The following is a 41,046-nucleotide window of genomic DNA, read 5'->3' as shown; positions in this document are numbered from 1 at the left end:
ACTCTCTTTATTTGATGATTTCTAAACGAACGCGATTTTTATCGCACCAGTAGTATTGTTAACTTTAATTTATTAAATGCATGAAGCAAGTTAATCTTAGAATCTGTCAAACGATTCTTACCCTAATGTTAGGGTTATTCTTGTCTGTAGGCGCTTATGCACAGAACATCACTGTGAAAGGGCATGTGAAAGATGCCTTGGGTGGCGTGATAGGCGCGAGTATAGTGGAAAAAGGGAATGCTACAAATGGTACTATTACCGACTTTGACGGTAACTTCTCATTGAATGTTCCGAAAGGAGCCACTTTGGTTATTTCTTTCATCGGTTATAAGACTCAGGAAGTGGCTGCGGCTCCCAGTATCATTGTAACTTTGGTAGAAGATAGCGAAATGCTGGACGAAGTTGTGGTTGTGGGCTATGGACGCACAAAGAAAGATGACCTTACCGGTTCGGTTACTGCTATCAAGCCGGATGAACTCAGTAAAGGTATCACAAACAATGCACAAGACATGTTGGTCGGTAAGGTGGCCGGTGTCGATGTCATTACTTCTGGTGGTACTCCGGGTTCCGGTGCTCAAATTCGCGTGCGCGGCGGTTCTTCTCTGAATGCCTCGAACGACCCGTTGATTGTCATTGATGGCTTGACTATCGATAACAACACGGCAACAGGTATGAGTAACGTTTTGGCTATGGTCAATCCAAGTGATATTGAGACCTTTACGGTCTTGAAGGATGCTTCTGCTACAGCAATCTATGGTAGTCGTGCTTCGAACGGTGTTATCATCATCACTACCAAGAAAGGTAAGAGCGGTTCTGCTCCTAAGGTATCTTACAATGGCGACATGACAATTTCCATGATTCAGAAGAAATACGATGTGCTCGACGGTGACGAGTTTCGCGCACTTGTTAATGGCATGTGGGGAGAGAATGCCGGCACCGTAGGCTTGGGCGATGCCAATACCGACTGGCAAGACCAGATATTCCGTACTGCCATCTCTCACAATCACAATGTCTCGATATCCGGTGGCTTGAAAAATATGCCTTATCGTTTGAGCGTGGGCTACAACTCTTCCGATGGTATTGTAGAGACTTCCTGGATGCGTCGTGCCAATGTCGGCCTGAATCTTTCTCCGTCTTTCTTCGATAACCATCTGAATCTGAAGGTTAATGCCAAGTATATGTACGAGAAAGACCGCTATGCGGACGCAGGTGGCGCCATTGGTGCAGCTCTTTCCATGGACCCGACACAACCCGTCTATTTCGCTGCCGACAATCCTCGCTCTCCCTTCTTCGGCGGTTATTTCCAGTACTCACAGACTCCTCAGAATTTCAATTCGGAATGGTTGTACACCAATAATCCCAATGCTCCGCAGAATCCGTTGGCTCTCTTGAAAATGAAGGATACGGAAGCTGCCGCCAATGACTTCACGGGCAATATTGAGGCTGACTATAAGATTCATGGTTTTGAAGACCTGCATCTGCACGCCAGCTATGGAGGTCAGTACACGGAAAGTAAGCAGGATGATATAATCTCCAAGTATTCTTATTCCAATAACTATTATGGATGGAACGGTGTGACCCAGTATTATAAGTATAGTATTACTGCTAATGCCTATGCCCAGTACATGAAAGAGATTGGAGCCCATAACTTTGATGTCATGGTAGGTGCAGAAGAGAGCCACTACCACCGCAACGGTTACAACTATGGCCAAGGTACAGACCCTTATACCGGTGAGGCATACAATCCAAGCTCAAGAAAAGAGCAGGAATGGGCTACGCACTACTCTTTGGTATCTTATTTCGGTCGTTTGAATTATACGTTGCTTAATAGATACATGCTTACGGCTACGTTCCGTGCCGACGGTTCTTCACGTTTCCACGAAGACAACAGATGGGGGTACTTTCCTTCAGTAGCGTTTGCATGGAAAATCAATGAAGAGGCGTTCATGAAAGATCTCACTTGGTGGAATGAATTCAAGTTGCGCTTGGGCTGGGGTATGACCGGTCAACAGGATATAGGTACGGACTTTGGTTATGTCACTCATTATACCGTCAGCGATTCTTATGCCCAATATCCTTTTGGTGATATTTATTACGGTACCATGCGCCCGTCGGCTTACAATCCCGACTTGAAGTGGGAGACTACTACCACTTACAACGCCGGTATCGATTTGGGTTTCCTGAACAATCGCATCACTGCCAATGTTGATGGTTACTATCGTGAAACCAAAGACTTGCTGAACACGGTTACAATTCCTGTAGGTATGCAGTTCGGTTCCGTACTGACAAAAAATATCGGCTCATTGAAGAACTATGGTTTGGAATTCTCTATCAATGCCAAACCCATTGTGACAAAGGATTTCACTTGGGACTTGAGTTATAACATTGCTTGGAATCATAATGAAATTACCGACTTGGTAGGTGGTGATGACAATTTCTATCAGATCGTACAAAGTACCAACATCAGCCGTGGTAATAGTACTCGAATTCAAGCAAACAAAGTCGGTGAACCCGTTAACTCGTTCTTTGTATACCAACAAGTATATGACGAGAACGGCAAACCTATCGAGGGCATGTACGTGGACCGTGACGGTAATGGACGCATCGACGATGGTGACCGCTATTTCTACAAGAAACCCTCTGCTGATGTCATTATGGGTCTTACAACCAAGTTCCTTTACAAGAATTGGGATTTGAGCATGTCTTTCCGTGCTTCTCTTGGCAACTATGTTTATTATGACTTCTTGTCAAACCGTGCAGTGGTCAGCCAATCCGGTTTGTACACTAACAGTACGCTGCACAACACGACTCCGGAAGCTGTAGCATTGGGCTTCACCGGTGTGGGAGCTGGTAACGACAACTATCTGAGCGATTATTTTGTTCGTAACGCTTCGTTCTTGAAGTGTTCTAACATCACTTTGGGTTATTCGTTCCCGGCACTGTTCAAGGTTGGCGGTCATGAAACATGCTCAGGCCGTGCATTCGTGACAGCACAGAATCCTTTCATCATCTCCAAGTACAAAGGTATCGACCCGGAAGTGTCAAACGGCATCGATTCTAATCCCTATCCGCGTCCTTTCAGCATTCAGATTGGCTTGAACTTGAATTTCTAATCCATTTAAAGCATATTAAAGATGAAACATATATTTTTGAAAACAGTCCTTGCCGCCCTTCTGATGGGTGGAGTGACAACGTCGTGTATCAACGACTTGAATATATCTTCTGTCGACCCGCAATCCAGCTCTACTTACGGAGACATGGAACTGCTGGCGAAAGTTTACAGCACATTGGGTCTGACCGGACAGAGAGGTCCTGCCGGTAGTGGTGACATCAGCAGTGATGAAGGAGAAAGCGGTTTCTATCGTACCACCTTCAACTTGCAGGAACTTTGTACGGACGAGTGCCTTTGGGCATGGCAGACCGATGTCGATATTCCTCAGATTACCAATATCGGCTGGACTTCTTCATCAGTCCGCGTGCAGTGGGCTTTCCAGCGTCTGGCATTTGACGTGACACTTTGCAATTTCTATCTTGAGAATACAGAAGGTAAGGCGGAAGAGGCCGATTATAAGCGTTATCGTGCCGAAGTACGCTTCTTGCGTGCGCTTCACATGTGGTATTTCCTCGACCTTTGGGGAAAGGCGCCTTTCAAGACTAATTTCGACATTTATGAATATCCGGTAGAGAAAGCAGGCAAGGAACTTTATGACTGGATTGACAAGGAACTGACCGAGATAGAACCGCAACTTGCCGAAGTGGGCGAGTTTAACAATTCCACGAACTTTGGTCGTGCCGACCGCGGAGCCGCTTATATGCTTCATGCCCGTTTGGCATTGAACTCCGAGGTTTACACCAAAGGTGCAGTGAAAGACTATCAGAAAGCCATCGATTACTGTAACCTGCTTGATGGCAAATATGAACTCTCCAAAACCACGAAGAACGGTTATACAGGCTATGAACAAGTATTTATGGCCGATAATGACCAGAACACGCAGGCCATGAGAGAAATCATCTTCCCTATCCGTCAGGACGGCGTTAAGACCAAAAGCTATAGCGGTGCCAACTATCTGGTAAGTTCCACTCGTATCACCGGAATGCCTTACATGGGTACTTCCAACGGTTGGAGTTGTAACTTCTCACGTGCGGCTTTGGTGCAGAAATTCTTCCCGACTATCGAAGATTGTCCGCTTGCTACCGTTGAGGCACCTAAAGGGGCTACTGAAGCCGACATCATTGCACTTGATGAGGCTGCTGGTACCACCACCAAGGATGTTCAGAGAGCAGCCAACGACCAGCGTGCGCTCTTCTATTCCGGTTGCGGTGGCGGACTCCGTAAGTTGCAGACCGATCAGATTGCAGGTTTCAATTCCGGTCTGGCCATCGTGAAATGGAGCAATATCCGTACGGATGGTGAGCCGACTTCACACAACGAATTCCCCGACGTGGATATTCCTTTGTTCCGTTATGCCGAAATGTATCTGACTCGTGCCGAGGCCAAGTTCCGTCTGAGCGGAGATCCTCAGCAGGCATACGATGACATCAAGGTACTGCGCGACCGTGCAGGTGCTTCTACTCCTGCCACCATCACTGAAAGATATATCATTGACGAGTGGTGCCGTGAGTTCTATATGGAAGGACGCCGTCGCAGCGACTTGGTACGTTTCGGGCTTTTCACCGGTGATGAATATGTCTGGGATTTCAAAGGCGGTGTAGCCGAAGGCAGAGGCGTGGAAAGTTACTTTAATGTATATCCTATTCCGGCCGATGACATCAACGGTAATGAGAATCTGACTCAGAATCCGCGTTATTAATAGAAGATTTGTCGAATCATTAAATTAGGAACAATAATATGAAAAAAATATGGTTAGGAATGTTGCTTCCTATTCTGACAATGGTGATGGTCGCCTCTTGTGAGAATGATATGGATAGCAACCCTGTATTCCACGAAAATACTACAGGATTTGTATTGAATATGCCTGCCAATGCAGCCAATAATGTGCTGGATTTGCTGGCTACCGACGAGTTGAAGTTTACTACCAGTCAGCCTGATTACGGTGGCATGCCTCTGAGCGTGAACTATGATTTGCAAATGTCTTTTGAAGACTTTACGGCAGAAGAGCCTGTATATACTGTTTTGACAAGCTCTATCTCAACTGTTGTCAGCGTGTCGGGCAGCAAACTGAACAATGCGGTTGTGACCATGTTCCAGGAAGCCAATGAAGGCGTGGAATATCCTTCCGGTGAAGTGAGAGACATTTATGTTCGCTTGCATGCCAATGTGAACGGATTGGAACTTGGGAACTGCTATTCCAATGTTATCAAACTGCAAGTGGTAGCTACCTATCAGGCTCCGGACATAGCTCTTCCTGAAACTCTTTACGTATGTGGGTCGAGCATTGGTGAAGCTTGGAAGACTTGGAAGCCGCTTGCCAAGACATTTGGTTTGGACGGACATTACTTTGCCATGGTGTATCTGACTGACGGAGCAGAATTCAAATGGGGTACTTATCCGGAACAATGGTTGGGATATGCCGATATTAACAAGTTCAATGATGAGGTAGGTGCCGGTCTTTCTGACAACGGAGGCAACATTAAAGTTGCAAACGAAGGTTGGTATGTGCTGTGCTTCGATGCTAAGATTAACGGTGAAGCGATAGACTATACATTGAATGTTTATCCGGGAGCAGTTTACATCATTGGTGCCGCTACATCTTCTTGGGATGATTCAGATCCGGCATCGCAACTGACGGCTCCTGCAGACGCTACGGGCGAGTGGGTATCGCCGGCATTTACCGGAGGAGGTGAGATGCGTGCTTATGTGAAAGTAGGAACGTATGAATGGTGGCGTACGGAGTTCACCCTCTTCGAAGGCAGTCTGTACTGGCGTAATGTTGACATGCCTAACAACTGGGCTGAAAGTGTAGGTAGCGAATATAGTGTACAAGTGCTTGGAGGACAGAAATTGTATGTCAAGTTCGGTACTCCGGGTGTAGATGCCAACGATACCGGTGTGGTGAAATAACCTGAATGAATACTTATTTTAAAAGGAAAAACATTATGAAGAAAAATCAAATACTTGTAGGCTTGTTCCTTGCCGGAATGACCTTAGGTGCTTGTACGGATGATTATACGGATTGGGCTAACCCCCAATCCAATCCTTCCGAGGAGGCGGCCGCTAAATATGAAATCAATTTTGCCGCAGGCGCTGATGCCACCATTATGATGGATGATGTGTATGCTGAGTATAAGGATGATGCAGAAGGCATCCAGGGTGATGCCGTTTCCATTGCAACGCTGTCGAGCAGTAATGCCATGATAGAATCCGTCTCTATTGGTAGTGTCAATGTAAATGGAAATGCCATTGCGGCGGAATTGAAGAATGGACAGGTGATGGTGAATACATTGGAATTGGATAGAATTACTCGCGATGTGTTCAAAAGCCGTGCTCATGTGGAACGTACGTTGGATGTAACAATGAATGTCGCCGCAAAATTGACGACAGGCGAGGCTGTTGCCGTCTCCGGTGCTTCGCAAGTGAAATTGACTCCTGTTTCTACTCCTGAGATTTGTGAGGACGGATATTACCTGTTGGGCGATTTCCAAGGATGGGATCCGGCAAATCCTGTCGTGATGACAAAGAAGGGTGAGGGAATTTATACAGCGGTTGTAAATACGACAGGTGATTCTTGGTTTAAGTTTTATCGTGCTTACGATACGGCTAATCCCGATTGGGACACGATTGTCAATCCGGGTCAGATGGGAACAGTTGAAAACGGTGACGCTGCGACGGAAAACTTTTTGGTATGGGTAGGCGATTCTTCTTGTGAAGCGGTGCAGACTCCTGTCATTAGTGGTGCCAATGATTATATCGTGACTTTGGATGTTGTCAATATGTCATTTAAAGTGGCAGTCAAGACTGTTGACCTCTTTATGACCGGCAGCAACTATGGTTGGGGTGATACATGGAAACAGTTAACTCCGATTCATAGTGCCGAAGGCGAATTCTGGACTATTGTATATCTGGAAGCTGGCGAACAGATTAAGTTTGCTCCGCAAGCCGGTTGGGGAAATGACTTTGGTGGCGAGGCAACGATTAATGACGAAGCCGGTGCCGGCTTGACTGCTGATGGCACCAATCTGTTAGCTAAGAATGCCGGTTGGTACTTACTGCACGTAGTGAACACAACCGACCGCATAGTCAATGTGCTTGCTCCGAATATTTATCTGATTGGCGATACTGCTGCCGATGGTAAATGGGAGGTTGCGGACGTTAACAAATTCGCCGTTCCTACAGGAAAAGACGGCGAATTCGTATCTCCTGCCTTTGGGGCTGCCGCTGAAGTGCGTATGTGCGTGAACTTTGGCGGCTACGACTGGTGGAAGACTGAATTCATCGTTCTCGATGGAAAGATTGTATATCGTGGTAGTGGTAATGACCAGGAACGGGTAAAGGTTGCTGCCGGTCAGAAAGCTTATCTGAACTTTACTGACGGTACAGGTTCTTTCAAATAATCTTTTTTCTATTAAGAATAAAGCCCTTTTCCTCGCAATGGAAAATACGAGGAAAAGGGCTTTTGTGTTTTCGTTAAACAATCATTTACAGATATTGATATGAAGATTTTTAGATTAATGTCCACTTTGTTTTTTCTGCTTGTATTGTGCTTGGGAATTCATGCGCAGCAGCGTCTTCTTGGCGGGGATATCTCTTTGTTGCCAAGTTACGAAGAAGCCGGAACCGTATATCGTGACGAAACGGGAAAAGCCGTCAACCCCCTTGAATATTTCAAGGAAGAAGGTTGGAATGCCATTCGTGTACGTTTGTTTGTGGAACCGGATAGGGCTCCGGCGGAGCATAAGGGAGAAGGGGTATGTCAAGATTTGGATTATGTTATGAAACTGGGGCAAAGAATAAAAGAAGCCGGATATCAGTTTATGCTTGATTTCCACTATTCTGACACGTGGGCCGACCCAGGCAAGCAGTTTATGCCGTGTCGTTGGAAGAATAGTAGCGTGGCATCGCTTCCCGACAGTGTTTATCAATATACCAAAAAGAGTCTTGAAGTAATGGTGAAAGCCGGTGCATGCCCCGACTTGGTACAAGTGGGGAATGAGATAACCAACGGAATGATGTGGCCTGCGGCAAAGGTGAATCCGCTTGGAAAGGATAACTGGGACATATTTGTAAAGCTATTGGAGAGTGGTGCCAAGGCTTGCCGTGAAGTATGTCCACGGGCAAAGATTATTATTCATACAGAGAAGGCGGGTGAATGGGACAAGACGAAATCTTATTATAACCATTTGCGACAGCTCGATTATGATGTTATCGGACTTAGTTATTATCCTATGTGGCACAAAGCGGTGGGAGTTCTTGGTGCTACGCTCGATTCTCTTGCTGTAGATTTTCCCGATAAGGAAGTCATGATTGTGGAAACAGCCGCCTATTATTCGCATGAAAAAGACCAATGGGCAAAGAGTGCGGACCAGTATTCTGAATTTTATCCCATCAGCACTGAAGGGCAACGCATCTTTACTCACGAACTGGTTGCCGAATTGTGCCGTCATGCCAACGTGACCGGTCTATTCTGGTGGTTTCCCGAAGAAAATGCTTGCGGAAATACTGTGACGGAAGGTTGGCTGAATCGGGGGCTTTTTGATAATCGCACTGGTAAAGCGCTTCCGGCGATGAAGGAATTCAATAGGTTTATCCGTTAACTTCATCCAAGTCTTCCATAAAAATAGAACCGGCTTTTGGGTGGTGCGGTATGAAAAATCCTCAACTGTAATTGATAGTTTATGGTGATGATATTGGGGCTTACAAACCTGTCATTTTCAAATTCGCTGAGTACTTGCGATGAGGCGGATTTGAACTTCGGCAATTACGGGAAGAGCGAATAGTTTCCGGTCGTGCAAACGTTTTCGTAAATTAACCGTGCTTTTTCATTACACTCTGCCTGGTAGCTTCTTTTTCTTCTCTATCTTTGAATCAAGTAATAAATTGAGAATCTAATGATATGAAGAAGATTAAGTTCCTTTCTTTTTTCTTATTTTTTGTGTTTTCATTCTGCTTGGTAGCTTGCAGTGATGATAATAGTACTACACCAACGCCGGAACCGGAGCCAACTCCGTCAGAATGGACTGTGATAACTGCAACTCCTACAGATTGGGATGGGGAGAAACGTGCGGATATCTCTTATCAGTTACTGGTTTACTCCTTTTCCGATAGCGATGGTGACGGTTATGGCGATATTAATGGTTTAATTTCTAAACTGGATTATATAAATGCTTTGGGGGTGAAGGCTATTTGGCTTTCTCCTATTCATCCATCTCCTTCGTATCATGGCTATGATGTGACAGATTATACGAAGGTGAATCAGAAGTTTGGTACGGAAAGTGACTTCGACCGATTGGTTGCCGAGGCTCATAATCGGGGTATTAAGATTTATCTGGATTATGTCTTGAATCACACGAGTGTGGAGCATCCGTGGTTTTTGGCTGCAAAATCTTCTACTGACAGTGAATATCGCAATTACTACATATTCTCTCAAGACCCGGAAGCTGACATCAAGGCGGGAAAAATTGATATGATTTCCAGTGAAGGGGGAAACGGATATAATTCGGGAGAATGGTATTCTACGACAGCTTCAACAGATGTCGTGAGCGGATGTTATAAATTTGTGCTCGATTGGTCGAATGCTTCAAAACCTACGGTGACGGTGAGCGTTGCAGAAAAGGCGGATACGGATAATACAGACCAGACAACTGCCGATGCCAAGTATCTTTATTATGGTGACCCTGCTGTCTGCAAGAAATTTTATGATAAGGGGAATGGCATTTTTGAATTGACAGTGGATTTCTCTTCGCCTTGGGGATTTTTGATTCGTACCAGCAATACGGATTGGGGCAATCATAAATATGGTGCTACTTCTGCCGGTACTCGTCTGAAATATGATGAACCTTTTGCTTTAAAACAAGGTGAGGGTGCTGCGGATATTATGTTTGAGTCTATGAACTTATGGTATTATCACTCTCATTTCTATACAGCTTCCTTTGCCGACCTTAATTACGGCAAACTTTCTGATTTGAAAAGTTCTCCGGCATTCAAGGCGGTGGTTGCGGCAGCTAAGGGATGGATAGACCGTGGAGTAGACGGATTCCGTCTTGATGCAGTGAAACATATCTATCATAATGCCGGAGGTTCGGAGAATCCTACTTTCCTTAAGACTTTCTATGATGAGTTGAATACGTATTATAAGCAGAAGGACAAAGCTGATGAACTTTATATGGTAGGTGAAGTCCTTTCCGGTGCCAGTGAGGTAGCTCCTTATTACCAAGGGCTTCCTGCATTGTTTGAGTTTGACTTCTGGTATCGTTTGGAGTGGGCCATTAATAACAATACGGGCTGTTACTTTGTAAAGGATATCATGAGCTATCAACAGCTTTATGCTGCCAACCGGTCGGATTATATAGAAGCTACCAAACTTTCGAACCATGATGAAGATCGTACAGCTTCTAAATTGGGTAAATCTGTTGACAAAGAGAAACTTGCGGCTGCAGTCTTGTTGACCGGTCCGGGTGAGCCTTATATCTACTACGGTGAAGAGTTGGGGCTTTATGGAATGAAAACTAATGGCGACGAATACGTGCGTGGTCCGATGTTATGGGGTGACAATACGGTAACCGCTTATACGGACAAGGTAGACAAGGGCGTGGCTTCCAGCATAAAGTCTGTGGCGGAGCAGAAGAATGATGAAAATTCTTTGCTGAATGTTTATGTTCGGTTTGCCAAACTGCGCAACACCTACCCTTCATTGGCCGAGGGTAAGATGTCGAAGCATGGCACTTATAATGAAAATAATGCAACCGCAGGTAAGGCTATTGCTGCTTGGTATATGATGAAAGATGCAGAGAAAATGTTGGTTATACATAATTTTGGAGCTTCTGCCACCGAAATTACGTTGACGGATAAGATAGAGAAAGCTGTCGGAGTGAACGGAAGTATTCAGCAAAAGAAGGACAGCGATGGTACTATGGTAAAAATGGGAGCATATAGTTCTGTAGTATTTAAAATATCCCAATAAGTAGCAGTCTATTATTCATACATCTTTATCAGCACCCGATTCAGCCAGTTCCAACGGAAACGGAACCAGCGTCGGGTGCTGCTTTGTTTTCCTCCAAAGCGGAGAACGAACTCACGGTAGCCATGTTTACGGAAGGGAAGTCCCACATCCATGAATTCCAAGTGGCGGTATCCGCGTTGTTTGGCATCATCCAGTGCTTTCCATACGGCAATAATACCCGGATATTGCAGGGCGTAAGTCTTGCGCATGCCACCGGAGAACCATAGATAGGCACTATCATCCGAATAAATGCATGCACTGCCACCGATAATTTTTTCTTTATAAGTAACGATGAAGATTTTGCTTTGCTGCCCTTTTGTCAACTGGTTTTCGAGATGCTGAAAGAACTTGATGCTGGGGAAGTGGCGCCGTATCTTGGAAGAATATACGTGGCGCAACATCTGGGCAAAACAGAGAATCTCCTCTTTGGTACGTGCTTCCCGTACTTGGGCGCCGTTTTTGAGCCCTTTCTTTATTTGCCGGATACGTGACGGGCTGAAACGCTCTTCCACCTTTTCGACGCTGTGCAGCGAGTTGCGTACCCGCAGCCAATTGATGGCGATGTATTGGTTGTCTCGGAAAGATTTGTATCCGAACATGGCATTTTCCAGGTTGCGGAACTCGATGAGAAAAGAATCGCGCAATGCTTCATTGGTAAGCCTTTGCAGCATGTCACTGAAGATAATCTCTTTGTCTGCCTCGTTATTGAAATATTCTCCCGTACCGTACACCTCACATCTTTTGATGATGCCGGGGGGAAACATGCGGACACTTTTACGTATGGCGGCAAGCAGTTTCGCAACGGGCTTGTCATCTTCGGATGCTACAATGAGTATGGGGGTATACCCCGGAGTTGCCTCGTAGATTCGGAACAACTCTGTGGAATGGAAGGTGTTGGTGCCTGGCAGGTCAGGAACCTTGCTCCCACGGTAATATGTAGTGAGTTTCAAAGGCATGGTCTGCAAATTTAAAAAATAATCTCGTATCTTTGCAAAAATTATTGTTAATGTGCCAATCGGTTAATGTACTAATGTGCCAATGACCTGCGGCGTGATGGCGCAGCATAAACACTGCACAGCCAATAGGCTCATTAGCATATTGCACATTAAATCATTATGGAAAGTTTCAGTGAATTGATAAAAGCCCGCCGCAGCATGCGGAAGTTTACAGAAGAAGAATTGACACAAGAACAAGTCGTTACTTTGATGAAAGCAGCCCTGATGGCACCCACGTCGAAACGCAGCAATGCATGGCAGTTCATAGTGGTGGACGAGAAGGATAAATTGAAGGAACTGTCATATTGCAAGGAGCAAGCATCGCAGTTCATTGCCGACGCGGCACTGGCAGTAGTGGTCGTTGCCGACCCACTGGCAAGCGATGTGTGGATAGAGGATGCTTCCATTGCCTCTATTTACCTGCAACTTCAGGCTGAAGATATGGGATTGGGAAGCTGCTGGGTGCAGGTGCGCGAACGTTTTACGGCTTCTGGTATGCCTTCTGGCGAGTATGTGCACGAGATGCTGGATATTCCTTTGCAACTGCAGGTGCTCAGTGTCATTGCTATCGGCCATAAAGGGATGGAGCGCAAGCCTTTCAACGAAGACAATCTGCAGTGGGAAAAGATACATATCAATAAATATGGAGGAAAGTAATAGTGAGTGCAGCAAAAGCAAACAATAATCGTGATACATATAAGGCCACTGCCATCACACTGATTGTATTCGGCATTCTTTATTTGATAGACAAATTGGTGCATTTCTCCGCAATCGGTTTGCCGTGGGTGATGAATAAGGATAATTTTCTGCTGTATACCGCAGTGGTTTTTTTGCTGTTCAAGCATGACAAGTCGGTGGGATTGGTATTGACTGGCTTATGGCTGATATTGAATTTCGGATTGATAACGGCTTTACTCGGTACGATGTCGGCTTATCTGTTGCCATTGGCACTACTGGTATTAGGGGCTATTCTATATTGGTTGGCAACAAGATAAGCGTATGGCGGGAAGAAGTATAGAAGATACGTCTATTGCCTTTATCGGTGCCGGGAATCTGGCTACTAATCTGGCAAAGGCTTTTTATCGGAAAGGGTTCCGTATTGTGCAGGTCTACAGCCGTACAAAAGAATCTGCGCAGGAGTTGGCACAGACGGTGGAGGCGGCATATACCACGGAACTGCAGACGGTTACGAAGGAGGCTCAACTTTATATCGTTTCGCTGAAGGACGCGGCTTTTGTAGAATTATTGTCCGCAATTGTTTCCGGAAAGGAGAATGCTTTATGGGTGCATACAGCCGGCAGTATTCCTATGAATATTTGGCAGGGACATATTGCACGTTATGGAGTGCTTTATCCGATGCAGACTTTCAGTAAGCAGCGTGAAGTGGATTTTGGGCAGATACCGTTTTTTGTGGAAGGCAACTCGGAAGAGGATATGCAGCTTCTGAAGGATATTGCTTCGGCCCTATCGGAAAAAGTGTATGAAGCAAATTCTGAGCAACGCAAGAGCCTGCATCTGGCAGCTGTATTTACGTGCAACTTTACTAACCACATGTATGCTCTGGCAGCCGAACTGTTGAAAAAATATGAACTGCCTTTTGAGGCAATGCTCCCCTTGATAGACGAGACAGCCCGCAAGGTGCATGAGCTGGAACCGTTTGTCGCACAGACAGGACCGGCTGTACGCTACGACAAGAATGTCATCAACGAGCATTTGCGGATGCTTGCCGACGAGCCGCAAATGCAGGAATTGTATCGGGAGATTAGCGAGAATATACATCGGATGGTAACGAAGTAGTCCGTCGTCTACAGAGTGGGAGAAGTGTGCCACATTGACACCGTCGGTTTCAATACTTGACACCAACAGTTTCTTGTATTGATATCGGCAGTTTCTTATATTGGCACTGACAGTTTCTTGTATTGAAACCATAAGTGCCGGCGCTTGAAAGATTGTGAAATTCGTATCCTATTGTGTATAAGTGTTATAACGAAATAATAAAAAAAGTGCAATGAGTACTATAAACTATGATTTGAAAAAGATAAAGGCTCTCGTTTTTGATGTGGACGGCGTGCTGAGTGCCAATGTCATTCCCATGAGCTCGGAAGGAGAACCTCTGCGTACGGTCAACATAAAGGATGGCTATTCTTTGCATCTGGCAGCCAAGCAGGGGGTGTTGCTGGGCATCATCACCGGTGGACGTACGGAAGCTGTTCGCAAACGTTTTACGGCTTTGGGCTTTGCTGATGAAAATATTTACATGGGGTCGTCTGTTAAAATACATGATTACTGTGATTTTCGTGACCGTCATGGCTTGAAGGACGAGGAAATATTGTATGTAGGCGATGATATTCCGGACATTGAAGTGATGCATGAGTGCGGTTTGCCGTGTTGCCCGAAGGATGCTGTTCCTGAGGTGAAGGCGGTAGCCCGCTATATTTCGTATGCAGAAGGCGGGTATGGTTGTGGTCGCGACATCGTGGAGCAGGTCTTGAAGGTGCAAGGGCTCTGGATGGCTGATGAAAAGGCTTTCGGCTGGTAATAATTGTATGCAGAGGCACAGAGATACAGAGTTTTCACTATTCGAAGCACGTGTCTCTCCTGTTTTAAATGTGTCTCTGTATTTGTCAAATAATTGGTAATATGTTAGATAATCTGAAGAAATATAAGGTGATTCTTGCTTCTAACTCTCCGCGAAGGAAAGAATTGCTGGCAGGTTTGGGAGTGGAATATGAAGTAAGGACTTTGCCGGATGTGGACGAGTCCTATCCGGAGGCATTGAAAGGGGCAGAAATTCCCCTCTACATATCTAAGAAAAAAGCGGATGCCTATCGGAACATGATGCAGCCGGGTGAGCTGATGATTACAGCAGATACCATTGTCTGGCTGGATGGACGGGTGCTTGGGAAGCCCGGGGATAGGGAGGATGCCATGCAAATGCTGCGTGACATGTCCGGACGTACCCATGAAGTGTTTACCGGTGTCTGTATCACTACTGCCGGGTGGCAGCGCAGCTTTGCCGCAGCAACCGAAGTGCGTTTTGCCGGATTGAGTGAAGAAGAAATTGCCTGCTATGTGGATAAATATCATCCTATGGATAAGGCAGGAGCCTACGGCGTGCAAGAGTGGATCGGGTTCATCGGAGTGGAAAATATATCCGGAAGCTACTATAACATAATGGGACTCCCCGTACAAAGGCTGTACAGGGAGTTGCTGACTATTTAAATCAAGTCCATTATCAAAGGAAAGTCCTTTTCATCGAGCCCCTGCTTGATGAGCATTTTTTTGTCTTTGCAGAACATTTCTCTGAAAATATCCTGCCCGCCATATTCCAAGGCTGCTTTACTGTAAAGTTCGGCGGCCTTTTCTATGTTGCCCGTTCTCCAGGAAACATGTCCGGCATTGAGATAGTCTGCCGCGAGCGGCTTGGAGGCAAGTATCTTTTCGTAATACTTCATTGCTTGTTCATGTTTGCCGTTGACAAACGAGCACCAACCTATAGCACGCCATGCCTTGATGCAATTACTTTCGATGAAATCCAGCTTGAAGAAGTATTGCAGTGCCTCTTCATATCTTTCTTGTTCGGCAAGACAGCTTCCGGCGTAGAAAAGGACATTATGGTTTTCAGGCTGGATTTCCTCTACCTTCTTGTAGTATTCCAATGCGGATGTAAAGTCTTTTGTCTGTCGGTAGCAAGTAGCGAGATGGCGGATTGTCCAGACATGGTCGGGTTTCAGGACATCGGCTTTCAGGTAAGCGGCTATCGCCTCCTTGTACCGCTTTTCTTTTTGCAGGCAATAGCCTGCTTTTTGATAAATGTTGGCATCTGCCTGCTTCAGGGCTATCAATTCTTTGTAAAGTTCCAATGCTTCTGTCGGATGCTCTTTGCGGAAGTGGAAGTCGGCAATGGCAATCAGCAAATCCGGTTTGCACAGAATCTCTTTGAGTGTCGGGATACGGTGTAGGGTAATCTCCTCCTTGAAGATGTCGCGGAACTCGTGTCTGCGTTGGCTCAACTTGAAGAAACGATATAAGTCGTGGATATACTGGTTGCTGATGACATCCGGGCGTTCGGCATACTGTCGCAAAGCGGAGGATTTGCTTTCGTCCATGAGTGTATCCAAATCCTGAGAAGTCATCTGGCTGAGCATCATCGTACGCTGTGACTGTGGTATGTGTGCCATTGTAAAGCAGAGGGAATATTTGTCGCTATTGCAGAAGAAACCGGATTGGAGAATCAGGGAGAGGATGGCATTGTCTCCATTAGGCTTGAATCCGAATTCCTTGATGATACTGGAGTGATGCATGTCGAACGGATAGAACCAGTTGTACGGTTCCTTGAAGAACGGATAAGTCTTGAGTTGTGCAAACGTACTCATATAGACGTCAGCACCTTCCAATTGTAATTCGTTCATTTCTCGTATTTTGTCTCCTAGTCCGGAACTTTCAAAAGCTTTCTCCCAATCCGGATTAAGGTCGTTTTCCTCAGGGTTCTCTTCAAAACCGAACTTCATGTTGCGCATGATGTTTACGTTCCTCATCATCTCTGGAATGATTTCCTCACGCATCTTCTTGTTTATCTTTTCTGTTTCCTGGCTGCGGAGCAGTTCGATGTAAATTCGGTTTAGTTGTTTGCCGAAACTGCCGTCCTCATTGAGCAGGGAAAGGCGGGCTGTCAGTTCGGGATAGAGCTGCAAGCGGGTAGGATGAACAAGAAGAGTGAAAGCAATTCCCACCAGAGCCCGTTGGTTTACTTGCGTATTGGCATGTGTGAAGGCATCCAGCAACCATGAGAATTTGTGGGCGTCAAAGCATTCTATCAGACTGAGCATGACAGCGCTGGTGAACAAGCATAAGTCATTGACGGGAAGCATTTCTGATTCCAATAATCCTTTGGCCTGCTGTTCTGCTTCTGTAGACCAGTTGCTGTTACTCCATGTGGAGAGGAAAAGGACTTGGGCGGTTTGTTCGTGCCGTTGCAGTATGGCATCCAGGCCTTGGTTGTCTGGCATCAGCTGGCAGACGGCTAAGTCATCGGGGAAAGACTCCAATACCTTCTGTAGGGTGGCAATGTTGTATTCTTTTGGAAGGCGTTCGCGGTTATTGCGCAGGGAATGGTAGTAGTGTGTGGAAACCCCGTCAAGCAGGGATAGACGGGCTTGGTCAGCGATTTCCCAAGTCTCGGTCTGTATTTGGCAGTAGAGTTTCTGCCGTGCAGGGTCGCTTATTCCTTGGCGCATGTATTGCAGCATATACCGGTAGGATGTTTGCACTTGTTCCAAGCGGTTGCGGAGAGCCCAGTTTCCACTGTTCCATAAGAAGGATTCCAGTTGCGACTGAGCCTCTTTCAACCGTTGTTGCTTTAGCAGGGCAATGATATGCAGATATTGCTCTTGTATGGTTTTCTCGTTCATAAATTTGTATCTTTAAGAAGGTATACTTCACAAAAGTACAAAAAGAATACCAAAAATAGAATTCCTTTTTGAGAAACCATTCAAAAAGCTGCCTTACAGCAGTCCGCTTGAGCCCAGTAAAATCAGCATGGCATATCCCAGTATCAAGCCGATGGCTCCCATAATGAGACCTACTTTTTCCATGTCTTTTTGTTTAATCATGCCTGTGGCATGCGCCAGTGCATTGGGCGGGGTACTGATGGGTAACACCATTGCAAGGGATGAACCGAGAGCCACGCCTACCAATAAGGTGAGTACTCCTCCCATGGGTTGAAGCGTATCGCGCATACTGATACCGGCAATGGCAAGGATGGGGACGAGCAAGGCGGCAGTAGCCGTGTGCGAGATGAAGTTTGCCATGGCATAGCAGATAAGCCCTGAACCTACAATCATTACGATAGGCGACCATGTGTTGAAGGGGATAGCCTCAATCATGTGTTTGGCCAGTCCGGTTTCATTCAATGCCACGCCTAAAGCGAATCCGCCGGCAACCATCCAGAGTACGCTCCAACTGATTTCTTCAAGGTCTCGTTTCGTAATGACTCCAGTAATACAAAATACCGCTACCGGAATCATGGCTACTACATTGGAATTGACGCCGGTAAACTTGTCGGACATCCATAACAGTACGGTAATGGCAAAGGTGATATAGACCACGATAGAGCGCCAGTCTTTTTGGGCTTCGCCTTCTATCTGCAGTTGAATGGTCTTCTGCTTGAAAGGGAACAGGCGTAGAAGAATGAACCAGGCGATAAACAGCACGATGATGGTATAAGGCATCATAAAGCTCATCCATTCACCGAAGCCGATATTCATGTTCAAACCTTCGGGGTCGTTCAGGTATTTCAAGGCAATGGCATTGGGCGGTGTGCCGATAGGGGTTCCCATACCACCCACGTTGGCTGCTACCGGAATGGCGAGTGCCAGGCCTATTTTCCCTTTTCCGTCAGCGGGAAGCGCTTTCAATACCGGGGTGAGGAAGGTAAGCATCATAGCAGCGGTGGCTGTGTTGCTGAGGAACATGGAGAAGAAGGCAGTCACTAAGATAAAGCCTAACAGTACGTAGCGTGACTGTGTACCGAAGGGTTTTAGCATTACTCGCGCCAACAGCACGTCCAGACCACTCTTCGTGGCGGCAATCGCCAGAATGAATCCGCCGATGAACAGCATGATGATGGGGTCGGCAAAACAGTGCATGATGGATTTGTACTTTACTGTCTGTCCCAATTCTTCGGGAGAGTAGCCTTGCCTGAAGAACCATAGGCTGCTGTCAGAAACGGTTAACAGCAGTAACACCACAATCAGTACGGAAGTAGTCCATGCCGGTACAGCTTCGAATACCCACATCAAGGTGGCAAAGACGAATATGGAAATCAGTCGTTGTTCAATTAAGGTCAGGCCTTCCACTCCAAAGGCGCTGATGGGAAGAATCCACAACACCAGAGCGATCGAGCTGGCGATAATGAGCTTGATAACTCTGGATACAGTTCGGTCTTCTGCCAAACGCTTAGCTTTCTTAAGTTCTTGATAGGCTTCCACTAAATGAAAACCTTTGAATATTTTATACATGGTATTGGGGTTAAATGGTTATTGAATGATTATTTATTTTATATGTGAAACTCTGTTTAGAAACGCCAGTAGAGCTGCAAGTCAAAAGTGTTGTAATGGCCGTCATTGGCGGTACTTCTGTTGTTCGTGTAAGTGTAGTTTGCCTGTATTTTTAGGTTTTTATAGAAATAGTAGTTGGCGGCAAGGCAATAAAGTGCCTTTTGCGAACTCCACTCTTTCTTGTCTCTGTATACATCCCATTTTGCATAAACTTTCAATTTAGGACTGAGTGGAGCGCCTATCATTACGTACCAGGCGTCTGCTTTGTCCGAGGTGCCCTCTTTCAGGATGCCGTTACTGTCATAGTCGGTTATTTTGTGTCCTTCACTAGTGGCATATTCGGCGCGTACGGTCCATGCCGACTCATACTTCAGACCGAATGCCATGCGGTTGCGGTCGACGGTGATTCCGTTTTTCGTATAGTCGCCTGTCCAGCCGAATACTCCGACGGCAAGCTCCTTGACGGGATGGACATAGACTCCTCCGATGATATCCTTGGAACGGTTCTCGTCCTTATGGTTGATGCCTTGCCCGTTGTAGACACCTACCTGATAGTGGACGAAGTTGTGCCTGTTATTACCTATGGGCAGAAAGTCGCCTTGGAATTGAAGCCCCAAGTCACGTCCGTTGCTGGAATGCTCGCCTACGCGGTCGCTCATGCCTGCCAGTTTGGTGATGAGTTGGGAATAGGCACCGAAACCAATGTCCCACGGGTTCATGGGGTTCTCGAAGGTGAAGGCGCGTTTGAATTGTCCGAAGCGTACATAAAAGAATTTGTACTTTTGCCATTCCGCCCAGGCATCCACAATGCGCACACCTTTTTCGTTAGCGTAGTCTCCCGGTTTGCCGTTCAGCTCTAATTGTAGTTTATATTTAAAATCCAGAACTTTACCGTCCACATAGGCGCGTACTAATCTTATGTCAAAGTCTGTATGGCTTTTGGTGCTTGCATCCAAGTCTTGGTCAGTGATTGTTGCTTTTCCTATGACGTAGCCACCGAAGGACGTTTTTTGTATCAAGTCTTTCTTTGCTTTTTCTCCAATGGAAGCCTGTGCATGGGCAAGTGTAGTCAGCATTAAGGCTAATAGTAGTATGATGTTTTTCTTTGTGATTTTCATTATTAATAGATATAATAAGACAAAAAGAAGAGCTGCACTCAAATATTCGGTTTGTGTTTTCCGAAAATTAAGTGCAGCTTTATATGTGCTTTACTTATTTTTATTCGTTGATTGCAGCGATACCTGGAAGGACTTTTCCTTCGATTGCTTCGAGCAATGCACCACCACCAGTAGATACGTAAGATACACCGCCTGCCAAGCCGAACTTGTTGACACAAGCAACAGAGTCACCGCCACCTACGAGTGAGAAAGCACCGTTTTTGGTAGCTTCTACGATAGCTTCGCCTACAGCACGTGAACCGTGAGTAAAGTTCTCGAATTCGAATACTCCCGTCGGGCCGTTCCAAAGGATAGTCTTGGAGTTCTTGATGACATCTGCAAAAATCTTTTCAGTCTCAGAACCGATATCAAGACCTTCCCATCCATCAGGAATTTCGTTAACCGGGCAGAACTTGGTGTTGGCATCGTTGGAGAAAGAATCGGCAATCTTGGCATCAACAGCTAAAACAAGGTTTACACCTTTTTCTTTTGCTTTCTTCATCAGGTCAAGAGCTAAATCCAGTTTGTCATCTTCGCAGATAGAAATACCAATCTTGCCACCCATAGCTTTGGTGAAAGTATAAGTCATACCACCGGCAATAATCAGGTTGTCTACCTTGTTCAGCAGGTTTTCAATGATTTCAATCTTAGAAGAAACCTTGGAACCACCCATGATGGCAGTAAACGGACGTTGGATATCGTTCAAAACTTTATCAACAGCTTTTACTTCTTTTTCCATCAAGTAACCGAACATCTTGTTGTCCTTGTCAAAATATTTAGCAATCAATGCAGTAGAGGCATGTGCACGGTGAGCGGTACCGAATGCGTCGTTTACATAGCAATCTGCATAGGAAGCCAATTTCTTGGTGAATTCTTTCTGGCTTTCTTTAACAGCTGCTTTGGCCGCCTTCTTTTCTTCGTCTGTTGCATCTTCAGCCAAACCGCGGGGTTTGCCTTCCTCTTCAGCGTAGAAACGGAGGTTCTCAAGTAACAACACTTCACCCGGTTGCAGAGCAGCAGCCTTTACTGCAGCTTCTTCACCCATGCAATCGTTAGCAAATTGCACCTCAACACCCAACAACTCTTCGAGATGCTTCAGAATGTGCTTCAAAGAGAACTTGTCAGCAGGACCTTTCGGACGACCGAGGTGAGAACCGATAATTACACTACCGTTATCGGCCAAAATCTTCTTCAATGTAGGAAGAGCGGCACGCATACGGGTATCATCTGTAATGTTGAAGTTTTCGTCCAAGGGCACGTTGAAGTCCACACGGACAAATGCCTTTTTCCCGGCAAAGTTAAATTGATCAATTGTCATAATATTCTATATTATTTAAAAGTGTTATTAATTTCTTTTTTGTGAGCGCAAAGTTAGTATTTATTTCTTTTTTTTGCTATTAAACCGTTGTTTATTCTTTATCTTTGTCGCTCTCTTTGCTAACTTTATATTTCTGGCAGTAATATTTGCACATTAATTGCAAACCGCAGTTATCACATTGGGGAGTACGCGCTTGGCATACATATCGACCGTGCAGGATAAGCCAATGGTGAGCTATGGGGATGTCTGTTTCCGGTATATGTTTTACCAATTCTTTTTCGACACTGAACGGAGTTGTACATTTATCAGATACGAGACCTAGGCGATGGCTGACCCGGAACACGTGTGTATCTACTGCCATAGCCGCTTTATTGAAAACGACAGATTGGATGACATTGGCTGTTTTGCGGCCTACACCGGGTAGTTTTACCAGTTCTTCAAGAGTATCGGGGACCTCACTGTGAAAGTCTTTCACCAGCATTTGAGCCATGCCTACAAGGTGTTTGGCCTTGTTGTTTGGATAGGACACGCTGCGGATATACTCGTATACCACGTCGGGAGTAGTAGCAGCGAGTGCTTCGGGAGTAGGGAAGTCCCGGTAAAGGGCAGGGGTAATCATATTGACGCGTTTGTCCGTACACTGTGCAGAGAGAATAACCGCTATCAACAGTTCGAACGGATTGTCATAATGCAACTCTGTTTCGGCTACGGGAACGTTCTCCCTGAACCAAGCAAGGATTTTTTCATAACGTTCTTTCTTTCTCATCTTAATTTGTTTTTATGATAGTGAGGAGATACTTTCAGGTTGAAATAAAAGATGGAGATAACCGTGAGGCAAGCTCCGAAAAAATATGCCATATCGAAGGAGGTAATCTGTGCGATATAACCTCCTGCTGTCAGACCTATGCCAATGCCTACATCCCATGAAGTCAGGTAGGTAGAGGTTGCTGTTCCGCGCTGGTTGTTGGGAGCCAGGTTTACGAACAGCGTATTGAAGGCGGGGAACATTGTTCCGAAGCCTACTCCTAATAGGAGGGCAACCATAAAAAACAATATGTTTGTCAGTTCCGGGACGGTCTTCATCAATAGTCCGCAGGTGGACAATATGAAGAAACAGCTACATACTAGATACAACCCTAAAGTTATGACTTGGGTGATACGTCCCTTATCCACTTGTCTGCCAGAGAACATACGGGACACTGCCATGCCGACGGCCATAAAAGTAAAGAACAATCCGGAATTCAAGGTAATTCCTATTTCTTTGGCATACATGGCTACATAAGTACTTGTCATGCCATATGGTATGGAAAGCAAGAGCAGTGCGATTCCTGCCGGGATACCTTTCAGTAGCACAAAGCGGTCCAATGAGATAGGTTCTCGTTTGACGGGTTGTTTGGGTGGGGTCTTGACGAGGCATGCGGCAACAAAACCGATAGTTCCCGATATGAGCGAGCAGGTGAAAATCGTTTCAAAAGAATATATGTCATGCATGAAAAGGCCAATCATTGGACCGAAGCTCATGGCTGTATTGTTCATCAGTCCATAATATCCTACGGCTTCGCCGCGACGGGATGAAGGGGTAATGTCAATCACAATTGTATTTCCTGCTACAGTAACCATTCCAAATGCAAGGCCGTGGACAACCCGCAACATAATGAATATGGATAGGACTCCCGCCAACATGTAACCTGCGAAAATGGTGATAAAGATGAAATATGCCACCAGATAAAGAGGCTTGCGGGCCAGTGTGTCGAGCAGGTATCCCGAAAACGGGCGTATACAGAGTGAGGCAATGGTGTAGCATGACAAGATGACACCTACTGCTGCATTTCCGGTATGGAATACCTCAGTCAGGTAGAATGGAAGAACCGGTAGTATCAGATAAAAGGCAAAATACAAAAGGAAATTGGCAGCCAGGATAAGGCAATAGCCGGAGGTTACAAGTTTGTCTTTTGCCATAGCGAAAAATAGTGGTTAGCGATGAGTGGTTAGTGATGGGTGATTAATGATATGCTGAGAATGCGCAACTTATTAATCACTAATCACTAACCGTTATTCACTATATTTAGTAAGCACTCTCGAATTCTTTCAAGAAGCGTGTGTCATTTTCAGAGAACATACGAAGATCTTTCACCTGGTATTTTAAGTTGGTGATGCGTTCGATACCCATACCCAGGGCATATCCGCTATACACTTTGCTGTCTATTCCGTTCAGCTCCAATACATTCGGATCTACCATACCGCATCCCAGAATTTCTACCCAACCCGTATGCTTGCAGAAAGGACAGCCCTTGCCGCCGCAGATGTTGCAGCTGATATCCATTTCGGCACTCGGCTCTGTGAAGGGGAAATAGGAAGGACGTAGACGAATCTTGGTGTCACTGCCGAACATCTCTTGAGCAAAGAGCAATAAGGCCTGCTTCAAGTCAGTGAAAGACACATTGCGATCTACGTATAAGGCTTCTACTTGGTGGAAGAATGCGTGTGCGCGGTAGCTGATGGCTTCATTACGGTATACACGTCCCGGACAAAGTACGCGGATAGGAGGCTGTGTAGTCTCCATAACACGGCTTTGCACGCTGGAAGTGTGTGTACGAAGAATGATGCTGTGTGATACGTTTTCTGTATCATTTTCGATGAAGAATGTATCCTGCATGTCGCGTGCCGGATGGTCTTCGGCAAAATTCATGGAGGAGAATACGTGCCAGTCGTCTTCCATTTCCGGTCCATCGGCAATGTTAAATCCCATACGGGCAAATATATCGATGATTTCGTTTCTCACGATGGAGAGCGGATGGCGGGTTCCTAATTCTACCGGGTAGGCTGAACGGGTCAAGTCAATATCGTCACAGCCGGTATCTTGGCTTTCGAACTGTTCTTTCAAAGCGGCAATCTTTTCTTGTGCTTTGTTTTTCAGTTCGTTCAAGCGCATACCCACCTCTTTTTTCTGTTCGGCGGCTACATTGCGGAAATCTGCCATCAAGTCATTGATGGCTCCTTTTTTACTGAGGTACTTGATGCGGAGTGCCTCTAATTCCTCGGCGTTAGCGGCTTTCAGCGCCTCTACTTCCTGCAGAAGCTGATTGATTTTAGCTATCATATTGTTGTTATCTTATTTATTTTCTAAGTTAAAAACGGTGCAAAGATACAATATTATCATTGTTTTGCCTCCACTTGGGGAAGATAATTTGGTATCAATGGTACAAAATCTTATGTGAAGAAGAAATGATAGAGGATAGGAGAAAAAGTGATATATATGTAAAAGTCTTCATATTGTTTATGGAAAAACATAAATGAGCGTTGTTTAGTGACTTTTAAAATATACTTTTACTATCTTTGCGCCCCGTTTACCGTTCTATGGAGGTGGAACAGACTGGCGGTTGGTATTTATTAACATACGTCAGAGAGAGTTAACGGACTATTGTTGCATTAAAGTTAGAGTTTGAATTGATGAAATTGAAGACAATCCTGCCAGTCGTGGCAGTTGCGGGAGTACTCATGTGTGAGCCTGCCGTATTGTTGTATGCCGGTACATCTGATTTTGCTTCTCCCGAAGCTATGGGATGGTTCCGTAAGAAAAAGAAGAGTGAAGCCAAGGACAGCGTTCAATCCAAGAGCGACTATGAGAAATTGACAGGTTCCGGTGCTATTGCCTGCAAGGGAATGTTCAATGTTTACCAGAAGAAGAGCGATTATTACTTTGAAGTGCCGGCAAGGCTGCTGGGACGTGATATGCTGGTAGTAAATAAATTGCAGCGTGTTCCTTCCGAACTGAATGAGGCGGGTGTAAACCGTGGTACGAATTACGAAAATCAGATGGTGCGTTTTGAATTGGACAAGGCTGCCAACAAGCTGTTGGTACGTCAGAGTCGTCCGCTTCCGTTGGCACCGGATGAGGATGCCATACGGCAGTCTGTACTAGATAATTATATTTCTCCGCTGATAGCCGGCTTCAAGATAGAGGCATTCAATAACGACTCTACCATGATAGTGGTCAAGGTCAACGATATTTATGATGGTACGGATACGAGTATCAATAATGTCTTTACGAATATCAACCTGGGAACTTCAGCCATCAAGAATCTCTCCCGCATTTTATCTATCAAAGCTTTTGAGAACAATGTGGTAGCTACTTCCGAACTGACTACTAAGGTGACCGAGGGAACAACGACTGTGTTTGTTACGGTCGAAGTCAGTTCCTCTCTGTTGCTGTTGCCGGAGAAACCGATGATGGGACGTCTGGATAGTCCGCGTGTAGGTTATTTTACCAATCCGTTATTGAATTACAGTGACGGTCAGCAGCGTGTAGACAGGAAACCGTTCATCACTCGCTGGCGTCTGGAACCGAAACCAGAAGACCGGGAGCGTTACCTTCGCGGTGAATTGGTGGAACCGGCCAAACCGATTGTGTTCTACATTGAGAACTCCACTCCCTATCGTTGGCGGAAATATATCAAGCAGGGAATCGAGGATTGGCAGGCTGCTTTTGAACGTGCCGGATTCAAGAATGCCATCGTTGCAAGGGAGTTGACGGACAGCATGAATGTGGATAAGGATGACGTGAACTACTCCGTGCTGACCTATGCCGCCTCCACCAAAGCCAATGCCATGGGTCCCTCTATCCTCGACCCCCGTTCGGGTGAGATATTGGAAGCGGACATCATGTGGTGGCATAATGTGCTGGGCATGCTTCAGGAATGGATTACAGTGCAAACCGGTGTCGTACGTCCCGAAGCAAGAGGAGTAAGGCTGCCGGATGAACTGATGGGTGATGCCATGCGTTTTGTGGCATGCCATGAGGTGGGACACTCGTTGGGCTTGCGTCACAATATGATTGCTTCCTGGACTTTTCCGACAGATTCCCTGCGTTCCAAAGCATTTACAGACCGTATGAATACCACTTCTTCCTCTATCATGGACTATGCACGTTTCAACTATGTGGCACAGCCGGGTGACGGTGTTACGGTGCTTTCTCCCCATATCGGCCCGTATGATATGTTTGCCATAGAATACGGTTATCGTTGGTATGGTAAAGAAACCCCAGAGGCAGAGAAGGACTTGCTTGCCGACTTCCTGAGCCGTCATACAGATCGTTTATATAAATATAGTGAGGCGCAGGATGTACGTGATGCCGTAGACCCGCGTGCGCAGAATGAAGATTTGGGCGATGATGCTGTCCGCTCATCTCTGCTGGGCATTGAGAACTTGAAACGTATTATTCCTCAAATCATCCAATGGACTACTACCGGCGAGAAGGGACAGACTTATGAAGAAGCTTCCCGCTTATACTATGCGGTTATCAACCAATGGAACAATTATCTTTATCATGTATTGGCAAATATCGGTGGTATCTATATAGAGAACACGGTTGTGGGCGACGGACAGAAAACCTATACCTTCGTAGAAAAAGAGAAGCAGCAAGCAGCCTTGAAGTTTCTGCTGGACGAAGTGCTGACCTATCCCAAATGGCTGTTCGACACGGAAGTGGGAGAGTACACCTATTTGCTGCGTAACACTCCGCTGGGCGTAGTGGAGAATGCACCGACACAAGTGTTGAAGAATGCTCAATCCTATATTCTTTGGGATTTGCTGGGCAACAACCGCCTGATGCGTATGTTGGAGAACGAATCGGTGAACGGCAAAAAGGCTTTCACGGTGGTAGAGCTGATGGATGGCCTGCATCGCAACATCTTTGCCACTACGGAACGCGGTGCCTTGCCGAACGTCATGACACGCGCCTTGCAGAAGAACTTCGTAGATGCACTGATTACAGCAGCTGCCGAAAGCGAAGGAGTGAAAATAAACAAAAAACTGATGGACAACCACTTCTTGCTAGACCATCAGACTGCCCTTTGCAGTTGTGACGAGTATGCCGGTAAGACCTTGGATGCCGACCGTATGGGTGCCCACCGCGAACTGAACTTCTACGGTTCGCAGATAAACCGCGTATCGGATGTCATTTCAGTGAAGCGTGGCGAGTTGCTCCGCATCAAGGAACTGCTTCAGAGCCGTTTGGGTACATCGGATATAGCTACTAAATATCATTATAAGGATTTGATTTTGCGTATCAATACGGCACTGGGGATTAAGGGCTAGCGATTAGGGATTAGCGATAAATCGTTAGTAACTAACCCTTAATCCCTAATTTTGAGTATTAATTTAATTTTATATGTAACGCATGAAAAAACGTGTATTAATCGTTTTGCTATGCCTTGTAGGAGCTTTGTCATCTGCTTTTGCTGCAGAGAAAAAAGTCCGGGGCGTAGTAATATCTTCAGAGGATAACCTACCGCTTATCGGTGCTTCCGTTTATGTGACTGCGGAAGACTTGAAAAAGGCGGGGGGTGCTCAGACTACAATGGGGGTCATCACTGATGTGGATGGTCAGTTCTCTATCGCTATACCTGCGGGGATAACCCGTTTCTTTTGTAGCTACGTGGGATATGACGTATTGGAAGTGAAGCTTGTTCCGGGAAAGGAACATTATGAAATAACACTTCATGCATCTTCCCAAATGCTCGATGCCGTTGTTGTGACGGGTTACCAGACAGTGGAGCGCCGCAAGCTGACGGCAGCGGTATCCAAACTGGATATATCGGACGAGACCATCGGTGCGGTAAAAAGTATCGACCAGGCACTTGCCGGACAAATTGCCGGACTTTCTGTCAGCCCGACTTCCGGTGCTCCGGGTGCTCCGGCAAAGATACGCATTCGCGGTACCGCTTCATTGAATGGTACACAAGACCCTTTGTGGGTGCTGGACGGCATTCCTTTGGAGGGAACGGATGTTCCCGAACCGGATGAGCTGAATGACATCACCAACATGAAGCAATCTTCCATTGCAGGCTTGAATCCGGCAGATATTGAGAATATCACCATCCTGAAGGATGCGGCAGCCACTGCCATCTATGGTGCGAGGGCAGCCAATGGCGTCATTGTGATTACAACAAAGAAAGGGAAGGTCGGTAAACCGGTTATCAGTTTCTCGTCCCGGTTTGCCTATACTCCTACATTGAGCCTTGACCGGTTGAACTTGCTGAACTCAGCGGAGAAAGTAGGATTGGAAATGGATATAATCCGTGATAACTATTCTCCGGACAATCATAAAGGAGGCGTATATAATATTCTTTCCAATTACAATGAGTTGTCTGCTTTTCAGAATGGAGGATGGGATGCCTTGAGCAGTGATACACAAGCTGCCATCAACCGTTTGAAGAGTGTTAATACAAACTGGGGAGATATCCTTTTCCGCGATGCTTTCAGCCAGGAATATAACTTGAGCCTTTCCGGCGGTACGGAAAGGGTTACGTATTATACCTCTTTCGGCTATTATAAAGAGGATGGAAATGTGGACGGTGTGGGTATGGACCGTTTCAACTTGGTAGGAAAGACTTCCTATAAGGTGAACAGTATACTGAAAGTGGGTGCCTCCATGTTTGCCAACCGTCGCAAAAATACCAATTATCTGACAGATGCATACGGTATGTCGAATCCCGTGTTCTATTCACGCAAGGCTAATCCGTATTTTGAACTTTATGACAAGAATGGCAACTATAATTACGACTACGATATTCAGAACAACACTGATAAGGATTTAGGATTCAACATCTTTGAAGAACGGCAGAACACGTCTAATGAAAGCGTGGTGAATTCTTTTTCATCTATATTTGATGCGGAGTTACGGTTCAATGACAAGTGGAAGCTGACTTCCCAGTTTGGCTATCAGTTGGAAAAAACTTCCAGAGAAGAAATAGCGGACTGGGAAAGCTATGCCATGCGCTATTACTATAAGTTGAGCGAATACTCCCAAGGTGGAGAAACCAAACACTTTCTGCCCGAAGGAGGTATGCAGAAGTCTTATGAAAACTCCAATTCACAGATTACTTGGAAGGCGATGGGAGAATATCGCGACAGCTTCAATGATATTCATGAACTGGAAGTGATGGCAGGTACCGAACTGCGCAAGACTTGGTACGAAACCTTGTTCTCGGCAGGGTATGGCTTCGACCGCAAGACGTTGACCACCAAGCCGGTGATTTTCCCCAACGAAAGTTACGCCACGTCTTTCCCGCTCCATCAGACGACGTATAAGGAGAATGCTTATGTGTCTTTCTACTCTACGGCATCCTACTCTTTGTTGAACCGCTACACGGTGGGAGGAAGTATCCGTTTTGACGGTTCCGATCTTTTCGGTGTGGATAAGAAGTACCGCTATCTTCCTCTTTATTCTGTCAGTGCCTTGTGGCGTCTGTCACAAGAACCGTTTATGCAGCAGGCCAAGTGGGTAGATAACCTGGTGTTCCGTGCATCTTACGGTCTGCAGGGAAATATTGACAAGAATACTTCTCCGTTCCTGTTGGGTACATATCGGTCGGAGAGTATTTTGCCCGGAGTATCGGAAGATGTAATTATCATTAATTCCGCTCCCAACAAGAAGTTGCGTTGGGAAAAGACGCAGTCTGTCAATGCCGGCTTTGATTTTTCTGTATTGAACCAGGCTATCAATCTGAGCGTGGACTATTATTACCGTAAGGGTACCGATTTGATAGCTTTGCGCATGCTTCCTCTGGAGACGGGCTTTACTTCAATGAACGTCAACTGGGCAAGTATGGAGAACAAAGGTGTGGAAATCAGCTTGTCTACCCGTAACATAACGACAAAAAACTTCTCCTGGTACACAAATTTCAATTTTGCCTATAACGGTAATAAGGTATTGCAGGAAAACATACCGGAGCAGCAGACCACTCCGGGACGTGAAGGCTATCCTGTAGGGGCAATTTTCGCACTGAAGACTGCGGGAGTGAATAAGGAAACCGGTAATATGATGTTCTATAATCCGGAGGGAGAGAAAGTGACCTTGAAGGAGCTTTACCGCCTGAAGGACGAGTGGGGGATAGGTATTGCCTCTTCCGATGTAACTGCAGCCGAAGAGAGAACCTTTTATTCGTATATCGGGAGTAGCGATGCTCCTTATACGGGAGGTTTGATTAATACCTTCAGCTATAAAAACTGGGAGCTGAATGTCAATTTCTCTTTGACGTTTGGCGGATACGTACGTACGCAGCCCTCTTATGACATCATCAATCCGGATTATGGCAAAAACTATAATGCTGATGTGCTGAACCGTTGGACTCCGGAAAACCCCGATGCAGAGCTTCCGGCATTTATGCTGAGTGCTTCCAACCCGGAAGAGTATTCCTGGTATGATGCTAAAACCATCTGGAGAGATTTGGATATCTGGGTGAAGAAGCTGAACTACGTACGTTTGCAGAATCTGCGTCTGGGTTATCGTATCCCTGAGCTTCTGACAAAGCGTTTAGGAATGAACTCGGCAACGGTATCTGTTGAAGGACGCAATCTCTTCGTGTTCGGTTCGGGATATAATAACTACATGGATCCGGAGTCGATGTACAACCCTTATGCAACTCCCGTACCCAAGTCGGTTACATTCAGCTTGAACTTGAATTTCTAACTTTAAAAGCAGAAAGAAAATGAAGAAAACAATAAGTCTGATGATAATGGCCTGCATGCTTCTGCTTGCGGCATGCGACAACTATCTGGATATACAGCCTACCGGTAGTGTCATTCCCAATTCTTTGGCTGAGTATAGAGCGTTGCTTGCCCGTTCTTATAAGGACGTGAGTAAATTCAGTGACCGGGGAATGGCTTGTTTCCGTTCCGACGAGATGCAGGTTCGGGATAATGAATATGACCAAAATTATTATATGGATATAGAGCGCTGGAACGACCTTGCTCCCAATGCCTATACCTCATCGTTTGAATGGGCCAAGTATTACAATGTGCTTTTTATTGCCAATCACGTTATTGAGAGCAGAAGTGATATTAAGGAAGGCACTGAGGAAGAGATAAATCAGCTTGTAGGAGAAGCGTATATGCTCCGTGCTTATGTACATTTCTTATTGGTAAATCTTTATGGACAGCCCTATACTAAGGAGGGAGCTTTGGATACCAAATCGGTACCGCTGAAATTGGATACGGATTTAGAGAAAGTCCTGAAACGCAATACGGTGGAAGAAGTTTATACTTCCATCCAAGCAGATATTGACGAGGCACGCAAACTGGTCATGAAGGCAGAATGGGAACAGAGATATTCATATCGTTTCAATGCGGCTTCGGTAGAGGCGTTTCAATCACGCGTATCCCTTTATAAGGGCGAGTGGCAGGCGGCTTGGGATGCTGCTGAGGCAGTGCTTGCCGTGAAGTCTGTATTGGTAGATTTGAATGATGCCGCTGCAACTCTTCCTAACAGTTATAATTCCGTGGAAAATATTACTCCACTGGAGACACCTCTGAGCAGTACAATCAATGGGGCTGCTCTGGCTACTCCGGTTTTTCTCTCCCTTTATGCTGAGAACGACCTTCGGCTGGACAAATATTTTGCTGAAACGGATGAAAAAGGTTTCCGGAAGAATAAGAAGGCGGGAAGCAATAACTACTTGTGTACTTTCCGTGTGGGTGAAATATATCTGACGGCTGCTGAGGCTGCTGCCCGACTTGGAGAACTGTCTCAAGCACGTACTCGCCTGCTGGAACTGATGCGGAAACGTTATGCACCGGAGGCCTACGAAGCGAAATCCGTTGTTGTCAATGCCATGGATAAGGAAGCGTTGGTACAGGAAATATTAGATGAACGTGCCCGTGAACTTGCTTTTGAAGGACATCGCTGGTTTGACCTTCGTCGTTCCACCCGTCCGCGTTTGGAGAAAGTGCTTGATGGTACGCGTTATGTACTCGAAGAGAATGATGCCCGCTATACATTGGCCATTCCGAAAGAAGCCATAGAAGCCAATCCGGGATTGCTGAACTGATAAAGATAACCGGTAAAGATAAAACTCCCCGATTCCCTGCGCAGTTCAGCCGAGAATCGGGGAGTTTTGTCTAAATGTGGATTGGATATGTGTTTTTTACGTACCTTTGCACCGTTTTTGTAATAGACAATATAAGATGATACAGAATCAGAGGCCTACTATCCGTAGAATTGCTTTTCCAATTCTTATAGCATTGAGTATTTCGCATTGCTTGAACGATATGCTGCAATCAGTCATTTCGGCGGTATACCCTTTGTTCAAGGAGGATTTATCCTTGAGTTTTGTCCAGATTGGTCTGATTACGTTAGTGTATCAGATGTCGGCGTCCGTGTTTCAGCCTCTAATGGGATTGTTCTTTGATAAGCGCCCCATTGCCTGGTCATTGCCGATAGGTATGGGCTTTACTTTGGTCGGTATCATGAATCTGGCTTTTGCTACTAATCTGTATTGGTTGCTGGCTTCGGTATTCATTGTGGGTATCGGTTCGTCTGTACTCCATCCAGAGGCATCGCGCATTGCCTTTCTGGCTTCCGGCGGAAAACGCGGACTGGCGCAGTCTCTGTTTCAGGTGGGTGGGAATTTGGGAGGCTCACTTGGACCGTTGCTGGTGGCTTTGCTGGTAGCTCCTTACGGGAGGAGATACATTGCCTTTTTCACGGCTTTTGCCTTGATTGCTATCGTGGTAATGATTCCTATATGCCGTTGGTTTCGTTCCTACTTGAACCACATCAAGAAAAGCCCGATGTTTGTGGCAGGAAAGATAGAACGTCCCCTTTCTTCAAGGATGACGGTGTTGTCCATAAGTATTTTGCTGATACTTATCTTCTCCAAATATATCTATATGGCAAGTTTGACGAGCTACTATACATTCTATCTGATTCATAAATTTGGTGTCACTGTTCAAGACTCACAGTTCTTTTTGTTTGTCTTTCTGGTGGCCACTGCCATCGGAACATTGGTGGGAGGTCCCGTAGGTGATAGGGTCGGACGTAAGTATGTTATCTGGGCTTCCATTCTTGGAACGGCTCCATTCAGTATGATGATGCCTCATGTAGGGCTTGCATGGACGGTAGTGCTGAGTTTCTGTGTCGGTCTGATGCTTTCTTCCGCTTTTCCTGCCATATTGCTGTACGCCCAGGAATTGCTACCCAATAAGTTGGGTTTGATTTCCGGATTGTTCTTTGGTTTCGCTTTTGGAATTGCCGGTATCGCTTCGGCTGTGTTGGGAGGTATGGCTGATAAATATGGTATCGAGGCTGTTTATAATGTATGCGCTTTTATGCCTTTGTTGGGGTTAGTGGCTTGCTTTCTGCCTAATTTGAAAAAGAGATAGAGATTTTTATTCCCATTGTCAGCCATACGGAGAGAACGAAAGGTGCGGTCAATGTAATAATTCCCCAATTCATTCCCACAATTTGCAATACAACAGAGAGTAAAACGGAACATACAGCCCATATACAGCTCATCCAGCTTTTACCTCCTAAAGCAAGGGCACACAATGCGCCATTATATCCCATCAGACCCATATTCAAAGCTTTGGAATCCACTCCCAATAATATGGCTAGGAGGAGGGGGAAGTGCTCCCAATATGGTATATACTGCTGCATTCCGGGAATTCACGAGAATGCCTGCAAGGAAAAATAGTCCGGTCATTATGTTTCCTTGAAACATCACCTGGCCTATACCCATATTGAAACATTGTAAGTAATTTATGGAGGAAGAAGCGGGTGTTTCTGTATCAGAGACGAGTAGCATGTCAGGCATCAGCCAACTGCACAATCCCAACAGCATCCATACAGAAAGGATAAAAGGGGTAGTGAAGTCCTGAGATAAGGGCTGTCAACGTACTTATTATGTTGCTACTTACAGCCAATAGCCCCATTTGCCATGAATTCAAAAAGATTCCAATCAACATCAATAATCCGGATAATGCATTGTTTTGGAACAATTTTCTACTGACCCGTTCTCTGGCGGGGTGAGGGTAATAGCAAAAAAAGAGGAATATTCTTTTGAATTTCCTCTTTTGCGGGTGGCAGATGGGACTCGAACCCACGACATTCAGAACCACAATCTGACGCTCTAACCAACTGAACTACAGCCACCATGTTAGTGCATTTCTTAAATGCGGTGCAAAGGTAGGGATAATTTTTAATAATGCAAAGAATGAAACGTTTTTTTTTGAGATTTCTGCATTATTTTTTCTTCTCGTAAATATCTACATTGTGCTGCTAGAGCAGCCATAGGGAACTTTTAATGAAGATTTCCAGGTATTTACGGGTTTCCGGTGTTAAATGTTTTGCGGGAAAAATGGCAGGGGTGTCTGACTCTGACCGATGTAAGAGGGACAGGTGGGTAGGGAGAGAGGATGTTTTTCCAACTGCAAAGTGATAATGAGGCCGCTGTCAGTGCTAGTCTTACTCATATTGGAGATGAAATTTCCCAAGGAGTAGACTATGATGTGCTGTTCAGTACTGTTGGTACGTAGTTCCGTCGATTAAATGACGTGAGGGGGTAAACCGATAGTATGTGTTATGCCTTGTTGGAGCAACCAATTGGCTGGCTCGCGTTGTTCACGGTTGGGAAGGGACTGATATTCCTCTTCTCAATGTATGCAGATAATGATGGCATCTGGTTGGCGTACTTTGGCACTTTGGATATCTTGCAGGATGGTATTCTTATTAATATAGTTACGATATTGGAAGAGGTAACCTTGATGCCGTAAGTATAATGGAACAGAGTAATGCGAAAGTCGTTTCTGCAGATGAACAGAGGATAGTATTGTCTGCGATTTGACAGATTCTAGTAGGTGCCTGCGAACGAATACCGGAGAAGTAGTCATATTTTCCTTCAGATACATATACTGCATTTATTTGTACCTGATGCTGCATCATGTCATCTACGAATAATAGCATGAGGAGTGTCAAAACGCTGGCACAACCTCTTTTTATGCACAAAGACCTGACTTTCACAAGCCCGGGCTTTGTTATTACCCAAAGTTTTTGTGTCTTTAGGCATAAAATTTTTCGTTATGGCAAAGTTACATTTTCGTCCTTACATTCCCAACCCAACAGTTCTTTTTCCTGGAAGAATTGATGAAAACATAGCTGCGGACGACCCTGTCCGCATAGTCAATGCAGTTGTTGATAATCTCAATCTTGATAATTTCAAGAAGCTTTATAAAGAAACGGGGCGCTCAGCTTATCATCCTAAAATGATGCTCAAGGTAATTATCTACGCTTACATGAATAATATCTATTCCTGTCGTAAAATAGAGAAGCTTCTTTTGCGTGACATTCATTATATCTGGCTTGCCGGTCATGAGCATCCGGATTTCATAACCATCAACCGTTTCCGTAACCGTGTAAAGGAGGAGATAAACAACGTTTTCACGCAGTTGGTTCTTGTCCTTGCCGACAAAGGTTTCATCAGCCTTGATGTAGAGTATATCGACGGAACCAAGATTGAGTCCAAAGCCAACAAATATACTTTTGTCTGGCGCAAGACAGTCGAAAAGAACCGTACAAAGCTGATGGATAAGATCCGCATTCTCCTGGAGCAGGTGGATGAAGTCATAGCCCAAGAGAACTCCATGCAAGAAACACCCGTAGAGTTCACTCCCGCCATGCTCTCAGATATAGTGGATGAACTCAAAGAAGTGCTGGAACACCAGCCTGTAACAAAGGACAAGGAACAAAAGAAAGTCATCCGGGAAAAGAAGAAACAGGTCCGGGAACTTGAGCAGTACCGTGACAAGTTGATGGAATACGACAACCATTTTGATACTCTTGGAGAACGCAATTCCTACTCCAAGACCGATCCTGATGCCACCTTCATGCGCATGAAAGAAGACGCCATGAGAAATGGGCAGACCAAACCCGGATATAATCTGCAAATAGGTACCGGGAACCAATTCCTCATAGACTTCCGACTGTTTCCTAACCGATACACTGACCCTCATGCCTTTCTTCCACTCCTTTGAGCAACGCTATAACCGCTTACTAACTGTCGGTGTGGCAGACTCCGGTTACGGATCGGAAGAAAATTATCGGTTCATGCAAGATAATGGGATAGAAGCCTTTGTCAAGTACAACCACTTCCATAAAGAACAGCCTCCCCGTTATACCCCCAATCCATTCCATGCGGAGAGTCTCCATTACAATGCGGGGGGGATTATTAAGTTTGTCCTATGGGGCAGCACATGAACCGTATAGGAACTGGACGTGACAAAACAGAGAGCGGATACATCACCGAAAGTGCCCGGTATAAAGCACAAAGACGTGAAGGGTGTCCTTTGCGTGGCAGTTACTTTAAAGCTCGGGAGAACCATATTATAGAAGTCAACCACCAGTTAAACCAATACAAACGGCAGGCACGGGAAAGGTTACTCCCGGAAGAAGGCATCAGGCAGAGGGGAAGGCGATGTATAGAACCGGAAGCAGTTTTTGGACAAATGAAACACAACATGGCATACAAAAGGTTCCGGCATGTGGGAGAAGACAAGGTTACAATGGACTTTACCTTCTTTGCTATAGCTTTTAATGTCAAAAAAATGTGTACAAAACTACTAAAAGCAGGAAAGAGAAGGAGTGCACACACTATATTTATCTTTATCAGACCACGTGTGACTCAAAATACGACGAATATTAAGCCTTATTACCTAATTGCTAAAAAAATAGTCGCATAGACAAAAAAAGAAGGGGATGTGTCTTAGTTTTGACACATCCCCATGCTATGTAAAGCAGCAATTAAAATGGCAAGCATTTTCATTACCTTATTATTGATAGATTACTTTTTTGCCGGCGAGCAATGTATTTTTCATAAGGGAAACGATGGTCATCGGACCTACGCCTCCCGGTACGGGAGTGATGAATGAACATTTAGGAGCTACTTCATCAAATTTCACATCACCGGTCAACTTGAATCCGGATTTCTTGGAAGCATCGGGTATACGGGTAGTACCTACATCAATAACGACAGCACCTTCCTTGACCATTTCTGTCTTAACAAAGTTCGGTTGTCCCAATGCAGCAATGATGATGTCTGCTTCTTGGCATTCCTTTATCAAATCTTTGCTGCGGCTGTGGCATACGGTTACTGTGGCATCACCGGGATAAGCTTTCTGCATCATTAGGGCAGCCATGGGTTTGCCGACAATGTTACTGCGGCCCAATACCACGCATTTCTTACCTGAAGTTTCTATCTGATAACGCTTCAGCAGTTCAAGGATACCGTTGGGGGTAGCGGATACATAGCAGGGAAGACCAATAGACATCCGTCCCACATTGATGGGATGGAAACCGTCTACGTCCTTGCGGTAATCGATGGTTTCAATAACCTTTTGCTCGGAGATATGTTTGGGCAAGGGAAGCTGTACAATAAAACCATCCACATTTGCGTCCTCATTTAATTCGCGTACTTTGGCAAGTAGCTCTTCTTCTGTAACATCTACTTCGTAACGGATAAGGGAGGATTTGAATCCGCAAACTTCGCATGCTTTCACTTTGGCAGCGACGTAGGTTTCGCTACCTCCATCGTGTCCTACAAGAATAGCGGCCAGATGTGGGCGTTTCCCCCCATGAGCCACTATCTCGGCTACTTCTGCTGCAATCTCTTGCTTTACTTGCTCTGAAATTGCTTTTCCATCAATCAGTGTCATAGGCTATTATCTTATCTTTTTAATTTCGGCATCATCTTGCCCATTTTATTGCCGGTGACCATCTTCATCATCTTGCGGGTCTGGTCAAACTGTTTCAGCAGGCGGTTTACTTCCTGAATATTCGTACCGCTACCTTTGGCAATGCGCTGGCGACGTGAACCGTTCAGAATGGCCGGATTGCTGCGTTCTTCCGGAGTCATGGAGTAAATGATGGCTTCAATACTCTTAAAGGCATTGTCGTCAATGTCTATATCCTTGATGGCTTTGCCTACACCTGGTATCATGGAGGCGAGTTCCTTTAAGTTTCCCATTTTCTTGATTTGTGCAATCTGGCTTAGGAAATCATTGAAGTCGAACTGGTTTTTGGCAATCTTCTTTTGCAGGCGTTTGGCTTCTTCCTCGTCATATTGTTCCTGCGCACGTTCCACCAAAGATACGATGTCACCCATACCGAGGATACGGTCAGCCATGCGTGAGGGGTGAAATTGGTCTATGGCATCCAACTTTTCACCAGTACCTACAAACTTGATGGGCTTGTCAACCACCGAACGGATAGAAAGGGCGGCACCACCACGGGTATCACCATCCAACTTGGTCAATACTACACCATTGAAATCAAGTCGTTCATTGAATTCTTTGGCGGTGTTTACAGCATCCTGACCGGTCATCGAATCCACTACGAACAGAATTTCGTTCGGATTGATGGCTTGCTTAATAGCGGCAATCTCGTTCATCATTTCTTCGTCTACAGCCAGGCGCCCGGCGGTATCGACGATTACAAGATCATAGCCTTTGGCTTTGGCTTCTTGGATGGCATTTTGGGCAATGACTACCGGATTTTTGCTGTCCGGTTCCGAGTACATCGGTACGTCAATTTGTTCAGCCAGTACGCGTAACTGCTCGATGGCAGCAGGACGGTATACGTCACAAGCCACCAATAACGGTCTTTTGTTTTTCTTGCTCTTCAGCATACGAGCCAGCTTTCCGGAGAAAGTTGTTTTACCGGAGCCTTGCAAACCAGACATCAAAATAACGGCAGGCTTGGAATCGATGTTTATTTCAGAAGTCTCGCCACCCATGAGCTGAGTCAGTTCATCATGCACGATTTTTACCATCAGCTGGCTGGGCTTGACGGCTGTCAGCACGTTTTGTCCCAAGGCTTTTTCCTTAACGGTATCGGTGAAATTTTTGGCAACCTTATAGTTCACGTCGGCATCCAAAAGTGCCTTACGTACGTCTTTCAAGGTTTCCGCAACATTGATTTCGGTGATTTTTCCCTCACCTTTCAAAATTTTAAACGACCTTTCAAGTCTCTCGCTTAAATTATCGAACATAGTATCTAATTACAATTTACAATTACAAAATTACAAATTACTATTATTGAGGCGCAAAAGTACAAAAAATCCCTTTAATTGTCTTCTTTTGAAGCCGAATATTATTGAAGACTTGCAGTAGGATGGACGAAAAGAATGAAAGTGCTGGTCAGGACACTGATAAATATCTGTATTATTCTGTTTTTTTAGAGCCTGTTTAAATATTCCTCAATAATAATCTTATAGTGGCTAATTTGACCATTTCCTCTGCCGAGTCGAATGTTAGTTCATAGTTTCGGCAGAGCCTTCTATTGTAATCCATCCATGAGAATGTTCTTTCCACAATCCATCTCTTTTGAATGGGTCTGAATCCCTGTTCCTTGTACGCACTGATAACAACCTGAATGACATATCCGAATTTCTTTCTTATGTTATCGACAAGTTCTCCTCGGTAACCTCCGTCGGCAAGAATGTTTTTTACACTGGAGCACATCTCCTTAAGAACCCTCATCAGCAAATAAGCGGCTTCACTGTCATGCACATTAGCTATGGTGACCATAACGGCAATAAGAAAGCCATTCTTATCCACTATGACATGCCGTTTTATGCCTTTTACCTTTTTGTTTCCATCAATACCGTTCAAAGAAGCATTGTTCCCCCATCTGACGCTTTGACTGTCCATAATTCCTACACTGGGTTCCATGCTTTGACCGCGTTTCACACGTACATGCCCACGTAATTTCTCTGTAAGCATCCGATAAAGTACACTAACAACAATGGCCGCAACTCTTTCGTTAGAGTATGCAGCCATTGCTAGTATATGGTAGTAACAGTCATTCCTTTTTCCATCGGTGCGGTAGGAGTTGCACCAGTTCATCATACGATGCTTTCTGCATATATGGCATCCTTGCAATAACATCATTCAGGTAATTCCTCGGATTTACTTCATGTGCCTTGCAGGTAGCCAGCAGTGAACAGACGACACTCATACTGACAGCAGCCTCATGATCGCCACAGAACAGATAGTTCTTTCTACCTAATGTAATTGGACGGATGGCATTTTCCGCCAGATTGTTGTCGATACGTATCCTTCCGTCCATTAGGTAACGCATCATCAAGAGGCAATTAAATAACTGGCGGACATAAGTATCTCCAGTACGAGTTCTGTTAGAGTAGGCATTCAAAGTTCGGACGATTTTATATGCTGACTTTTCATCTTCTATCGAGTCGTATTTTTTATATTCGTTCTCGTCTATGATTTTATGATATAAAGCATCGTAATAGCGAACCATGTCAAAAAAACGGCTTCCGTTGATGCAAATCTGATCTATCTGGAAAGGGAACTCCATCTTTGACCGATCTATCAATCTGGACGGCTCATTAGCATAAAACGATGAGAAGAAGTGACATATAATCCTCCTTCTTCTTATCCACGATTTTGGCATAGATTTCCGTGGTCTGAATGTTGGAATGTCCCATCAGCTTGCTTGTGGTAAAAAGGTCTGCACCGAGCGTGAGCATCATCGTTCCGAACGTGTGCCGTGTACAATGGAAAGTGATAGGCTGTGCAAGGAAAAGCGGACAGGTGAAGATAAAACGTAAA

General features: G+C 45.3%; 28 protein-coding genes, 1 tRNA gene and 2 pseudogenes. 16 read left to right on the top strand and 15 right to left on the bottom strand.

From position 1 onward, the window contains the following. Positions 1-80: 80 nt before the first annotated feature. The 6 genes from E5355_RS13620 to E5355_RS13595 all read left to right on the top strand — a co-directional run bounded on the left by E5355_RS13620 (position 81) and on the right by E5355_RS13595 (position 11,078). Entirely contained in the window at positions 81-3,113 is a 3,033-nt protein-coding gene (locus tag E5355_RS13620; RefSeq protein ID WP_136010792.1) for a SusC/RagA family TonB-linked outer membrane protein, read from the top strand. Between the two features lie 21 nt (positions 3,114-3,134). Then, positions 3,135-4,811 (top strand): starch-binding outer membrane lipoprotein SusD, encoded by a 1,677-nt coding sequence (gene susD, locus E5355_RS13615; protein WP_136010791.1) that lies wholly within the window; start codon positions 3,135-3,137, stop codon positions 4,809-4,811. 38 nt (positions 4,812-4,849) lie between these two features. Next, complete coding sequence (locus E5355_RS13610; protein WP_136010790.1) at positions 4,850-6,022, top strand: SusF/SusE family outer membrane protein; 1,173 nt, start codon at positions 4,850-4,852, stop codon at positions 6,020-6,022. A gap of 35 nt (positions 6,023-6,057) precedes the next feature. Further along, positions 6,058-7,512, top strand: a complete 1,455-nt coding sequence (locus E5355_RS13605; RefSeq protein ID WP_136010789.1) for an Outer membrane protein SusF domain-containing protein — start codon at positions 6,058-6,060, stop codon at positions 7,510-7,512. Positions 7,513-7,611: 99 nt separating this feature from the next. Next, on the top strand, positions 7,612-8,712 hold the full coding sequence (locus E5355_RS13600; protein ID WP_136010788.1) for a glycoside hydrolase family 53 protein: 1,101 nt from the start codon (positions 7,612-7,614) through the stop codon (positions 8,710-8,712). Between the two features lie 299 nt (positions 8,713-9,011). After that, on the top strand, positions 9,012-11,078 hold the full coding sequence (locus tag E5355_RS13595; protein ID WP_136010787.1) for an alpha-amylase family glycosyl hydrolase: 2,067 nt from the start codon (positions 9,012-9,014) through the stop codon (positions 11,076-11,078). A gap of 11 nt (positions 11,079-11,089) precedes the next feature. Here E5355_RS13595 and E5355_RS13590 read toward each other — a convergent pair whose 3' ends face one another. Then, positions 11,090-12,073 carry a GNAT family N-acetyltransferase gene (locus tag E5355_RS13590; RefSeq protein ID WP_136010786.1) on the bottom strand — a complete coding sequence of 328 codons (984 nt, stop codon included), beginning with the start codon at positions 12,071-12,073 and terminating at the stop codon, positions 11,090-11,092. Positions 12,074-12,232: 159 nt separating this feature from the next. On the opposite strand from E5355_RS13590, the gene E5355_RS13585 reads away from it, so the two are divergent. The 5 genes from E5355_RS13585 to E5355_RS13565 all read left to right on the top strand — a co-directional run bounded on the left by E5355_RS13585 (position 12,233) and on the right by E5355_RS13565 (position 15,334). Further along, the gene (locus E5355_RS13585) at positions 12,233-12,769 is read left to right on the top strand and encodes a nitroreductase family protein (RefSeq protein WP_136010785.1); all 537 of its coding nucleotides are present in this window, start codon (positions 12,233-12,235) and stop codon (positions 12,767-12,769) included. Positions 12,770-12,771: 2 nt separating this feature from the next. Then, positions 12,772-13,107, top strand: coding sequence for a hypothetical protein (locus E5355_RS13580; RefSeq protein WP_136010784.1), 336 nt, complete (start codon positions 12,772-12,774; stop codon positions 13,105-13,107). 4 nt (positions 13,108-13,111) lie between these two features. Then, the gene (locus E5355_RS13575) at positions 13,112-13,909 is read left to right on the top strand and encodes a Rossmann-like and DUF2520 domain-containing protein (protein WP_136010783.1); all 798 of its coding nucleotides are present in this window, start codon (positions 13,112-13,114) and stop codon (positions 13,907-13,909) included. Between the two features lie 211 nt (positions 13,910-14,120). Continuing rightward, a complete protein-coding gene (locus E5355_RS13570) occupies positions 14,121-14,651 on the top strand; it encodes a KdsC family phosphatase (RefSeq protein ID WP_136010782.1) in 531 nt (176 codons plus the stop codon). A gap of 101 nt (positions 14,652-14,752) precedes the next feature. Further along, complete coding sequence (locus E5355_RS13565) at positions 14,753-15,334, top strand: Maf-like protein (protein ID WP_136010781.1); 582 nt, start codon at positions 14,753-14,755, stop codon at positions 15,332-15,334. Here the strand turns inward: E5355_RS13565 and E5355_RS13560 are convergent. The 7 genes from E5355_RS13560 to pheS all read right to left on the bottom strand — a co-directional run bounded on the left by E5355_RS13560 (position 15,331) and on the right by pheS (position 24,745). Further along, entirely contained in the window at positions 15,331-17,523 is a 2,193-nt protein-coding gene (locus E5355_RS13560; protein ID WP_136010780.1) for a tetratricopeptide repeat protein, read from the bottom strand. The genes E5355_RS13565 and E5355_RS13560 overlap by 4 nt on opposite strands. Positions 17,524-17,616: 93 nt before the next feature. After that, entirely contained in the window at positions 17,617-19,131 is a 1,515-nt protein-coding gene (locus E5355_RS13555; RefSeq protein ID WP_136010779.1) for an SLC13 family permease, read from the bottom strand. A 56-nt stretch (positions 19,132-19,187) separates the two neighbouring features. Next, the gene (locus E5355_RS13550) at positions 19,188-20,288 is read right to left on the bottom strand and encodes a porin (RefSeq protein ID WP_136010778.1); all 1,101 of its coding nucleotides are present in this window, start codon (positions 20,286-20,288) and stop codon (positions 19,188-19,190) included. A 100-nt stretch (positions 20,289-20,388) separates the two neighbouring features. Then, positions 20,389-21,648: a phosphoglycerate kinase gene (locus E5355_RS13545; RefSeq protein WP_136010777.1), complete on the bottom strand. Its 1,260-nt coding sequence runs from the start codon at positions 21,646-21,648 to the stop codon at positions 20,389-20,391. 88 nt (positions 21,649-21,736) lie between these two features. Further along, positions 21,737-22,411, bottom strand: a complete 675-nt coding sequence (nth, locus tag E5355_RS13540) for an endonuclease III (RefSeq protein ID WP_136010776.1) — start codon at positions 22,409-22,411, stop codon at positions 21,737-21,739. Further along, the gene (locus E5355_RS13535) at positions 22,408-23,604 is read right to left on the bottom strand and encodes an MFS transporter (RefSeq protein WP_136010775.1); all 1,197 of its coding nucleotides are present in this window, start codon (positions 23,602-23,604) and stop codon (positions 22,408-22,410) included. Before E5355_RS13535 ends, nth begins: the two co-directional genes overlap by 4 nt. A gap of 106 nt (positions 23,605-23,710) precedes the next feature. Continuing rightward, entirely contained in the window at positions 23,711-24,745 is a 1,035-nt protein-coding gene (pheS, locus tag E5355_RS13530; RefSeq protein WP_016273196.1) for a phenylalanine--tRNA ligase subunit alpha, read from the bottom strand. Positions 24,746-25,095: 350 nt separating this feature from the next. On the opposite strand from pheS, the gene E5355_RS13525 reads away from it, so the two are divergent. From E5355_RS13525 to E5355_RS13510, 4 genes are all read left to right on the top strand, one after another. Then, positions 25,096-27,741, top strand: coding sequence for a zinc-dependent metalloprotease (locus E5355_RS13525; RefSeq protein ID WP_136010774.1), 2,646 nt, complete (start codon positions 25,096-25,098; stop codon positions 27,739-27,741). A gap of 82 nt (positions 27,742-27,823) precedes the next feature. After that, positions 27,824-31,117, top strand: coding sequence for a SusC/RagA family TonB-linked outer membrane protein (locus tag E5355_RS13520; RefSeq protein WP_136010773.1), 3,294 nt, complete (start codon positions 27,824-27,826; stop codon positions 31,115-31,117). Positions 31,118-31,136: 19 nt separating this feature from the next. Beyond that, positions 31,137-32,474: a RagB/SusD family nutrient uptake outer membrane protein gene (locus E5355_RS13515; RefSeq protein ID WP_005826376.1), complete on the top strand. Its 1,338-nt coding sequence runs from the start codon at positions 31,137-31,139 to the stop codon at positions 32,472-32,474. Between the two features lie 136 nt (positions 32,475-32,610). Then, a complete protein-coding gene (locus E5355_RS13510) occupies positions 32,611-33,807 on the top strand; it encodes an MFS transporter (protein ID WP_136010772.1) in 1,197 nt (398 codons plus the stop codon). Here the strand turns inward: E5355_RS13510 and E5355_RS13505 are convergent. Further along, positions 33,788-34,389 (bottom strand): annotated as a pseudogene (locus E5355_RS13505) (urea transporter). The gene E5355_RS13510 and the pseudogene E5355_RS13505 overlap by 20 nt on opposite strands. A 113-nt stretch (positions 34,390-34,502) precedes the next feature. After that, positions 34,503-34,576: transfer RNA gene (locus E5355_RS13500), tRNA-His, on the bottom strand. Between the two features lie 926 nt (positions 34,577-35,502). Between E5355_RS13500 and E5355_RS13490 the strand changes: the two are divergent. Then, positions 35,503-37,158: pseudogene (locus E5355_RS13490) on the top strand (IS1182 family transposase). Positions 37,159-37,248: 90 nt separating this feature from the next. On the opposite strand, the gene folD reads toward E5355_RS13490, so the two are convergent. The 5 genes from folD to E5355_RS13465 form a co-directional block, all read right to left on the bottom strand. Next, entirely contained in the window at positions 37,249-38,130 is an 882-nt protein-coding gene (gene folD, locus E5355_RS13485; RefSeq protein ID WP_136010771.1) for a bifunctional methylenetetrahydrofolate dehydrogenase/methenyltetrahydrofolate cyclohydrolase FolD, read from the bottom strand. Positions 38,131-38,141: 11 nt separating this feature from the next. Next, positions 38,142-39,464 (bottom strand): signal recognition particle protein, encoded by a 1,323-nt coding sequence (ffh, locus tag E5355_RS13480; RefSeq protein ID WP_136010770.1) that lies wholly within the window; start codon positions 39,462-39,464, stop codon positions 38,142-38,144. Between the two features lie 196 nt (positions 39,465-39,660). Beyond that, positions 39,661-40,323, bottom strand: coding sequence for an IS5 family transposase (locus E5355_RS13475; RefSeq protein WP_246866956.1), 663 nt, complete (start codon positions 40,321-40,323; stop codon positions 39,661-39,663). Continuing rightward, complete coding sequence (locus E5355_RS20390; RefSeq protein ID WP_370650327.1) at positions 40,277-40,810, bottom strand: IS66 family transposase; 534 nt, start codon at positions 40,808-40,810, stop codon at positions 40,277-40,279. The genes E5355_RS13475 and E5355_RS20390 overlap by 47 nt, the downstream gene beginning before the upstream one ends. 13 nt (positions 40,811-40,823) lie before the next feature. Then, positions 40,824-41,046: tyrosine-type recombinase/integrase (locus E5355_RS13465; protein WP_168354336.1), on the bottom strand; the 223-nt coding region annotated here is incomplete at its 5' end.

This window comes from Bacteroides muris (ex Afrizal et al. 2022), assembly GCF_004793475.1.
GTDB lineage: Bacteria > Bacteroidota > Bacteroidia > Bacteroidales > Bacteroidaceae > Bacteroides > Bacteroides muris.
The sequence above is the reverse complement of the archived record's forward strand: the minus strand, read 5'-3'. Positions and strand labels throughout refer to the sequence as shown.

Bases quoted from the DNA above. Each gene is read 5' to 3' on its own strand.
- E5355_RS13620 (WP_136010792.1), top strand. From the start codon at position 81: ATGAAGCAAGTTAATCTTAGAATCTGTCAAACGATTCTTACCCTAATG.
- susD (WP_136010791.1), top strand. From the start codon at position 3,135: ATGAAACATATATTTTTGAAAACAGTCCTTGCCGCCCTTCTGATGGGT.
- E5355_RS13610 (WP_136010790.1), top strand. From the start codon at position 4,850: ATGAAAAAAATATGGTTAGGAATGTTGCTTCCTATTCTGACAATGGTG.
- E5355_RS13605 (WP_136010789.1), top strand. From the start codon at position 6,058: ATGAAGAAAAATCAAATACTTGTAGGCTTGTTCCTTGCCGGAATGACC.
- E5355_RS13600 (WP_136010788.1), top strand. From the start codon at position 7,612: ATGAAGATTTTTAGATTAATGTCCACTTTGTTTTTTCTGCTTGTATTG.
- E5355_RS13595 (WP_136010787.1), top strand. From the start codon at position 9,012: ATGAAGAAGATTAAGTTCCTTTCTTTTTTCTTATTTTTTGTGTTTTCA.
- E5355_RS13590 (WP_136010786.1), bottom strand. From the start codon at position 12,073: ATGCCTTTGAAACTCACTACATATTACCGTGGGAGCAAGGTTCCTGAC.
- E5355_RS13585 (WP_136010785.1), top strand. From the start codon at position 12,233: ATGGAAAGTTTCAGTGAATTGATAAAAGCCCGCCGCAGCATGCGGAAG.
- E5355_RS13575 (WP_136010783.1), top strand. From the start codon at position 13,112: ATGGCGGGAAGAAGTATAGAAGATACGTCTATTGCCTTTATCGGTGCC.
- E5355_RS13570 (WP_136010782.1), top strand. From the start codon at position 14,121: ATGAGTACTATAAACTATGATTTGAAAAAGATAAAGGCTCTCGTTTTT.
- E5355_RS13565 (WP_136010781.1), top strand. From the start codon at position 14,753: ATGTTAGATAATCTGAAGAAATATAAGGTGATTCTTGCTTCTAACTCT.
- E5355_RS13560 (WP_136010780.1), bottom strand. From the start codon at position 17,523: ATGAACGAGAAAACCATACAAGAGCAATATCTGCATATCATTGCCCTG.
- E5355_RS13555 (WP_136010779.1), bottom strand. From the start codon at position 19,131: ATGTATAAAATATTCAAAGGTTTTCATTTAGTGGAAGCCTATCAAGAA.
- E5355_RS13550 (WP_136010778.1), bottom strand. From the start codon at position 20,288: ATGAAAATCACAAAGAAAAACATCATACTACTATTAGCCTTAATGCTG.
- nth (WP_136010776.1), bottom strand. From the start codon at position 22,411: ATGAGAAAGAAAGAACGTTATGAAAAAATCCTTGCTTGGTTCAGGGAG.
- E5355_RS13535 (WP_136010775.1), bottom strand. From the start codon at position 23,604: ATGGCAAAAGACAAACTTGTAACCTCCGGCTATTGCCTTATCCTGGCT.
- pheS (WP_016273196.1), bottom strand. From the start codon at position 24,745: ATGATAGCTAAAATCAATCAGCTTCTGCAGGAAGTAGAGGCGCTGAAA.
- E5355_RS13525 (WP_136010774.1), top strand. From the start codon at position 25,096: ATGAAATTGAAGACAATCCTGCCAGTCGTGGCAGTTGCGGGAGTACTC.
- E5355_RS13520 (WP_136010773.1), top strand. From the start codon at position 27,824: ATGAAAAAACGTGTATTAATCGTTTTGCTATGCCTTGTAGGAGCTTTG.
- E5355_RS13515 (WP_005826376.1), top strand. From the start codon at position 31,137: ATGAAGAAAACAATAAGTCTGATGATAATGGCCTGCATGCTTCTGCTT.
- E5355_RS13510 (WP_136010772.1), top strand. From the start codon at position 32,611: ATGATACAGAATCAGAGGCCTACTATCCGTAGAATTGCTTTTCCAATT.
- folD (WP_136010771.1), bottom strand. From the start codon at position 38,130: ATGACACTGATTGATGGAAAAGCAATTTCAGAGCAAGTAAAGCAAGAG.
- ffh (WP_136010770.1), bottom strand. From the start codon at position 39,464: ATGTTCGATAATTTAAGCGAGAGACTTGAAAGGTCGTTTAAAATTTTG.
- E5355_RS13475 (WP_246866956.1), bottom strand. From the start codon at position 40,323: ATGATGAACTGGTGCAACTCCTACCGCACCGATGGAAAAAGGAATGAC.